57 protein-coding genes (1 of these 57 running past the window's edge) are annotated in these 56333 nt (G+C 66.4%); 50 read left to right on the forward strand and 7 right to left on the reverse strand.

Annotation, left to right across the window (positions count from 1 at the left end; genetic code table 11):
• The first annotated feature begins 108 nt into the window (after positions 1 to 108).
• The 4 genes from NQ038_RS12010 to rplL all read left to right on the forward strand — a co-directional run bounded on the left by NQ038_RS12010 (position 109) and on the right by rplL (position 3553).
• Positions 109 to 1194: an Ldh family oxidoreductase gene (locus NQ038_RS12010; protein ID WP_257059512.1), complete on the forward strand. Its 1086-nt coding sequence runs from the start codon at positions 109 to 111 to the stop codon at positions 1192 to 1194.
• 2 nt (positions 1195 to 1196) lie between these two features.
• Positions 1197 to 2330, forward strand: a complete 1134-nt coding sequence (locus NQ038_RS12015; RefSeq protein WP_257062663.1) for a CPBP family intramembrane glutamic endopeptidase — start codon at positions 1197 to 1199, stop codon at positions 2328 to 2330.
• A gap of 254 nt (positions 2331 to 2584) precedes the next feature.
• A complete protein-coding gene (gene rplJ / locus NQ038_RS12020) occupies positions 2585 to 3112 on the forward strand; it encodes a 50S ribosomal protein L10 (protein WP_257048527.1) in 528 nt (175 codons plus the stop codon).
• Positions 3113 to 3169: 57 nt separating this feature from the next.
• Entirely contained in the window at positions 3170 to 3553 is a 384-nt protein-coding gene (gene rplL, locus NQ038_RS12025) for a 50S ribosomal protein L7/L12 (RefSeq protein WP_257048528.1), read from the forward strand.
• A gap of 200 nt (positions 3554 to 3753) precedes the next feature.
• On the opposite strand, the gene NQ038_RS12030 is transcribed toward rplL, so the two are convergent.
• Both NQ038_RS12030 and NQ038_RS12035 read right to left on the reverse strand, forming a co-directional pair.
• Positions 3754 to 4506, reverse strand: coding sequence for an MBL fold metallo-hydrolase (locus NQ038_RS12030; RefSeq protein WP_257062664.1), 753 nt, complete (start codon positions 4504 to 4506; stop codon positions 3754 to 3756).
• Positions 4507 to 4515: 9 nt separating this feature from the next.
• Complete coding sequence (locus NQ038_RS12035) at positions 4516 to 7662, reverse strand: hypothetical protein (RefSeq protein ID WP_257062665.1); 3147 nt, start codon at positions 7660 to 7662, stop codon at positions 4516 to 4518.
• A gap of 949 nt (positions 7663 to 8611) precedes the next feature.
• On the opposite strand from NQ038_RS12035, the gene rpoB reads away from it, so the two are divergent.
• The 3 genes from rpoB (at position 8612) to NQ038_RS12050 (ending at position 17363) form a co-directional block, all read left to right on the forward strand.
• Complete coding sequence (gene rpoB, locus NQ038_RS12040; RefSeq protein WP_257062666.1) at positions 8612 to 12097, forward strand: DNA-directed RNA polymerase subunit beta; 3486 nt, start codon at positions 8612 to 8614, stop codon at positions 12095 to 12097.
• Positions 12098 to 12169: 72 nt separating this feature from the next.
• Positions 12170 to 16048, forward strand: coding sequence for a DNA-directed RNA polymerase subunit beta' (locus NQ038_RS12045; protein ID WP_257062667.1), 3879 nt, complete (start codon positions 12170 to 12172; stop codon positions 16046 to 16048).
• Positions 16049 to 16316: 268 nt separating this feature from the next.
• The gene (locus NQ038_RS12050; protein WP_257062668.1) at positions 16317 to 17363 is read left to right on the forward strand and encodes a hypothetical protein; all 1047 of its coding nucleotides are present in this window, start codon (positions 16317 to 16319) and stop codon (positions 17361 to 17363) included.
• 38 nt (positions 17364 to 17401) lie between these two features.
• Here the strand turns inward: NQ038_RS12050 and NQ038_RS12055 are convergent, their stop codons facing one another.
• Together NQ038_RS12055 and NQ038_RS12060 are read right to left on the reverse strand one after the other, a co-directional pair.
• Complete coding sequence (locus NQ038_RS12055; RefSeq protein WP_257048630.1) at positions 17402 to 18427, reverse strand: ATP-dependent 6-phosphofructokinase; 1026 nt, start codon at positions 18425 to 18427, stop codon at positions 17402 to 17404.
• 70 nt (positions 18428 to 18497) lie between these two features.
• A complete protein-coding gene (locus NQ038_RS12060; protein WP_257062669.1) occupies positions 18498 to 19205 on the reverse strand; it encodes a DUF1707 domain-containing protein in 708 nt (235 codons plus the stop codon).
• A 99-nt stretch (positions 19206 to 19304) separates the two neighbouring features.
• Between NQ038_RS12060 and NQ038_RS12065 the strand changes: the two genes are divergently transcribed.
• The 5 genes from NQ038_RS12065 (at position 19305) to NQ038_RS12085 (ending at position 27630) form a co-directional block, all read left to right on the forward strand.
• On the forward strand, positions 19305 to 21299 hold the full coding sequence (locus tag NQ038_RS12065; RefSeq protein WP_257062671.1) for a glycosyltransferase family 39 protein: 1995 nt from the start codon (positions 19305 to 19307) through the stop codon (positions 21297 to 21299).
• A gap of 122 nt (positions 21300 to 21421) precedes the next feature.
• Positions 21422 to 22771 carry a glycosyltransferase gene (locus NQ038_RS12070; protein ID WP_257062672.1) on the forward strand — a complete coding sequence of 450 codons (1350 nt, stop codon included), beginning with the start codon at positions 21422 to 21424 and terminating at the stop codon, positions 22769 to 22771.
• Between the two features lies 1 nt (position 22772).
• Entirely contained in the window at positions 22773 to 25070 is a 2298-nt protein-coding gene (locus tag NQ038_RS12075) for a glycosyltransferase family 39 protein (protein WP_257062673.1), read from the forward strand.
• Between the two features lie 125 nt (positions 25071 to 25195).
• The gene (locus NQ038_RS12080) at positions 25196 to 25906 is read left to right on the forward strand and encodes a response regulator transcription factor (protein WP_257062674.1); all 711 of its coding nucleotides are present in this window, start codon (positions 25196 to 25198) and stop codon (positions 25904 to 25906) included.
• A 188-nt stretch (positions 25907 to 26094) separates the two neighbouring features.
• Positions 26095 to 27630: a cell wall metabolism sensor histidine kinase WalK gene (locus NQ038_RS12085; RefSeq protein WP_257048541.1), complete on the forward strand. Its 1536-nt coding sequence runs from the start codon at positions 26095 to 26097 to the stop codon at positions 27628 to 27630.
• Positions 27631 to 27700: 70 nt separating this feature from the next.
• Here the strand turns inward: NQ038_RS12085 and NQ038_RS12090 are convergent, their stop codons facing one another.
• Positions 27701 to 28405: a hypothetical protein gene (locus NQ038_RS12090; RefSeq protein ID WP_257048542.1), complete on the reverse strand. Its 705-nt coding sequence runs from the start codon at positions 28403 to 28405 to the stop codon at positions 27701 to 27703.
• Positions 28406 to 28688: 283 nt separating this feature from the next.
• Between NQ038_RS12090 and NQ038_RS12095 the strand changes: the two genes are divergently transcribed.
• The 34 genes from NQ038_RS12095 (at position 28689) to rplQ (ending at position 50447) form a co-directional block, all read left to right on the forward strand.
• Positions 28689 to 29381, forward strand: coding sequence for a hypothetical protein (locus NQ038_RS12095; protein ID WP_257048543.1), 693 nt, complete (start codon positions 28689 to 28691; stop codon positions 29379 to 29381).
• A gap of 380 nt (positions 29382 to 29761) precedes the next feature.
• The gene (rpsL, locus tag NQ038_RS12100; RefSeq protein ID WP_257048545.1) at positions 29762 to 30136 is read left to right on the forward strand and encodes a 30S ribosomal protein S12; all 375 of its coding nucleotides are present in this window, start codon (positions 29762 to 29764) and stop codon (positions 30134 to 30136) included.
• On the forward strand, positions 30136 to 30606 hold the full coding sequence (gene rpsG, locus NQ038_RS12105) for a 30S ribosomal protein S7 (RefSeq protein ID WP_257048546.1): 471 nt from the start codon (positions 30136 to 30138) through the stop codon (positions 30604 to 30606). Before rpsL ends, rpsG begins: the two co-directional genes overlap by 1 nt.
• Positions 30607 to 30676: 70 nt before the next feature.
• Entirely contained in the window at positions 30677 to 32824 is a 2148-nt protein-coding gene (gene fusA, locus NQ038_RS12110) for an elongation factor G (protein WP_257062675.1), read from the forward strand.
• 108 nt (positions 32825 to 32932) lie between these two features.
• The gene (gene tuf / locus NQ038_RS12115; RefSeq protein ID WP_257048548.1) at positions 32933 to 34123 is read left to right on the forward strand and encodes an elongation factor Tu; all 1191 of its coding nucleotides are present in this window, start codon (positions 32933 to 32935) and stop codon (positions 34121 to 34123) included.
• A 408-nt stretch (positions 34124 to 34531) separates the two neighbouring features.
• Positions 34532 to 34840 carry a 30S ribosomal protein S10 gene (gene rpsJ, locus NQ038_RS12120; protein WP_009379191.1) on the forward strand — a complete coding sequence of 103 codons (309 nt, stop codon included), beginning with the start codon at positions 34532 to 34534 and terminating at the stop codon, positions 34838 to 34840.
• A gap of 13 nt (positions 34841 to 34853) precedes the next feature.
• On the forward strand, positions 34854 to 35528 hold the full coding sequence (rplC, locus tag NQ038_RS12125; RefSeq protein WP_257048550.1) for a 50S ribosomal protein L3: 675 nt from the start codon (positions 34854 to 34856) through the stop codon (positions 35526 to 35528).
• Positions 35529 to 35533: 5 nt separating this feature from the next.
• Positions 35534 to 36211, forward strand: coding sequence for a 50S ribosomal protein L4 (gene rplD, locus NQ038_RS12130; RefSeq protein WP_257048552.1), 678 nt, complete (start codon positions 35534 to 35536; stop codon positions 36209 to 36211).
• The gene (gene rplW / locus NQ038_RS12135) at positions 36208 to 36510 is read left to right on the forward strand and encodes a 50S ribosomal protein L23 (protein WP_257048553.1); all 303 of its coding nucleotides are present in this window, start codon (positions 36208 to 36210) and stop codon (positions 36508 to 36510) included. Before rplD ends, rplW begins: the two co-directional genes overlap by 4 nt.
• Positions 36511 to 36540: 30 nt before the next feature.
• On the forward strand, positions 36541 to 37377 hold the full coding sequence (rplB, locus tag NQ038_RS12140) for a 50S ribosomal protein L2 (RefSeq protein WP_257048554.1): 837 nt from the start codon (positions 36541 to 36543) through the stop codon (positions 37375 to 37377).
• A 15-nt stretch (positions 37378 to 37392) separates the two neighbouring features.
• A complete protein-coding gene (gene rpsS / locus NQ038_RS12145; protein ID WP_257048555.1) occupies positions 37393 to 37674 on the forward strand; it encodes a 30S ribosomal protein S19 in 282 nt (93 codons plus the stop codon).
• A gap of 43 nt (positions 37675 to 37717) precedes the next feature.
• Complete coding sequence (gene rplV, locus NQ038_RS12150) at positions 37718 to 38086, forward strand: 50S ribosomal protein L22 (RefSeq protein WP_257048556.1); 369 nt, start codon at positions 37718 to 37720, stop codon at positions 38084 to 38086.
• Positions 38086 to 38889 carry a 30S ribosomal protein S3 gene (gene rpsC / locus NQ038_RS12155; RefSeq protein WP_257048558.1) on the forward strand — a complete coding sequence of 268 codons (804 nt, stop codon included), beginning with the start codon at positions 38086 to 38088 and terminating at the stop codon, positions 38887 to 38889. The genes rplV and rpsC overlap by 1 nt, the downstream gene beginning before the upstream one ends.
• A gap of 3 nt (positions 38890 to 38892) precedes the next feature.
• Complete coding sequence (gene rplP, locus NQ038_RS12160; protein WP_257048559.1) at positions 38893 to 39309, forward strand: 50S ribosomal protein L16; 417 nt, start codon at positions 38893 to 38895, stop codon at positions 39307 to 39309.
• Positions 39310 to 39311: 2 nt separating this feature from the next.
• Positions 39312 to 39563: a 50S ribosomal protein L29 gene (rpmC, locus tag NQ038_RS12165; RefSeq protein WP_306427979.1), complete on the forward strand. Its 252-nt coding sequence runs from the start codon at positions 39312 to 39314 to the stop codon at positions 39561 to 39563.
• Positions 39563 to 39838 (forward strand): 30S ribosomal protein S17, encoded by a 276-nt coding sequence (rpsQ, locus tag NQ038_RS12170; RefSeq protein WP_257048560.1) that lies wholly within the window; start codon positions 39563 to 39565, stop codon positions 39836 to 39838. The genes rpmC and rpsQ overlap by 1 nt, the downstream gene beginning before the upstream one ends.
• 149 nt (positions 39839 to 39987) lie before the next feature.
• Entirely contained in the window at positions 39988 to 40356 is a 369-nt protein-coding gene (gene rplN / locus NQ038_RS12175; protein ID WP_257048561.1) for a 50S ribosomal protein L14, read from the forward strand.
• A 2-nt stretch (positions 40357 to 40358) separates the two neighbouring features.
• The gene (gene rplX / locus NQ038_RS12180) at positions 40359 to 40736 is read left to right on the forward strand and encodes a 50S ribosomal protein L24 (protein ID WP_257048563.1); all 378 of its coding nucleotides are present in this window, start codon (positions 40359 to 40361) and stop codon (positions 40734 to 40736) included.
• Positions 40736 to 41302 (forward strand): 50S ribosomal protein L5, encoded by a 567-nt coding sequence (rplE, locus tag NQ038_RS12185; protein WP_257048564.1) that lies wholly within the window; start codon positions 40736 to 40738, stop codon positions 41300 to 41302. The genes rplX and rplE overlap by 1 nt, the downstream gene beginning before the upstream one ends.
• 64 nt (positions 41303 to 41366) lie before the next feature.
• On the forward strand, positions 41367 to 41765 hold the full coding sequence (rpsH, locus tag NQ038_RS12190) for a 30S ribosomal protein S8 (protein ID WP_257048566.1): 399 nt from the start codon (positions 41367 to 41369) through the stop codon (positions 41763 to 41765).
• Between the two features lie 17 nt (positions 41766 to 41782).
• On the forward strand, positions 41783 to 42319 hold the full coding sequence (gene rplF / locus NQ038_RS12195) for a 50S ribosomal protein L6 (RefSeq protein WP_257059533.1): 537 nt from the start codon (positions 41783 to 41785) through the stop codon (positions 42317 to 42319).
• A 2-nt stretch (positions 42320 to 42321) separates the two neighbouring features.
• Positions 42322 to 42702, forward strand: coding sequence for a 50S ribosomal protein L18 (rplR, locus tag NQ038_RS12200; RefSeq protein WP_257048568.1), 381 nt, complete (start codon positions 42322 to 42324; stop codon positions 42700 to 42702).
• The gene (gene rpsE / locus NQ038_RS12205; protein ID WP_257048569.1) at positions 42699 to 43355 is read left to right on the forward strand and encodes a 30S ribosomal protein S5; all 657 of its coding nucleotides are present in this window, start codon (positions 42699 to 42701) and stop codon (positions 43353 to 43355) included. Before rplR ends, rpsE begins: the two co-directional genes overlap by 4 nt.
• Complete coding sequence (gene rpmD / locus NQ038_RS12210) at positions 43355 to 43537, forward strand: 50S ribosomal protein L30 (RefSeq protein ID WP_257048570.1); 183 nt, start codon at positions 43355 to 43357, stop codon at positions 43535 to 43537. Before rpsE ends, rpmD begins: the two co-directional genes overlap by 1 nt.
• Before the next feature lie 2 nt (positions 43538 to 43539).
• On the forward strand, positions 43540 to 43992 hold the full coding sequence (gene rplO / locus NQ038_RS12215; protein ID WP_257048571.1) for a 50S ribosomal protein L15: 453 nt from the start codon (positions 43540 to 43542) through the stop codon (positions 43990 to 43992).
• A gap of 284 nt (positions 43993 to 44276) precedes the next feature.
• A complete protein-coding gene (secY, locus tag NQ038_RS12220) occupies positions 44277 to 45572 on the forward strand; it encodes a preprotein translocase subunit SecY (RefSeq protein WP_257048572.1) in 1296 nt (431 codons plus the stop codon).
• 81 nt (positions 45573 to 45653) lie between these two features.
• Positions 45654 to 46217, forward strand: coding sequence for an adenylate kinase (locus NQ038_RS12225; RefSeq protein WP_257062676.1), 564 nt, complete (start codon positions 45654 to 45656; stop codon positions 46215 to 46217).
• Positions 46217 to 47041 (forward strand): type I methionyl aminopeptidase, encoded by an 825-nt coding sequence (map, locus tag NQ038_RS12230; RefSeq protein ID WP_257048574.1) that lies wholly within the window; start codon positions 46217 to 46219, stop codon positions 47039 to 47041. Before NQ038_RS12225 ends, map begins: the two co-directional genes overlap by 1 nt.
• A 247-nt stretch (positions 47042 to 47288) precedes the next feature.
• On the forward strand, positions 47289 to 47510 hold the full coding sequence (gene infA / locus NQ038_RS12235; protein ID WP_257048576.1) for a translation initiation factor IF-1: 222 nt from the start codon (positions 47289 to 47291) through the stop codon (positions 47508 to 47510).
• Positions 47511 to 47591: 81 nt separating this feature from the next.
• Positions 47592 to 47705 carry a 50S ribosomal protein L36 gene (gene rpmJ / locus NQ038_RS12240; protein WP_257048577.1) on the forward strand — a complete coding sequence of 38 codons (114 nt, stop codon included), beginning with the start codon at positions 47592 to 47594 and terminating at the stop codon, positions 47703 to 47705.
• A 314-nt stretch (positions 47706 to 48019) separates the two neighbouring features.
• Positions 48020 to 48388: a 30S ribosomal protein S13 gene (gene rpsM / locus NQ038_RS12245; RefSeq protein WP_257048578.1), complete on the forward strand. Its 369-nt coding sequence runs from the start codon at positions 48020 to 48022 to the stop codon at positions 48386 to 48388.
• Between the two features lie 29 nt (positions 48389 to 48417).
• Entirely contained in the window at positions 48418 to 48825 is a 408-nt protein-coding gene (gene rpsK / locus NQ038_RS12250; protein WP_257059536.1) for a 30S ribosomal protein S11, read from the forward strand.
• Between the two features lie 95 nt (positions 48826 to 48920).
• On the forward strand, positions 48921 to 49919 hold the full coding sequence (locus NQ038_RS12255; RefSeq protein WP_257048580.1) for a DNA-directed RNA polymerase subunit alpha: 999 nt from the start codon (positions 48921 to 48923) through the stop codon (positions 49917 to 49919).
• Between the two features lie 21 nt (positions 49920 to 49940).
• The gene (gene rplQ, locus NQ038_RS12260) at positions 49941 to 50447 is read left to right on the forward strand and encodes a 50S ribosomal protein L17 (RefSeq protein WP_257048581.1); all 507 of its coding nucleotides are present in this window, start codon (positions 49941 to 49943) and stop codon (positions 50445 to 50447) included.
• A 234-nt stretch (positions 50448 to 50681) separates the two neighbouring features.
• Here the strand turns inward: rplQ and purU are convergent, their stop codons facing one another.
• Entirely contained in the window at positions 50682 to 51554 is an 873-nt protein-coding gene (gene purU / locus NQ038_RS12265) for a formyltetrahydrofolate deformylase (protein WP_257062677.1), read from the reverse strand.
• A gap of 182 nt (positions 51555 to 51736) precedes the next feature.
• On the opposite strand from purU, the gene glyA reads away from it, so the two are divergent.
• Both glyA and NQ038_RS12275 read left to right on the forward strand, forming a co-directional pair.
• Positions 51737 to 53020: a serine hydroxymethyltransferase gene (gene glyA, locus NQ038_RS12270; protein ID WP_257062678.1), complete on the forward strand. Its 1284-nt coding sequence runs from the start codon at positions 51737 to 51739 to the stop codon at positions 53018 to 53020.
• Entirely contained in the window at positions 53020 to 53904 is an 885-nt protein-coding gene (locus tag NQ038_RS12275; protein ID WP_257062679.1) for a bifunctional methylenetetrahydrofolate dehydrogenase/methenyltetrahydrofolate cyclohydrolase, read from the forward strand. Before glyA ends, NQ038_RS12275 begins: the two co-directional genes overlap by 1 nt.
• Positions 53905 to 54030: 126 nt before the next feature.
• Here NQ038_RS12275 and NQ038_RS12280 read toward each other — a convergent pair whose 3' ends face one another.
• Positions 54031 to 55215 (reverse strand): FAD-binding oxidoreductase, encoded by a 1185-nt coding sequence (locus NQ038_RS12280; RefSeq protein WP_257062680.1) that lies wholly within the window; start codon positions 55213 to 55215, stop codon positions 54031 to 54033.
• Positions 55216 to 55358: 143 nt separating this feature from the next.
• On the opposite strand from NQ038_RS12280, the gene NQ038_RS12285 reads away from it, so the two are divergent.
• Together NQ038_RS12285 and NQ038_RS12290 are read left to right on the forward strand one after the other, a co-directional pair.
• Positions 55359 to 56024 carry a heme oxygenase (biliverdin-producing) gene (locus NQ038_RS12285; RefSeq protein ID WP_257062681.1) on the forward strand — a complete coding sequence of 222 codons (666 nt, stop codon included), beginning with the start codon at positions 55359 to 55361 and terminating at the stop codon, positions 56022 to 56024.
• Positions 56025 to 56117: 93 nt separating this feature from the next.
• Positions 56118 to 56333 carry the start of an ABC transporter substrate-binding protein gene (locus NQ038_RS12290; RefSeq protein ID WP_257062682.1) on the forward strand. The gene runs 867 nt beyond the window's last position, so only the first 216 of its 1083 coding nucleotides appear in the window; its start codon is at positions 56118 to 56120; its stop codon lies beyond the right edge, outside the window.

A 56333-nucleotide genomic window follows, 5' to 3' on the forward strand; every position in this document is an offset into this window, starting at 1 on the left:
GGTGAGTGAACTACTCACCCGCCGCGGCCCCGGCCTTTGTCATCCCCGGACTTTCTCATTCTCCGTTCCCGCGCGGCATCCTGTGCTGCGGCCCGATAGGGTGGAGCCATGATGAGATTCAAACCACAGAGTGTTCGCGATCAGATCTCCTCCATCATGGCCGGCATGGGCGCCGACGATGCGACGCGGGAGATCTGCACGACCATCATGTACGACACCGATCTGATGGGCGTCGATTCCCACGGCATCTCGATGCTGTCCTACTATGTCCACGAGGTCCAGGCCGGCGTGCTGGTGCCCGATGTGGCCCCCGAAGTCGTCCGGGAGACCGGCGCAGTCGCGCTGATCGACAGCCACCGCGGGTTCGGTCACACCGCCGGGCACCTGGCGATGAGCAAGGCGATCGAAGCGGCGCAGAAGTTCGGTGTCGGCATCGGTTCGGTCAAACAGTCCAACCACTACGGTGCGGCGGGCTACTATGCGCGGATGGCGGCGGACGCGGGCCTGATCGGCGTATCCATGTGCTCCACGGCCAATGCCCTGCAGATTCCGCACCGGGCCAAACGGCCCCTGATGGGCACCAACCCGATCGCCTTCGCCGTTCCGGTGCCGGGCGAGAACCCGCTGCTGCTGGACATGGCGACCTCGGTGGTGCCGCTGAACAAGGTGAAGGTCTACGGCCTCAAGGGCGAGGAGCTGCCGGCGGCCTGGGTGCAGTCGGAGGACGGTCGGGTCATCACGGACTCGACGGCGGCCTATGAGCAGATGGAGTACTCCGACAACGACTCGATCGGGCTGCTGCCGCTGGGCGGGGAGACCTTCTTCGGCGGCGGGCAGAAGGGCTCGGGTCTGGCGACGATGGTCCAGGTGCTCTCCGCCGCGCTGTCCGGCTCCGACCAGCCGGGCAATGTCGAGGGCTACCAGTCGATCGGCTACTTCTTCCTGGCGATCGACCCCGATCTGGTGGGTTCGCGCGAGGAGACCTACGAGTACGTCCGCACCCTGCGCAATACGATCCGGGGGATGGAACCGGTCGACCCGGACCTGCCGGTGCAGGCGATGGGCGATCGGGACTTCGACACCCGTGCAGAACGCAGCGAGTTGGGCATTCCGCTGGCGGACAAACTCGTCGAGCAGCTGCGCGGCCTGGCCACTGAGCTGGACGCCGAGTTCACGCTGGAGGAGCAGGCCTGACCATGCCGGGGTCCAGGGAGGTGCGCGCGCCCGCGGGGGATACCGTTGGGCCCGCAGGCTGCGTGGTGCCGCCGGGTCGGATGTCGGACCACGCTGCGCCGGACCACGCGGTGCCGCCGGGTCGGATGTCGGCGCGCCGTGCGGCCGAGCTGACCCGCTCCCGAGAGCCCGTGCGCTCCTCTGTCGGATGGCCGCCGATCGTGGTGTTCGTCGTGGCGGCCTGCGGCCTGGCCTGGCTCGTCGCCCTGCCCCTGTGGATCGGCGACGGGCTCCGCAGTCCCCTGGCGGGGGTGTTGATCCCGCTGATGATGTACGCCCCCGTCGCGGCGGTCCTGGTGGTGTTCGCGGTGTTCCGCCGTGGCTTCCACGGTAAGCGCCTGGCCCGCATCCGCTTCCTGGGGATGTGGCCGCTGGGCTCGCTGCGCACCGGCAGCTGGCGCAGGTTCGTGGTGTGCTGCCTGGCCGCCGTCCTGGGCCCGGGAACCCTCGTGGCGGGTTCGGTGCTGGTGGCGGCCGCCTGCGGCTGGCTGCAGCTGGATCCGCTCGGGCTCTCGGGCTACCGCGAAACCCTGGTCGGGCAGCTGCCGGCGAATACCATCCCGGCCGAGGCGATGGATTCGGTCGTGTGGACCGGTGTGCTCTCCCAGCTGCTCATCATTCCGGCGGCCGGCGCCACCGTCAACGCGGTGCTGACCCTGGGAGAGGAGCTGGGTTGGCGCGGTTTCCTGCTGCCGGCCCTGCGTGGGCGCTGGGGCCAGGGCGCTGCCGGAACCTGGGCGGCGCTCCTGGTCACCGGTGCGGTTTGGGGCCTGTGGCATGCGCCGGTGATCCTGCTGGGCTATAACTTCGGCCGTACCGACGTCACCGGTGTGCTGTTGATGGTCGTCGGCTGTATGGCCTGGGGAGTGCTGTTCGGCTGGCTGCGCCTGCGTTCGCGCTCCGTGTGGCCGGCGGTCTTCGCCCACGGCACCCTGAACGCCGCGGCCGGCCTGTACATGCTGTTCTCCGCCGCCGGCGCGCAGTCCGACCCCGCGCTGGTCTCGCCCCTGGGCGCCGCCGGCTGGATCGTGTGTGCCGTGGTGATCCTGGTCCTTGTGGCGGCCGGCCAGTTCGGCCGCGTCCGGCTGGAGAGGTAACCGGGTGACCAAGGTCACCGGGAAGGTGACCGGTACCCGCTTGCGGGCCGAGGCCTCGGCCCCGTATGCTTAATGAGGCCCAAGACCGCTGGTCTTCGGGGAATCGCCGTGAGGCGGGGCCCCGGAAGAAGATCTCGAATGAGTGACCTGCGCAGGTGTATAGGACTTTCTACGTGAAGACGTAAGCGTTCCGTGCATGTGCGCGGAGCGCTTTTTTGGTGTTGAGGGCGCATCCAATCGATGAAAGGAATACCATGGCGAGGCCTGACAAGGCAGCAGCTATTGCGGAAATCAAGGAGCTCTTCGCGGGTTCCTCCGCAGCCGTGCTGACCGAGTACCGCGGTCTCACCGTCGCGCAGATGAAAGAGCTGCGCGTCTCTCTGGGTGGGAACGCAACCTACGCCGTGGTAAAGAATACGCTTGCCAAGATTGCGGCCAAGGAAGCCGGAGTCGAAGGCCTGGACGATCAGCTCAATGGGCCGACCGCCATCGCCTTCGTGACCGGTGAAGTTCCGGACGCTGCCAAGGCACTGCGTGACTTTGCCAAGGCGAATCAGCAGCTCGTGATCAAGGGTGGTAGCTTCGACGGCTCCACGCTCACGGCTGATGACATCACGAAGCTCGCCGACCTCGAATCCCGCGAAGTTCTGCTGTCCAAAGCTGCCGGTGCCGTCAAGGCCACCTACGCCAAGGTCGCCCGCGTTGCCCAGGCACCGCTGGTCAAGAACGTTCGCACGATCGACGCCCTGCGCGAAAAGCGCGAGGGTGCCGAGGCCGCCTGAGTTTCACCCAATCACCCCGGTCGCATCTGCGGCCACATACGGAAGGACTAAGCCACCATGGCTAAGCTCACCCCCGAAGAGCTCATTGAGGCTTTCAAGGAACTGACCCTCATCGAACTGAGCGACTTCGTCAAGAAGTTCGAAGAAGAGTTCGACGTTGAGGCTGCTGCTCCGGCCGCCGCCGTCGTCGCCGCTGCTCCCGGCGCTGCCGGTGAAGCCGCCGAGGAAAAGACCGAATTCGACGTCGTCCTCGAATCCGCCGGCGAGAAGAAGGTCGGTGTCATCAAGGAGGTCCGCGCCCTGACCTCGCTGGGTCTGAAGGAAGCCAAGGAGCTCGTTGACTCCGCTCCCAAGGCCGTCCTGGAAGGCGTTGACAAGGCCGCTGCTGACGCTGCCAAGGAAAAGCTGGAAGGCGCCGGCGCCACCGTCACCCTGAAGTGATGACGTCCGGTCGCATCGCGGGGAGCTCTGCTCCCGCGGTCTGACCGGTTGGTTGCTCCGTTCGACCCCCGATCGTATTCACGATCGGGGGTCGAACTGTTTCTGTGGGCTCCACTGTGGGGTTCCGCCGGGTGGGGGAAACTCCATGGGGTGGGGAAGGCCCTTCGGGTGGGGGAGGGCCCGCCGAGTGGGGGCGGCTGTCAGCGGATGCGCACGAGTCCCACTGGCGCTGCACTCTGCCCGGTGGCGGACGAACCCGCGGAGTTGCGGGCCGGCACGACCGCGGTGTGGTCTGCGGCCAGGCCGGCAACATCGGCGGCCTGGGCCTGCACGAAGCGCCGGTCCACGGGATTCCCGTGGCCGGGTAGATATGCCGTGACCCCTTCGAACAGGAGGATCCGGCGCAGGGCCTGGGCCCAACGGGCGGGAGTCGCGTCATCGCCGAACTGCGGGGGCTGGCCCTCTTCGACCAGATCACCGGTGAAGACGACGTCGTCGACGCGCAGGACCAGGTCGCTCTCGGTGTGTCCGGCCAATTCGAGTGTCTCGACCACCGTGCCGCCGCCCAGGTCGATGGAATCCTGGGCAGCCAGTTCGGTCGCAGGTACGATGAGGTTTCCGGGATCCGACGGTAGATCGGGTTCCGCGCTCAGTGGGACATTCTCGAATTGCACCCAGGCGCTGGCCTGGCTTTCGCGTAGGAAACCGGCAGCGCCGTAGAAGGTGTCGATTCCCCAGGCCTTGCATGTGGCATTGCCGAAGAAATGGTCCCAGTGGTCGTGGGTATTGACCACGCACAGGGGCAGACCCGTCACTGTCCGGAACGCGCGCAGGATTCCAGTAGCCTGGGCCGGACCGGAGCCGGTGTCGATGACGAGGGCGCGCTCCTCACCCACCACCAGATAGGAGTTGAGGGCGACGGGGTCGGAGGTGAAACTGTAGATCTCTGCCACCCCTCCAGCCTAATCGCCCCGGTTCCGATCCGCCCGTTCGTCCGGTTCCCCTGCCCGTCCCCGCGGTGGTGCGCCGCCCGGCTGTGGGGGTAGCGGGGGGCGTTGGGGCACTGGGCCGTGCGAGGTCGTCGGGCGCGGTGTGGCCGCGGGCCCAGGACGGGCGGGCGACCGCGGATCCGGTTGGGGAGCCGGACCCGGTCCGGGAACGGGATACCGCGGCGCACCCTGCTGTGGCGGCGCCTGCCGTGGTGGCGCCGGCCGCTGCGGGGCCAGAGGGCCGGGCGGTGGCATCCGCAGCGGTGGCGCAGGGGCGTAGTGGGGTGTCGGGGTCGGCCGTGCAGGACGCCCCGGTGGTGCGGGGGTGCCGAAGCCCGCGCCGCCGCGCTGCCGCGGTGCCTGAGAACCGCCGCGGATCAGCAACCAGATGACCACGCCGATGAGGACGAGCGCCAGCACGATGAGTGCCAGCCAGACCAGATCGCGCAGGAACCAGACGACCGCGGCCACCGAAGCCACCAGACCCCACCACAGTGCCCATGGTTTGGTCCGCATGGCGCCCAGGATCAACAGGGCGACATGGTCGACGAGGAACAGGACGGCATACCAGCCGCCCACCAGCAGTCCGGCGGCCACACCGAACAGGGTGAGCAGAGCCATCGGCAGGACCAGCCGGATCTCGATATAAGCGGCCTCGTCGCCTCGGCGCCGCGCGAGGAATGCCCAGACCCAGGCAGCGATGAGCAGGACGTGAGCACCGACCACCGCCTGCGTCGCCACGATGCCATGGGCCGCAATGGCCAGGCCCATGGCCCCGACGTAGGTTGCCAGCTCCGGCACCACCAGCCGGACCACACGGTTGCGGACGCGGGCGGTCAGCAATGCCAGCATGAGTGCTGGAATCGCCATCGACACGCCGGTGAGCAGCTGGCTCGGCGAATGCAGCCAGGGGACCGTCGTATCGAGGAACGGAGTGGCCAGGATCGCCAGTAGGGTCGCCGCGAAGGCACAGGACAGAGGAGTGATCCACCGGCTACCGCGGCGCTGCAGAACCCAATAGCAGGCATACGCCAGTGCCCAGGTGAACCAGGCCGCCGCGATGACCAGGAGCACGCCGTCGTCGATCACAGTGCGCAGCACGACCTGGGCCAGCAGGAACGTGCAGACCGTGGTGATGACGAACGAGTACTGCCAGCGGGTGAAGGCCAGCCAGGTCGCGGCGGCGCCGACCAGGACGAGGGACGGCACGGTCAGGGGGAGCGCTCCCGAACTCCAGACGGGGATCGTCTGGCAGAACACGAGGAGCGCCAGCGCCGCGGTGAACACCAGGCTGACCACGGACATCCCGGGTGCCCCAGCGGGCCGTGGTGGGCGGGACCGGATGAACCAGGATTGGACGAACCGGGTCTGGACGAACAACAGACAGCCCTGCCCGACCAGGACAAGTGCGGTGACCAGGCCGACAACTCCGGTCGACCATGGTTCGTCCCGCATTCCACCGAAGGTGGGCACGAACAGGAACGCAAGGGCGTAGAGCCCCTGGGCGACGACCGCGGTGCGGGCCTCGGAGGTTTTGGACCGGCGCAGCAGGGCGAGGTGGAACAGCGCAAGCCCGCCACCGGTCAGCATCATCCCCGCGATGAACACGCTGTGCCCGGCCGCCGTCGCCCAGGCCCGCGATACGTCCATTTCGTCGATTCCCGCGTACAGGCAGAGTGCTGCGGCGGTGAGCACGGGGACGCCGGCCAGCGTCAGGCAGGCGTTGCGCAGCGGGTAGCTCAGGGCCAACAGGCCCAGGAACAGGACGACGAGGACGGCGGAACCGACCAGGCGCGCATCGAGTCCGACCAGAGCGGGCAAGGGGAGCATCAGCCAGAAGGCGTTCCATGGGGTCACCAGGGCCGAAGCGGCTTGTTGCCGCGGGCGTGTCCGCGACCTGCGTCCGCCTCGGTCCGAACCGCCGAGTAACCAGGCGAGCAGAATGTCGACGGCGCAGACGGCGCACAGTCCGCAGGCCAGTGCGAGCAGGCCGAGCTGCTCGGAATCCGTGTACGCCCCGGCCTCCTCGGCACCGGCCAGGTGGGCCGCCAGGGTCAGGGCGGTGAGCGCCCCGGCGGTCGCTGCCAGGCAGCTAGCCACGGGCAGATCCCTGCGCCAGGCCAGGAGGAACAGCAGCGCGGTCGCGGCGGCATCGCCGGCGATGATGCCGGTCGCGATGTGGGGAGCCTCGCCGGTGGCGGGGGTCCAGCCGCCGACCAGCTGTGCGACGGCCAAGACGGCAATGCCCGGGCCGAAGAGCACGGGGAACGGTTTCGACCGGCTCAGCAGCGCGCCGAGCCAGAATCCGCAGGCCAGAACGGTGCCAGTCAGACAGGCGGCGCCGGCCGCGGTCAGTCCCTGGTCACCGCTGCCCGCAGGGGTCAGCACCAGCGCCGCGGCCGCCGCCATCAGGGCTCCGCTGAGCAGCACGAGTGCCAGGGCCAACCGCGCTCGCCCGCCCAGGCACCAGGCCGCGACCAGATAGTGCAGTCCCACGGTGCTCAGCAGAATGGTCCAGCGCCAGAGTGTCATATCGAAGGGCACGACAAGTGCCATCAGCAGAGCGAACGGCGCGAGGAACTGGCCCAGTACGAGGTGCGGCAGGATGAAGCGGCGGGGGAGCCGAGGCGTTAGGAGTCGGGCGGCCACCGCGAAGGCCGTGCCGATCGCGACCACGGCACACAGGTACCAGAAAACGGAGTCCGTGCCGGTCAGCGACACCGCCGAGAGCACCAAGGAGACGCTGAACAGGGCCGCGAACCAGGTGACCAGGGCCGAGCGCAGCAGGTAGGCGGCCAACACATAGCAGGCCAGACCCGCCAGGGACGAGATGAACCAGGCGATACGGCCGGCGACCAGGTCCATTCCGCCCAGCAGAGCACCTGCGATCGGTACCAGGACCAGGCCCAGGCCGGTCAGTGCGATGCCAACCGGGTGCAGCCTGCGGGTTCGGGTGTAGAGCACGAGCCCCAGGACATAGGACAGGAGGGCGACGAACCATATGCACGAGGCCCCCACGAGCGCGCTGTCGGCGATGCTCGCGAAGATCAGGGCCGAGGTGATGACGAAGACGCAGGCCAAGCCCAGCAGGAGGTTCGGATACAGTACCGAGCGAGTCACCCGGGCGGGGTACGGGGATCCGGGAGGGCCGGAGGGGTGAACGGGGTGGTACCCACCGGAGCCCGGCGCCTGGGGGAGAGGCACAGCCGGCCCATACGGCCCGTAGGGACGGGCCACCTGGAGGGCACTGGGGCCGGCCGGCGGTCCGGTGGGCCGGGGCGGGGGCGTCGGCCCCGAACCCGGCCGGGCGCCGATCGGGACTCCCGGGCCGGGGCGGGGTCCGGGCGGGAGCGGCCCATAGGGCGGCACGGCGCTCGCCCGACCACCGGCCGGGGCGGTCCCTCCCCGGCGGTGCGGCCCAGCGGGCAAGGGTCCGCGCGGCGCGCCGGTGCGCATGGCGGTGAGGACAGGGGTGATCGCGGCCATGAGTGCGAGGAGACAGATCGACAGCAGTGTCAGGCCGATCGCGAAGACGAAGGCGTCGCTGGTGTTCAAGGCCGGTCCTCCCGGGGAATCGGGCGGACACTCCTGGACGGGTGTCCGATTAGCTCCACCGTACCGGTCCCTACCCGGAGTACACCCGAAATCCCCGCAATCCACAGAAATCGGTACGCACGGTCGGGTGCGGGTTCAGTATCCACAGGTGACGGACCGCCAGTCGCTCGCGGTTATGGCTGTGCGGAACCCTCGGCAGTGTGTCAGGAGGAACGGCGAAAAGGCGAAACCCTACCACAGATCCAGGCGGATTGCTCGTGAAGGCCTTGCAATAGTTGACGGCACCCTGTATATTTGACATTTGCGTTGCTGTCGTTCGTGGTGCCTTCATATAGCGGTGGGCCCCATACCGCATGGTTTGGGCTGTCGGGTCTTCATCGACCCCTCTTCCGGACCGTGTCGACCGGTCCAGCCACATGCACTGTAGCACTTGTCGGTGCTCGGGTTCACGTGGACGGTTCGCCCGGTTGTATCGATGGCAACGACGGCAGAGACAACCACGTGGAAGGATCCAATGGCCGCCGCCAACGTACACACCAGGACCGCTAATCCGCCCAAGCGCATCTCCTTCGCCAAGATCGAAGAGGCGCTTGAAGTCCCCAACCTGCTGGGCCTCCAGACTGACAGCTTCGACTGGCTGATCGGTAACGAGCGCTGGCAGGACCGGGTCGCAGAAGCGATCGAGAACGACGATGATTCGGTCGCGACGACGTCCGGGTTGGAAGACATCTTCGAAGAGATCTCCCCGATCGAGGACTTCTCCGGCTCCATGTCGCTGTCGTTCCGCGAACACCGCTTCGAAACGCCCAAGTACTCGATCGACGATTGCAAGGAGCGTGACATCACCTATTCGGCGCCGCTCTACGTGACCGCCGAATTCATGAACAACAACACCGGTGAAATCAAGTCGCAGACCGTTTTCATGGGCGACTTCCCCCTGATGACCGATCAGGGCACCTTCGTCATCAACGGAACCGAGCGCGTCGTTGTCTCGCAGCTCGTCCGTTCGCCCGGCGCCTACTTCGAGAAGGCCGCCGACAAGACCAGCGACAAGGACATCTACTCCGCGAAGATCATCCCCAGCCGCGGTGCGTGGCTGGAATTCGAGATCGACAAGCGCGACCAGGTGGGTGTGCGCCTGGACCGCAAGCGCAAGCAGTCGGTCACCGTGCTGCTCAAGGCCCTGGGGTGGACCGAATCGAAGATCCTCGAAGAATTCGGCGACTTCGAATCGATCCGCGAAACGCTGGCCAAGGACACCGTCCAGACGCGGGAAGAGGCCCTGCTGGACATCTACCGCAAGCTGCGCCCGGCGGAGCCCGCCACGGTGGAGGCCGCGGAGAACCTGCTGCGCAACCTGTACTTCAACCACAAGCGCTACGATCTGGCCAAGGTCGGCCGCTACAAGGTCAACCGCAAGCTGGGCATCGACGCTCCGCTGAGCGAATCGGTGCTCAGCGTCGACGACATCGTCGCGACCATCCGCTACATCGTCAGCCTGCACGCGGGCGTCGAGACGATGCCGGGGAACCGCGATGGGGAGCCGATCGAACTGCGTGTGGCGCTCGACGACATCGACCACTTCGGCAACCGCCGCATCCGCGCTGTGGGCGAACTGATCGAGAACCAGGTCCGGACCGGCCTGTCGCGCATGGAGCGCGTCGTGCGCGAACGCATGACGACCCAGGACGTCGAGGCGATCACGCCGCAGACCCTGATCAACATCCGGCCCGTCGTGGCCGCGATCAAGGAGTTCTTCGGCACCAGCCAGCTGTCGCAGTTCATGGACCAGAACAACCCGCTGGCCGGGCTGACGCACAAGCGCCGCCTGTCCGCGCTGGGCCCCGGCGGTCTGTCCCGCGACCGCGCCGGCATGGAGGTCCGTGACGTCCACCCGTCGCACTACGGCCGTATGTGCCCGATCGAATCGCCTGAGGGCCCGAACATCGGTCTGATCGGTTCGCTGGCCTCGTTCGCCCGCATCAACCCCTTCGGCTTCATCGAGACCCCGTACCGCAAGGTGGTCGACGGTGTCGTCACCGACAACACCGAATACCTGACGGCCGATGACGAACTCGAGTTCAACATCGCCCAGGCCAATGCCCCGCTGAACGATGACAGCCGCTTCACGGAGTCCACCGTGCTGGCCCGCCCCAAGGGCGGCGGCGGTGAGGCCGAACTGATCCCGGCTGCGGAGATCGACTACATGGACGTCTCCCCGCGCCAGATGGTGTCGGTGGGTACCGCCCTGATTCCGTTCCTGGAACACGACGACGCCAACCGCGCTCTGATGGGTGCGAACATGCAGCGCCAGGCCGTGCCGCTGGTGATGAGCCAGGCCCCGTACGTGGGTACCGGCATGGAATACCGCGCCGCGGTGGATGCCGGCGACGTCATCGTCGCCAAGAAGGCCGGTGTCGTGACCGAGGTCGCCGCCGACTACGTCAGCGTGATGAACGACGACGGCACCACCTCCCTGTACAAGGCCGAGAAGTTCCGCCGTTCGAACCACGGCACCTCGTACAACCAGCGGATCACCGTCGACGAGGGCGACCGCGTCGAGGTCGGCGCGGTGCTGGGCGACGGCCCTGCCACCGACGGCGGTGAAATGGCGCTGGGCAAGAACCTGCTCGTCGCTGTCATGTCGTGGGAGGGCTACAACTACGAGGACGCTATCATCCTGAGCCAGCGCATGGTGCAGGACGACGTGCTGTCCTCGATCCACATCGAAGAACACGAAGTGGACGCCCGCGACACCAAGCTGGGCGCGGAGGAGATCACCCGGGACATCCCGAACATCTCCCCGGACGCTCTGGCGGACCTGGACGAGCGGGGCATCATCCGCATTGGCGCCGAGGTCACCGACGGCGACATCCTGGTCGGCAAGGTCACCCCGAAGGGCGAAACCGAGCTGACCCCGGAGGAGCGCCTGCTGCGCGCCATCTTCGGCGAGAAGTCCCGCGAAGTCCGTGACACCTCGCTCAAGGTGCCGCACGGCCAGTACGGCACCGTCATCGCCGTCAAGGTCTTCGACCGCGACGACGACGATGAGCTGTCCCCCGGCGTGAACCAGATGGTCCGCGTCTACATCGCCCAGCGCCGTAAGATCACGGTGGGCGACAAGATGGCCGGTCGTCACGGCAACAAGGGTGTCATCTCGAACATCCTGCCGATCGAGGACATGCCGTTCATGGCCGACGGCACCCCGGTGGACGTCATCCTGAATCCGCACGGCATGCCGCGTCGTATGAACATCGGCCAGGTCATGGAGATCCACCTGGGGTGGATCGCCAGCCAGGGCTGGAAGATCGAGGGCAACCCCGACTGGGCCAAGGAACTGCTGGAGCGCGACTTCGATCGCGATGCGGCGCCCGGCACCAATGTCGCGACCCCCGTGTTCGACGGCGCCCACTGGGAAGAACTGTCGAACATGCTCGACGTGGTCAACCCGGATCGCGACGGCAACCGGATGATCGATTCGACCGGTCGCACCCGGCTGTTCGACGGCCGTTCCGGCGAACCGTTCCCGTACCCCATCTCCGTGGGCTACATGTACATGCTGAAGCTGCACCACCTGGTCGACGACAAGATCCACGCGCGTTCGACCGGCCCGTACTCGATGATCACGCAGCAGCCGCTGGGTGGTAAGGCGCAGTTCGGCGGCCAGCGCTTCGGCGAAATGGAAGTGTGGGCCCTCGAGGCCTACGGTGCGGCGTACACGCTGCAGGAGCTCCTGACGATCAAGTCCGATGACATTCCCGGTCGTGTGAAGGTCTACGAGGCGATCGTCAAGGGCGAAAACCTGCCGGATCCGGGCATTCCGGAATCCTTCAAGGTGCTCATCAAGGAAATGCAGTCGCTGTGCCTGGACGTGGAGGTGCTGTCCGCGGACGGCATGTCCGTCGAGATGCGCGACTCCGACGACGAGGTCTTCCGTGCGGCAGAGGAGCTGGGCATCAACCTGTCCCGCCCCGAGGCCAACACGGTCGAAGAAGTCTGATTCAAAGAAGTCTGAACACTACGAGGGAATTCCGGCGCGGTGCGAACCGCGTCAACGAGAAAGAGGATTTACGTGCCTGACGTCAATTTCTTTGATGAACTGCGCATCGGCCTGGCCAGCGGTGAGGACATCCGCCGCTGGTCGCACGGCGAGGTCAAGAAGCCCGAGACCATCAACTACCGCACCCTGAAGCCGGAGAAGGACGGCCTGTTCTGCGAGAAGATCTTCGGACCGACTCGCGACTGGGAGTGCTACTGCGGCAAGTACAAGCGCGTGCGCTTCAAGGGCATTGTGTGCGAACGCTGCGGTGTCGAGGTCACCCGTGCCAAGGTGCGCCGTGAGCGCATGGGCCACATCGAACTGGCCGCCCCCGTGACCCACATCTGGTACTTCAAGGGTGTTCCGTCCCGGCTGGGCTACCTGCTGGACCTGGCGCCGAAGGACCTGGAGAAGGTCATCTACTTCGCCGCGTACATGATCACCTCGGTGGACGAGGATTCGCGCCACCGTGATCTGCCGACCCTGCAGAACCAGGTCGACGTGGAGAAGAAGCAGATCGAGAACCGGCGCGACGTCGACATCGATCGCCGCGCGAAGAAGCTGGAAGAGGACCTCAAGGCCCTCGAGGCCGAGGGGGCCACCAAGCCCCAGCGCACCAAGCTGGCCACGGCCGCGGAGAAGGAGATGGGCAATCTGCGCAAGCACGCGGATCGCGACATCGACCGTCTCGAGAAGGTCTGGGACCGCTTCAAGAACCTCAAGGTCAACGACCTCGAGGGCGATGAGCAGCTCTACCGCGACATGGTCGCCCGCTTCGGCATCTACTTCTCCGGCTCGATGGGCGCCGAGGCGATCCAGAAGCGCCTGCAGGAGTTCGACCTCGAGGCCGAAGCCGAGATGCTGCGCGAACTGATCAAGACCGGCAAGGGCCAGCGCAAGACCCGCGCCCTGAAGCGTCTGAAGGTCGTCAACGCCTTCCTGACCACGGACAACAAGCCCGAGGGCATGGTGCTCGACGCCGTCCCGGTGATCCCGCCGGAACTGCGCCCGATGGTCCAGCTCGACGGTGGCCGCTTCGCCACCTCGGACCTGAACGATCTGTACCGCCGCGTCATCAACCGCAACAACCGACTGAAGCGTCTGCTGGACCTCGGTGCTCCCGAGATCATCGTGAACAACGAGAAGCGGATGCTGCAGGAGGCCGTGGACTCGCTGTTCGACAACGGCCGCCGCGGTCGTCCCGTCACGGGTCCGGGCAACCGCCCGCTGAAGTCGCTGTCCGATATGCTCAAGGGCAAGCAGGGCCGCTTCCGTCAGAACCTGCTGGGCAAGCGCGTGGACTACTCGGGCCGTTCGGTCATCGTCGTGGGCCCGACCCTGAAGCTGCACCAGTGCGGTCTGCCCAAGACCATGGCGCTGGAGCTGTTCAAGCCGTTCGTGATGAAGCGCCTGGTCGATCTGAACCACGCGCAGAACATCAAGTCGGCCAAGCGGATGGTGGAACGCCAGAACCCGCAGGTGTGGGACGTGCTCGAAGAGGTCATCACGGAACACCCCGTGCTGCTCAACCGGGCGCCCACGCTGCACCGTCTGGGCATCCAGGCCTTCGAACCCAAGCTGGTCGAGGGCAAGGCCATCAAGATCCACCCGCTGGTCTGCTCGGCGTTCAACGCCGACTTCGACGGTGACCAGATGGCAGTGCACCTGCCGCTGTCGCCCGAGGCCCAGGCCGAGGCCCGCATCCTGATGCTCTCGGCGAACAACATTCTGAAGCCCTCGGACGGCAAGCCCGTGACCATGCCCTCGCAGGACATGATCATCGGCCTGTTCCACCTGACCAGCGACCGGGACGACGTGCCCGGTATCGGTCGGGAGTTCACCGGCATCGCCGAGGCCCAGATGGCCTTCGACCGCGGGGAACTGGACCTGGGCGCGATCGCCAAGATCCGTCTGGGCGGCATCGTCCCGCCGGAGGGCACCGAGGTGCCCGAGGGCTGGACCGCAGGCGATCCGCTCGTCCTCGAGACGACCCTGGGCCGCGCGCTGTTCAACGAGACGCTGCCGGCAGATTACCCGTTCGTCAACCGCACGGTGGACAAGAAGACCCTGTCCGGGATCGTCAACCACCTGGCCGACGCCTACGAGAAGATCATCGTCGCCGACACCTTGGACAACTTCAAGGCCGCCGGTTTCTACTGGGCGACCCGTTCGGGCCTGACCGTCGCGATGTCCGAGGTCGTGTCCCCGGCGTCGAAGGACGCCCTGCTGGAGGAGGCCGAGGCACAGGCCGCCGAAGTGCAGGATAACTTCGACATCGGCGCACTGACCGATGAGGAGCGTCGTGCGGAGCTGATCCGGATCTGGGGTGACACCACCAACAAGATCGGTAAGGCGATGGAGGAGAACTTCCCCCGGGAGAACTCCGTGTTCCGTCTGGTGGAGTCCGGCGCCTCCGGTAACTGGACGCAGGTCCGCCAGCTGGCGGGTATGCGCGGACTGGTGACGAACCCCCGTGGTGAGATCATCCCGCGTCCCATCAAGTCGAACTACCGCGAGGGCCTGTCCGTCCTCGAGTACTTCATCGCCAGCCACGGCGCCCGCAAGGGTCTGGCCGATACGGCTCTGCGTACCGCCGACTCGGGCTACCTGACCCGTCGTCTGGTCGACGTGTCGCAGGACGTCATCGTGCGCGAGGAGGAGACCCAGGACAAGAAGGGCATCACCCTGCCGGTCGCGCAGGAGGATGCAGATGGCAATCTGGTTCCCCACGAGTACGTGGAGACCAGCGTGCTGGGCCGCATCGCGGTGTCCGACATCGTGGGCGCCGACGGCAATGTGGTGGTTCCCGCCAAGCACGAGCTCGGCACGGCGGAGATCGCAGCACTGGTCGCAGCCGGTGTCCGCGAGGTCAAGGTCCACTCGGTGCTGACCGCCGATTCGGACGTGGCCATCTCCGCGCAGCACTACGGCCGTTCGATGGCCACCGGCAAGCTGGTGGACATCGGCGAGGCGATCGGCACGGTCGCGGCCCAGTCGATCGGCGAGCCCGGCACCCAGCTGACGATGCGCACCTTCCACACCGGTGGTGTGGCGGAGGCCGGTTCCGGCGGCGACATCACGCAGGGTCTGCCCCGCGTGGCCGAGCTGTTCGAGGCCCGGACCCCGAAGGGCTTCGCCCCGATCGCCGAGGCCGCAGGCCGCGTGAAGATCGACGACACCCGCAAGACCCGTTTCGTCATCGTCACCCCGGACGACGGCGGCGAGGAGATCGAGCACGCAGTCGGTCGCCGCGCCCGCCTGAAGGTCCAGGAGGGCCAGCACATCAAGGCCGGCGAGCAGCTGACCGAGGGTGCTGTGGATCCGAAGCAGGTGCTGCGCATCCTGGGTCGCCGCAAGGCCGAGCAGTTCCTGGTCAACGAAGTGCAGAAGGTGTACCGCTCGCAGGGCGTGGGCATCCACGACAAGCACATCGAGGTCATCGTGCGGCAGATGCTGCGCCGTGTGACCGTGATCGAGTCCGGCGACACCAACCTGTTGCCGGGCGAACTGGTCGACCGCGGACGCTACCTGGCTGAGAACCGCCGGGTGGTGGCCGAGGGCGGTAACGCCGCCTCCGCACGTGATGAGCTGATGGGCATCACGAAGGCCTCGCTGGCCACCGAGTCGTGGCTGTCCGCCGCGTCGTTCCAGGAGACGACGCGCGTTCTGACCGAGGCCGCGATGGAGGGCAAGTCCGATCCGCTGCTGGGCCTGAAGGAGAACGTCATCCTCGGTAAGCTGATCCCGGCCGGTACGGGTATGCACCGGTTCCGCGATCAGATCGTCGAGCCGACCGATGAGGCGAAGCAGGAACTGTACTCGGCCGAGTTCAGCTCCATCTACGCCGGCATGGGCGATGGCGCGACCATTCCGCTGGAGGACTACGACTTCGACGGTATGGACGATATGTGATCGTCTGATCCGCTGAGGTCAGGGGCCGCACACCCATCGGGTGTGCGGCCCCTGTGCATATTCACCTGTCGGGACGCCCGGACACGCGGTTTCCCCGGAAACACGTCTTTATAGTGCCGTGTTCGCGGGGAAACCACGTGTCGGCTGTGTCGGGGCCTGTGGACGCGCGCACGACCGGTGCGTCGTGGGCCTGTGGACCGGCACACGTGTTCCACAGGGGACCCCACGGGGGTGGACGGCGCATGGGTACGGCGCCAGGCTCTGTGCCATGTTCAACACGTTCACGAGCGCTCAGGCCAGCGCACTGGGGATCCGCCCCGAGGTACTCCACACAGCCCAGTCCTGTTGCCTGTTGCGACAGTCCAGGGGCATCTACACGGTCCTCTATCCGTGCCGGGTCCATCCGGAGTTCGTCGGCCTGATCGATGATGAGGAATCCGTAACGCTGGCGCGCAGCCTCCGGGAAGACGGAACGAACACTGGGCGGGCGGCGCGTTTCTGGCGGTTGGCCCATATGGGTCTGATCACGGTGGCTCCGGGGATACGGACCACGGATGTGGTCAGCCATGAGTCGGCTGCGCTGATCCGCTGTGTCCCGATCCTGCCGATGCGCCTGACCAAGGTGATGGTGAGCAACCCCGGACGATCCGAGACGCAGGTGGTGTGTCGGCGCCGCAAGCGCAGTGTGCCGGAGGGTTCCGTCGGACTGTGGCAGGGCCTGGCGGTGGCGACCGCGGCTCGGGCAGCACTCGAAATGGCGTCGGATGTCTCGGTGGAGGCGGGGGTGATCGCCCTCGACCACGTCATCCGAACCGCTGCGGACCCGGACTCCATGCGCGGTGTCCTGTTGGGCATGGTCGAGGCGGATGGGCGTTTTGCACGCAGTGCGAGGCTGGCGAGGTGCCTGGCCTGGGCGACCGGGTTGGCGGAGAGCCCGGCGGAGAGCCTGACGGTGGTTCGATTCGCCGAGTCGGGTAGCCTGCCCCGGTTGCGGCAGCAGGTGGAGATCTACGATGAGCACGGGCGCTTCATCGCGCGCGTGGACTTCCTGCTCGACGACGACAAGATCCTGGAGACCGATGGCGCGGCGAAGTACAAGACCATCGCCCAGGGCGGCTACCGGAGGGACGGCGAGGACCCGCTGGAGGCCGAAAAGCGCAGGCAGTACGCGCTACAGGCACTGGGCTACGAGGTCCACCGGCTGATGTGGGCCGACATCATCGACCCGGCGCGTTTCAGAAAACGGATGCGCCAAGCCAGAATTGTGCTGGGGCCCCGTGGAACACGTCGTTCCTACGGAAACACGCGTCTATAGCCGCGTGTTCGTGTGCGAACCACGTGTTGTGGGCCGCCTCACCCCAACAACACCTGCAACTCATCCCACCGGCTGCGCGGAACGCGTTTGAGCTCCTTGACGGCATCGGCCATGCGCACATGCGCGATGTCGATCCCGCGCAGCGAGGCCATCTCACCCCAGCGGTGCTCGGTGGCCAGATCCACCGCCGCCAGGCCCAGACGGGTGGCCAGCACCCTGTCATAGCCGGTCGGCGCGCCCCCGCGCTGCAGGTGGCCCAGGATCATCGAACGCGTCTCGATACCGGTGGCCTCCTCGATCAGCGGTGCCAGGTGGTTCGCGACCCCGCCCAGGCGCACCCGGCCGTGCTTGTCCAAGCCGGCCTCGGACACCTGGGAGTCCACGTCCTCGGGCACGAAGCCCTCCGCCACGACCACGATCGGGGCGCGCCCCCGGTCCTTGGCCGAACGCACCCATTCGTAGATCTGCGCATAGGACACGGGGAACTCGGGGATCAGGACCGCGTGCGCGCCGCCTGCCATTCCGGCATTGAGCGCGATCCACCCGACATTGCGGCCCATCACCTCGATCACCATGCAGCGGTGGTGTGATTCCGCGGTGGTGCGCAGGGAATCGATCGCGTGCGTGGCGATGGCCGCGGCCGTGTCGAAGCCGAAGGTGTAGTCGGTCCCGCCCAAGTCGTTGTCGATCGTCTTGGGCACCCCCACCACGGGCAGACCCTCATCGTCGGCCAGGCGCGCCGCCCCCGCCAGGGTGCCCTCGCCACCGATAGCGATGACCGCGTCCAGTCCGCGTTCGTCCATCACCTGCCGCATCCGCGCCGGCCCCCCGCCGGAGTACGGATGAGTGCGCGAGGTCCCCAGGATGGTGCCGCCGCGTCCGGAGATGCCGCGCACCGCATGTGTGTCGAGTTCGAACATGTCGTCCTCGAGCAGCCCGCGCCATCCGTCGCGCAGCCCCATGAAGGAGTGTCCGTGGGCTCTTACGCCCTTGCGCACGGCGCCGCGGATCACGGCGTTGAGCCCCGGCCCGTCGCCCCCGGATGTCATGATGCCGATGTTCATGGGTGTGCTCATATTGCTCCTCCTGAGCCTCGGCCGACGGTTCCGGCCGGCGATTGGGTCGGTGCCCGGCTCAGCGCGTGAGCCGGCGCTTGTCCTCGGGTTCGAGCTTCACGGTGTGGCCGGCCATGACCGAGAATCCCTTGAGCACCAGAGTGCCCTGGGAGCCATCGCCCTGCGCCGACTTGCGGATGGTGTTGCCGGCCATGATGTTGATCGTCTCGTCGACCACGCGCACCCCGGCCGGGACGAAGATGTCGTGCCCGCCCATGAGTGAGTACAGGTTGAGGGTCAGCAGCACGCCGGGGCCCATGACCTGGCGCAGGTGGATGTTCGACCCACCCATCAGCGCGTAATCGCTGAGCTCCGGGGTGCCCGCCTCGAGCTCCAGATCGCCGCCGCTGAGGATGTCGACCTGGTTGCGGGCGCGCCCGGCCCCCGGCAGCACGGGCAGGTTGTTCTCACCCGAGGTGGCCGGTGTGTGGCCGGTCCCCGGCACCTGCAGGCCGTGCCCGGCGCCGAGGCCCCCGCCGGCCGTCTGCGCCGTGTACCGGGCGTGCAACTCACGCCCCTCCGGGAGGTCGGCCAACAGGGCGGGGAGTTCGTCGATGTACTTCGCCCGCATCGCCCCGGTTTGGCGTTCGTCGAGTTCTCCGACGTCCAACCGGCCCGCGGCGTGGGCCAGCGCCAGCACATTGAGCACCGCATCGCGGTCGCTGTCGGCCGCGCGTACCCGCGGGGCCCGGTGTGCGGGTTCTTCGGCCGGAGTCTGTTCATCCACGTGTTCCAGCCTACGACACGTCCGCCCAGTTCACAGGTTCACAGACGCGGCACAGGCTGGACACACACCGGGCCTCGCCGCGGCCGGGACCCTGATCCCATGACGATAGGCAAGAAGACGATAGAGACGAAGAAACTGTGGCTGAACCTCGGTGTCGTGGCGATGCTGCTGCTGGCCGCACTCGTGTACCTGTGGAATCTCACGGTCTCCGGCTACGGCAATGCCTTCTACGCCGCGGTGGTGCGCGCGGGTTCCCAGGACTGGACCGCGCTGCTGTTCGGCTCACTCGATGCGGCCAATGGGATCACCGTGGACAAGCCACCGGCGGCCTACTGGATACCCGCCCTGTTCGCCCGGATCTTCGGGTTCTCATCCTTCACCGTGCTGTTCCCACAGGCGGTGATGGGCGTGGCCACGGTCTGGCTGGTCTACTGCACGGTCGCGCGCACCAGCGGGCGGGCCTGGGGCCTGTTGGCGGGGCTGCTCATGACGCTGAGCCCCGTGGCCGTCATGATGTTCCGGTTCGACAACCCCGACGCGATGCTGACCCTGTGTCTGACCCTGGCCGCCTATCTGACGGTCCGTGCCATCCAATCGCCGCGGCGGGCCGACTGGTGGATGCTGGGCTGTGGCCTGATCATCGGTCTGGCCTTCCTGACGAAGATGCTGCAGGGCTTCATGACGCTGCCGGCTCTGGGCCTGGCCTTCCTCATCGCCGCACCGGGTGGGTGGCTGCGCCGGCTCCGTGGTCTGGCCGTGGGCGTGGCGGGCCTCATCGTGCCGGTGGTGGCCTATGCCGGCGTGTTCTACGCCTGGCCCGCCGATGAACGCCCCTATATGGCCGGCACCGAGGGCAACGACTTCTGGGAGTTGGTCTTCGGCTACAACGGGCTGGGGCGGATCTTCGGCGGTTCGGGCAACGGCGGTGGAGGCATGGGCGGGCAGTCCTCCGACGGCAACCTGGTCACGAAACTGTTCTCCCTGGGATTGGGCGGCTCGAACACCGGCTTCGGCGGCTCCACTGGCATCCTGCGCCTGTTCAACACGGGCTTCGGCCCGGAGATCGCCTGGCTGCTGCCCACCGCGGTCATCCTGCTGGTCGCAGGCCTCATCGCCACCCGCCGGGCCGTGCGCACCGACCCCAGCCGGGCCGCGCTCATCGTCTGGGGTGGCTGGCTGCTGGTCACGGTGGGGGTCTTCAGCTATATGGAGGGCACCATCCACCCCTACTACGTAGTGGTCCTGGCCCCGGCCATCGCGGGACTGACCGCGGTCGGCGCACAGGCGGTCCTGGCCCGAATCCAGGACGACGACCGCGCCTCCGCCACAGCCGGCGGCGAGGCCTCGCACGGGCACCATGCGGCCGCCGGCGGTCGAGGCTCCCGCGCCTTCTGGTACCGCGCGGGCCTGGGTGCGGCTGTAGCCGCCGGCGGGGCGAGCGCCTACTATCTGCTGGCGGTCAACGGCGCCACCTGGCTGCCCTGGCTGCGCTGGGTCCTGCTGATCGGTTCCCTGCTCGCGGCCATTGCGATCACGGTTGGACTCGACCAGTTGCGGATAGCGGGATTCAAACACATCGGCGCGGTGGTGCTGACCGCAGCACTCGTGTTCGGCGCCGGCGGCACCGCAGCCTGGTCCCTGGCCTCGGTCGGCAATGCGTACACGGGTTCCATCCCCGCATCCGGCCCGGCCGTGGCCGGAACCGGCACGGGCGGCGGTATGGGAGGTGGGATGGGCGGCGGCCCCGGCGGCGCGGGCGGGCAGAGCCAGAGCGAGCTGGTCGACCTGCTGCAGCAGACCACCACTACGTATTCGGCCGCCATGTCCGGGGCGACCAGCGCAGCGGAGTTGATGATCTCCTCGGACACCGAGGTGCTCGACATCGGCGGGTGGAACGGCTCCGATTCCTTCCCCACGCTCGATGAGTTCAAGCAGTTGGTGGCCGATGGCGAAATCGCCTATTACATCTCCGGCGGCCAGGGCGGCGGGCCCGGCGGGGGCAATGACGAGATCGCCGCGTGGGTCGCGGACAACTACTCCTCGACGACCGTGGGCGGCTCGACCGTCTACGACCTGACCCAGGCGAAGTCGTGAGCGACGACCGGGGCCGGCGCGCGGGGGCTGTGGGCGCCCGGCCCGCGGGGTTTCCGCAGGCTCAAAGCGAGGCCACAGTTTCAGCCAATGACCGCCATATCCGCCCGGAGTGTGATGAGAACATGGACACGACGAACAGCATGCAGACCGGCTATGCGGATGCGCCCCAGACCCTGAACGCCCTGGCAGACGGCGATGACGATCCACAGTTCACGAGCGGCCCTGTGCCGGCCCCCGGCAGACGGGGGAGTCGGACCACGGTGGACCTGGTCGTGCCCGTGTACAACGAACAGGCCCAGCTGGCGGACACGGTCTACACCCTGTTGGGTCTGACCGCGGAATCGGCGAATGACGTCACCATCGTCATCGCCGACAACGCCAGTACCGACCGGACCGGCCGGATCGGCGAGGACCTGGCGCGGCTGCAGCAGCGCGTGCGTTACGTCCGACTTGACCGGAAAGGGCGCGGCCGGGCGCTGAACCAGGTGTGGAGCGCCTCGCGGGCCGATGTCGTCGCCTATACGGACGTCGACCTGGCCACCGACATCCGCCTGCTCGATCCCATGGTTCAGGTGCTGGCCTCGGGGACCGCGGACGTGGCGATCGCCTCGCGGTTGTTGCCGGATTCCAATGTGGTGCGCGGCCCCAAACGTGAAGTCATCTCCCGCTGCTACAACCGGCTGCTCAAGCTGGGCCTGGACGTGGGGTATTCCGATGCGCAGTGCGGGTTCAAGGCGCTCAGCCGCAGGGCCGCCGATGCGCTCCTGCCCCATGTGAGCGACGTCAACTGGTTCTTCGACACCGAGGTCCTGACCTTGGCCCAGTGGGCGGGCCTGCGGATCCACGAATTCTCCGCGGACTGGACCGATGACCCCGACTCGTCCGTGGACGTGGTCGCCACCGCGTTCGAGGACCTCAAGGGGATGGCCCGGATGCGCCGGGACCTGCGGCGCTCGGCGATCCCGCTGGAGCGGATCTCCGCCGAGGTCGGTCGGCCGGCCGCCGTGCCGAACCTCGGTGCCCAGATCATGCACTTCGTGGACGTGGGCATCGTGTCCACCGTGACGTACTCGCTGGGCTTCCTGCTGCTGGGGATGTTCCTGGACGTCAACCTGGCCAACTTCACCGCACTGTTGGCTTCGGCGGTGCTCAACACCGCGCTCAACCGTCGGCACACCTTCGCCGCGCGCAATCCCCGCGGCAAGCTGGCCCACCACCTCAAGGGCCTGGCCGTATTCGCCCTGTGCTGGCTGTTGACCTCGGCCGCGATCCAGATGACGACCGGGCTGCCCACCGTGGCGGTGCTGGTGGCGGTGACCGTGGCCAATGTGGGCGCGACTGTGCTGCGCTTCGCGCTGCAGCGCCTCTGGGTCTTCGCCGACACACAGCGGCGAGCCTCCCGCCCCCGCACCGCGTCCCATTACGCGTCCCGCTCGGAGGGCGACTCGACGACACAGCCGAAGGAACACTGAGATGACACACACGACTCCCGCCCTGCACCTGGTTAGGGCCTATCTGGGGCGCGATCGGGTACACAGGACCGATCGCGCCCCGGGCGCGGACCACGGTCCCGAGTCGCGGACACCGGTCGCACGGGCACACCGGACGGGCCTCGGGACGTGGTGCCGCGGCCACTGGTACGGACTGCTGCTGGCCCTGCTGACCCTGGGCACTATGGGCGGTTACCTGTGCAACCTGAAGGCCAATGGCTGGGCCAACAGTTTCTACGCTGCAGCGGTCCAGGCCGGCAGTCAGAACTGGGAGGCGTTCCTCTTCGGATCCTCCGACGCGGCGAACGCGATCACCGTGGACAAACCCCCGGCCGCGCTGTGGTTGATGGAGCTCAGCGTGCGCCTGTTCGGCCTGGGCAGTGTGCAGATGCTCGCACCCCAGGTGGTGTTGGCGGGACTGGTCGTGCTCATGCTGGGCCGGTCAGTGCGGATCGGCCTGGAGGGGCTCGTCGGCGCCACCGCATCCCGCTGGGCGGGCCTGGCCGCGGGCGCGATCTTCGCCCTGACCCCGGTGGCGGCCCTCATGTTCCGGTTCAACAACCCCGACGCCATGTTGATCGCGTTGATGGCCGCCGCGGTGCTGTGCACGCAGCAGGCCGTGCGGTCCCTGAGCGGCCGCACAGCCCAGGACACATGCGCTGGGCGCGTCGGTCGACGGCTCGGTCGCAGGGCCTCCACCGGCGGGCCTCACCCCGCCGGGTGGTTGGCCCTGGCCGGCGTGGCCCTGGGCTTCGGCTTCCTGACCAAGCAGTTCCAAGTCCTCTTCATCGTCCCCGGCCTGGTCGCAGCCTGGCTGCTGGGCGTCTCCCTGCTGCCGCGTGTCATCCGGCCGGGTTGGACCCGCCGCCTGGGACTACTGGCCTGGCCAGTCACCACCATGCTGGTATCCGCAGGCTGGTGGGTCGCCCTGATCGAACTCCTGCCCGAGGACAAACGCCCCTATGTGGGCGGCTCGCAGAACAACTCCTTCCTCGAATTGACCTTCGGCTACAACGGCCTGGGCCGTCTGACCGGTGACGAGACCGGCAGTGTGGGACCGGGTGGGAACTTCGGGGAGACCGGCTGGAGCCGCTTGCTCAGCGGTTCCTTCGCCCTGCAGGGCTCCTGGCTCCTGCCCATCGCACTCCTGTCCGTCTGCGCGCTGGCCGCCAGCCTGGTCTCAATCGGCCGGGCCGCGAGGAAACAGGCCCTGGCCGAGGTCCCCGTTGGCACCACGACCCGGGCAGCTTTCGACGCGCAGGCCCTGACTGTCCCGGCGAAGACCTCGGCCGCTGGACGCCGTGGCGGACCGGTGACCCCCACCGCGCTCGCCGCCGGTTGGACTGCGCTCGTGGCCTGGGGTGGGTGGTTGCTGGTCACCTGGCTGGTCCTGAGCAATATGAATGGCATCGTCCACGAGTACTACACGGTGGTGTTGAGCCCGGCCATCGCCGCGTGTATCGCACTGGCCGTGCCGGTCCTGCTGGCACATCGGCGCATCTGGACCCACCCGGTGCTGGCGGTCGGCGCAGCCGGGACCGGGGCCTATGCCTTCTGGCTGTCGGCCTCGGTGTCCGGCGTGCCCGCCTGGCTGCGCTGGACGGTCCTGGGCGCCGGCCTGCTGGCGGGCGTGGTGCTGATCGTGCGGGGCCTGCCCGGTATCTCGCGCGGGCTGGGCCGGAGCCTGGCCGCCGTGGCACTGGTGGCCGGACTGGTGGCCGGGCTGAGCGTGCCGGCCGTGTTGACAGTCAACACGGTCAACGCCTCGGCCACGGGGTCTTTGGTGCAGGTTGCCGGAACCGGCGGGATGGGCGGTGGCCAGAGCGGGCCGGGCCTGGGCGGCCAGCAGACCGGCTCGCAGTCGGCCGCCTCACCGTCCGCTGATGGGACGGCACAGGGCTCACCATCCGGCGGGATGGGCGGCATGGGCGGTCTGCTCACGGGCAGCGAGCCCAGTACCGAGCTGAGCGAGTTCCTGGCCCAGGACGCCGGGGACTACACGTGGATGGCGGCCATCATCGGCTCCAACAACGCCTCGGGCTATCAACTGTCCACCGGGCAGCCGGTGATGGCGATAGGCGGATACAACGGCACCGACCCCTCGCCCACGCTGGCCGGCTTCCAGGAGTACGTGGCGCAGGGGAGGATCCACTACTACATCGCCGCGAGCAATCTGGCGGACCAGGACGACTCCGCCGCCCGGATCGCCGAGTGGGTCGAACAGAACTACACCGCGCAGACCGTCGACGGCACGACCGTCTACGACCTCGGCGGGAATTGAGAAGCACGTTGGGCGCCCCTGCCGGGACTTCGGCCGCAGGGAGCGGAATCAGGCGCCGGGCGAGCCGCATAAGAGAGGCCTGGGGAACGATAATGGAAACCGTGAACGGAACAGGGACGAAGCACATGGCACATACAGATGGCACTCCGATGCGCATTCTGGTCGTCGACGACGAATCGAACCTGGCCGAACTGCTGGCCATGGCCTGCACCGTGCAGGGCTGGCGCGCGGAAACGGCGGGGACCGGCCGCGAGGCCGTCCGACTGGCCCGGATGGAACCCTTCGACGCCATCATCCTGGACGTTATGCTGCCCGACCTCGATGGCTTCGAAGTCCTGGCCAAGCTGCGCGGCGAGGGCATCGACACCCCGGTGGTGTTCCTGTCGGCCAGGGATTCGGTGGACGACCGCCTCAACGGTCTGCGGCTGGGCGGGGACGATTATGTGACCAAGCCCTTCAACCTCGAAGAGGTGATGGCCCGAGTGGCCGCTCGGCTGCGCCGGACGGGTACCCTGCCCGAGGACGAGTCCGGTGTCCTCAATGTGGGCGACCTGCAGCTCAACGAGGCCAGCCACGAGGTCAGCCGCGACGGTACGCCGATCGACCTGACTGCGCGCGAATACGAGGTCCTGTTGCTGTTCATGCGCAATCCGCATGTGGTGTTGACCAAGGCGCAGATCCTCGACCGGGTGTGGGACTACGACTTCGGCGGCAATGGCAATATCGTCGAGCTCTACATCTCCTATCTGCGCAAGAAGATCGACGCGGTCGTCCCCGACAAGCCCTCGATGATCCAGACCAAGCGCGGTGCCGGCTATATGCTGCGGGAGGTTTGATGGAGTCCGATTCCCCGGCACCGAACCGGGGACGGCCAACGGGGATTCCTCCGAAGCCGGCCTTTCCGCCTCCCGCGCCAAACGGGCAGGCAGCCGGCCAGGCAGCTGCGCCGCCAAACGGTCAGGCAGCCTCGCCGTCAACCGGCCCGGCAGCCTCGCCTGCTGCGGGCTCAACACCGCGCCGCGGAATGCATCCGAGCCTGCGGGCCAGGCTGATTCTGACGACCCTGAGCGTGCTCGTGGTGATCGGCGTGGGCATCGGGCTGGCCTCCGTGCTGACCGTGCGGGCCTCGTTGATGGGCAACCTGGACGAACAGCTGCGGACCACGGCCGAGAGCGCCCAACACGGCCCCGGCGGGGGAGCGCGTTCCGATGGCGGAGTCGGTGGCACTTCGGGCGGTCCGACGGCTGCGGCGACGGCGTCCGGCAGTGCGGCGGCCCAAGGCGAGCTGCCGGCGGAGTACCGCCGGTGGCTGCGCTTCCTCGACATGCCGGGTCAGGGCGATCGCACCATCGCCATGGTGACCGATGGGTCGACCGCGATCGGCATGATCACCCGGGCCGAATACGGTGCGCCGCAGTCCCTGGAGGAGGCGGACGCACGCAGTCTGATCGGTTTGAACGCCGACGAAGCCGCGCACAGCATCTCCCTGCCCACCCTGGGCAGTTATCGCGTTATGACCTTCGACCAGCAGGGCCTGCGCGTGACCTACGGGATTCCGCAGGACGGCGTGGACTCCGCACTGCGCACCACGGGGGCGTGGACGGCGGGTGCCGTGGGCATCGGCCTGGTGGCCGCCGGGCTGGCCGCCGGCCTGGTGATCTCCCGGCAGCTCCGGCCGCTGCGCCAGGTGGCCCGGACCGCGCGCGAGGTCGCCGGCCTGGATCTGAGCCCCGGCGGCACGGCCGTGGAGGTGCGGGTCCCCCAACCCCTGGTGAAGAACGGCACAGAGGTGGGGGATGTGGCCGCGGCGATGAATGCGATGCTCGGCAATGTCGACGAGGCGCTGGCGGCCCGGTACCGTTCGGAGCTGCAGATGCGCAGGTTCGTCGCCGATGCCTCGCACGAACTGCGCACGCCGCTGACGACGATCCGCGGCTATGCGGATCTGACCAAACCGCTGCGCTCGCAGTCCCCGGCTCAGGTCGCGCAGGCGCTTGAGCGGATCGACGCCGGGGCGCTGCGGATGTCCGGCCTGGTCGACGATCTGCTGCTGTTGGCCCGGCTGGATGCCGGACGCGAACGGGTGCAGACAGCCACCGTGGATCTTTCGGAGCTGCTGATCGAGATGGTGGGCGATGCCCACGCCACGACTGCCGACCACGACTATTCCCTCGAACTGCCACCCGAACCGGTCGAGGCCCTGGGTGACCGGTCGCGGATCGTGCAGATCGTGGCGAATCTGCTGACGAACGCCAGGGTCCACACCCCGCAGGGCACACATATCACCGTGAGCGCCGAACGAATCGGGGAACAGGCAGTGGTGCGGGTCGCCGACGACGGCCCGGGGATCGATCCGGAGTTGGGCGAGAAGATCTTCGACCGTTTCGCCCGCGGGGACCAGCAGCGCGCCCGTTCCAACGAGGCCCAGGTCCAGGGTGGGTCCTCCGGCTTGGGACTGGCGATCGTGAGGTCGCTGGCGCGGGCCATGGGCGGAGACGTGTCGGTGGCCTCGAGCCCGGCCGGCGCCGTATTCACCGTGGAATTGCGCGCCACGAGCTGAGGCGCACAACGCCGCAGGGGCGGATCCATGTGGATCCGCCCCTGCGGCGTGCCGTGGTCGAGCGCGGCTCTCAGCTTTCAGCCGCTGCGGTCTCCTGGCTGCCGGTGCTGTCATTCGAGGTGTCGGTCGCGCCGGCGTTCGCGCCGTCTGCCTGCTGGGCTCCGGGGCCACCCGAGGTGTAGCCGGCGTCCTGCAGTGCGCTGAGCACGGTGTCGTATTCCATGTCGAGCGCCGTGGCCAGCTGTGCGGCCATCGGATCCTCACCGGAACCCGTGCCGGAGGAGTCGCTCGAACCCGACTGGGCGCCCTGGGGCGGCTGCGCCTGGGCGGTCGAGTCCGTGGACGATCCGGCCTGCCCGGTCCCCGCGGACCCGGAGCCCTGCCGGCCGCCTGCCTGACCGCCGGGGGCGCCGTCGGCGGGCCGTGCGGACTCGACTGTCTGGATCGCCTCGGTGACCTTGTCCTCGGTGGTGTCCAGGGCCGTGGCCAGAGCCGCGGTGTCGATGCTGGAGAACGGGCTCTGTCCGCTCTGGCCGGCCGCGGAATCCTGCGCGCCGGACCCGGTTTGTGACTGGGATGTCGAATCGGCGGTGTCGGCCGTACTCGTGCAGGCGGCCAGCCCCACTCCGCCGAGTCCGACAGCCAGTGCGACTCCGACCGATGTCAGAAGCCGGCGCGGGGTGATCTTGTGTGCCCGTTCCTCCGCCTCGTGGCGGGACTTGCGCCGTGCCCGGTTCTCCGTTGCCGTCGAGTGTTTCTTTTCCTTGGGTGCCATTGTCTTCTCCTGCCCGTGTGGTTCGACGGTTCAAGATTCGCCGCCGTCACCATGCGGCTCATTTGCAGAGGATGTACCTCAGCTGTGATCTGTCGGCACCGGTCCTCCCACTGTAAGGAACCGGCGGGCTCCCCGCGAGCCGGCGTCCTTCGGCGGCTGCCAGGCGGCGCGCGGCTTTTCACAGCTGTGGCATAGAAACGGCATAAGCACGCTCCAGGGCCGACGACCATGCTGATTCCATCAGGTCGAAACCGGCGCTTGCCGGATCGGAGGAGGAACAGCGATGAGCAGTAACCAGAACGAGAACCCGCAGGATCAGTACGCGGCCCGGCCCGGGGCCACTACCGGCGGGCAGAGCGGAGACAGTCGCCTGGGACGGGGCGACGGCCTGCCGGGAGCGACCGGGCCGACGCTCCCGACCGGGCCGACGCTCCCGGCGGGGCCAGCGGGGCCGGCGAGTGGAGCGGAGCGTGCGGAGGGCGCACCGGCGCCCTACTATCCTCCGCAGCCAACAGCCGGACCGGCGGGAAGGCCCAAGCGCACGATCGGCCTGACCCCGGCGATTGCGGCGGGCGTCGGCCTGCTGCTGGTCGGGGGAGTGGCCGGCGGGGCGATCGGCGCGGCCGCAGCGGGTTCGTCCTCCGGTGGTTCGAGCCAGATGGGCGGTCCCGGCGGTGGCCAGGGAGGACCCGGTGGCGGTGGCCAAGGGGGCCCCGGCGGCATGGGTGGGAGCCAACAGGGCTCATCCTCGTCCTCGGGCGGGCAGAGCGGACACCAGGGCACCGCTCAGCAGGGCGGTCAGTCCGATTCGAGCGGTGGCACCACCTCCTCGGGTTCCGCGGGCGGGCCCACCGGCCAGTCGGCCGAAGAGCAGACGAGCCTGAGTCGCTATCTTGGGCAGGTCGAGAACGCCACGGTGGCCACTGTCCGAAAGGTCGGAGGCAACCTCGCCGATGCTGCGAGCTGGGCCGTTTGAGGGACTGGGGAGACGACCGCGCGCCGGTACACCCGAGCAGGTGTACCGGCGCGCCCGTACTGTGACGACTTCCACAAGATTGCCCTCTGCCAATCGTTTGACCGCCGGGGCGCGGGCGGTCTACTCTGGAAAGGACTGATTTCGATCAGCCATGTTCGCGTGCTCGCATGCGAACGATGTGGTCCCCGGTGTTGGAATTCGCGGTGTTATATCCGCCCGACACACCCGACCTCGGGTGCACAGGGACCGCGTACTTACTGCGATCGGGCAGGCAGCTTCACCCGATCGTATGGGACATGTTCGCACCAACGGTCGGCGGGCTCCGCCTGTTACCGCGGTGAGGACTTAGGAATATCGAGAAGCAACTGGAGAACACTTAAGTGCCTACCATTCAGCAGCTGGTCCGTAAGGGCCGGCACGACAAGGCCGCGAAGAACGCGACGCCTGCCCTGAAGGGCAGCCCGCAGCGCCGCGGTGTCTGCACCCGCGTTTACACCACCACCCCGAAGAAGCCGAACTCGGCACTGCGCAAGGTCGCTCGTGTCAAGCTGTCCTCGCAGATCGAGGTCACGGCGTACATTCCGGGTGAAGGCCACAACCTGCAGGAGCACTCCATCGTGCTCGTGCGCGGTGGCCGTGTGAAGGACCTCCCCGGCGTCCGCTACAAGATCATCCGCGGCACCCTCGATACGCAGGGCGTCAAGGGCCGCCAGCAGGCCCGCAGCCGCTACGGAGCCAAGAGGGAGAAGAAGTAATGCCTCGTAAGGGACCCGCACCCAAGCGCCCGGTCGTCATCGACCCGGTCTACAACTCGCCGATCGTCACGCAGCTGATCAACAAGGTCCTGCTCGACGGCAAGCGCTCCACCGCCGAACGCATCGTCTACGGTGCACTCGAAGGCGTGCGCGAGAAGAGCAACAACGATCCGGTACAGCAGCTGAAGAAGGCCCTGGACAACATCCGTCCGGCCCTCGAAGTCAAGTCCCGCCGCGTCGGCGGCGCGACCTACCAGGTCCCCGTCGACGTCAAGCCGGGCCGCGCCACCACGTTGGCCCTGCGCTGGCTGGTCGGCTTCTCCCGGCAGCGCCGCGAGAAGACCATGACCGAACGCCTGATGAACGAGATTCTCGACGCGTCGAACGGCCTCGGTGCCGCTGTCAAGCGCCGTGAGGATACGCACAAGATGGCCGAGTCGAACAAGGCCTTCGCACACTACCGCTGGTAATCCTCGGTTATACCCGGCGGGCCCGCAGGCCCGCCGGGGCCAGAAGCTCTAGACACGAGAGAGAGACACCGTGGCACTTGCAGTGCTCAAGGACCTCAACAAGGTCCGCAATATCGGCATCATGGCCCACATCGATGCCGGTAAGACCACCACGACGGAACGAATCCTGTTCTACACCGGTGTGAACTACAAGATCGGCGAAACGCACGATGGCGCTTCGACGATGGACTGGATGGAACAGGAAGCAGAGCGCGGTATCACGATCACGTCGGCCGCGACGACCTGCTACTGGAAAGACAACCAGATCAACATCATCGACACCCCCGGGCACGTCGACTTCACCGTTGAGGTGGAGCGTTCGCTGCGTGTGCTCGACGGTGCTGTCGCCGTGTTCGACGGCAAGGAGGGCGTGGAGCCCCAGTCGGAGACCGTCTGGCGCCAGGCCGACAAGTACGATGTCCCCCGCATCTGCTTCGTCAACAAGATGGACAAGCTGGGCGCGGACTTCTTCTTCACCGTGCAGACGATCGTCGATCGCCTGGGCGCGAAGCCGCTGGTGATGCAGGTGCCGATCGGCGCGGAGAACGACTTCCGCGGCGTCGTCGACCTGGTCGAGATGAAGGCATACGAATGGCCCGAGGTCTTCCCGGAGGATCACGACGAGTTCCACGCCAAGAAGGGCGATGAAACCCGCGGTCAGCTGGAGATCGAGGTGCCGATCCCCGAGGACATCGCGGACAAGGTCGCGGAATACCGTACGAAGCTCGTCGAAGACGTCGCCGAAGCCTCCGATGAGCTCATGGAAGCCTACCTGGAGAACGACGACCTGACGCTCGAGCAGCTCAAGTCCGGCATTCGCCACCTGACCGTGAACTCGGAGGCCTACCCGGTCTTCGCCGGTTCCGCGTACAAGAACAAGGGCGTTCAGCCCATGCTCGACGCGGTCATCGACTACCTGCCGACCCCGCTCGACGTGGGCGCGGTCGTCGGTCACGACCCGAAGGACGAAGAAGCCGAGCTCACCCGCGAGCCCTCGACCTCCGAGCCCTTCTCGGCTCTGGCCTTCAAGGTCGCCACGCACCCGTTCTTCGGCACGCTGACCTATGTCCGCGTGTACTCGGGTGAGGTCAAGCCGGGCGAGCAGGTCCTCAACGCGACCTCCGGCAAGAAGGAGCGCATCGGCAAGCTCTTCCAGATGCACTCCAACAAGGAGAACCCGGTGGAAGAGGCCGTTGCAGGCCACATCTACGCCTTCATCGGGCTCAAGGACACGACGACCGGCGATACGCTGTGCGACGCGTCGAACCCGATCTCGCTGGAGTCGATGACCTTCCCCGAGCCCGTGATCTCCGTGGCCATCGAGCCCAAGACCAAGGGCGACCAGGAGAAGCTCTCCGCGGCCATCCAGAAGTTCGTGAAGGAAGACCCGACCTACAAGGTCGAGTTGGACGCCGAAACCGGCCAGACCGTCATCTCCGGCATGGGCGAGCTCCACCTGGACATCCTGGTGGACCGCATGCGCCGCGAGTTCAAGGTCGATGCCAATGTGGGCAAGCCGCAGGTCGCCTACCGCGAAACCATTCGCCGGAAGGTCGAGAAGCAGGACTACACCCACAAGAAGCAGACCGGCGGTTCGGGTCAGTTCGCGAAGGTCCAGGTCACCATCGAGCCCCTCGAGGTCGAAGGCGATACGATCTACGAGTTCGACAACCAGATCACGGGTGGCCGCGTTCCGCGCGAGTACATCCCGTCGGTCGATGCGGGCATCCAGGATGCCATGCAGGTCGGTATCCTGGCCGGTTACCCGATGGTCGGCGTCAAGGCGACGCTGGTCGACGGTGCCTACCACGACGTCGACTCGTCCGAAATGGCCTTCAAGATCGCCGGCTCCATGGTCTTCAAGGAAGCCGCGCGCAAGGCCAGCCCCGTTCTGCTGGAACCGCTGATGGACGTTGAGGTGCGTACGCCCGAGGAGTACATGGGCGACGTCATCGGCGACCTGAACTCGCGTCGTGGCCAGGTGCAGTCGATGGAGGACGCCTCCGGCGTCAAGGTCGTCAAGGCACTGGTCCCGCTGTCCGAGATGTTCGGCTACATCGGCGACCTGCGGTCGAAGACCCAGGGCCGTGCGGTGTACTCGATGCAGTTCCAGAGCTATTCCGAGGTCCCGAAGGCAGTTGCCGACGAGATCATCCAGAAGACCCGCGGCGGAGAGTAATCTCCCCGTTCGCCGGCCGGGGGAGTGGTCCTCCGGCCGGCACCGACAGAAGAAACACGGTGGCGGCCCGCAACCCAGCGGGCCGTGCCATCCACGAGGAGGAACCCAGTGGCAAAGGCTACCTTTGATAGGAACAAGCCGCACGTCAACATCGGTACCATCGGTCACGTTGACCACGGTAAGACGACTCTGACCGCGGCAATCACCAAGGTACTGGCAGACAAGTACCCGGATCTGAACGAGGCCAAGGCCTTCGATCAGGTCGACAACGCTCCTGAGGAAAAGGAGCGCGGCATTACCATCAACGTCTCGCACGTTGAGTACCAGACCGAGAAGCGTCACTACGCTCACATCGACGCCCCCGGTCACGCCGACTACATCAAGAACATGATCACCGGCGCCGCCCAGATGGACGGTGCGATCCTGGTCGTCGCCGGCACCGATGGTCCGATGCCGCAGACCCGCGAGCACGTCCTGCTGGCTCGCCAGGTTGGCGTTCCCGCCATCGTCGTCGCGCTGAACAAGGCCGACATGGTCGATGACGAAGAGCTCCTCGACCTGGTCGAGATGGAGGTCTCGGAACTGCTCGAGTCGCAGGAATTCGATCCGGAGTCCCCGATCGTCCGCGTCTCCGCTCTGAAGGCCCTGGAAGGCGACCCCAAGTGGGTCAAGTCGGTCGAGGACCTGATGGAAGCCGTGGACAACTTCATCCCGGAGCCCGTCCGCGACACCGACAAGCCCTTCCTGATGCCCGTCGAGGACGTCTTCACCATCACCGGCCGCGGCACCGTCGTGACCGGTCGTGTGGAGACCGGCATCCTGCTGCCCAACGAGGAAGTCGAGATCGTCGGCATCAAGCCGGAAACCTCGAAGACCACCGTCACGGGTATCGAGATGTTCCGCAAGCAGCTGCCCGATGCGCGCGCCGGTGAAAACGTCGGCCTGCTGCTGCGCGGCACGAAGCGCGACGAGGTCGAGCGCGGCCAGGTCGTCGTGAAGCCGGGTTCGATCACCCCGCACACGCAGTTCGAGGGCCAGGTCTACGTCCTGTCCAAGGACGAGGGCGGGCGTCACAACCCGTTCTACTCGAACTACCGCCCGCAGTTCTACTTCCGCACGACCGACGTCACCGGCGTCATCACGCTGCCGGAAGGCACCGAAATGGTCATGCCGGGCGACAACACGGACATGTCCGTCGAGCTGATTCAGCCCGTCGCCATGGACGAGGGCCTGCGCTTCGCGATCCGCGAAGGCGGCCGCACCGTTGGTGCCGGCCGTGTCACCAAGATCAACAAGTGATCATCAGGTGATTGCGGCGGGGGAGACCCCGTAGGCACGAGGGGCCCCGGAACCGATTGGTTCCGGGGCCCCTTGCATGTACTGTGACGGGAATCCCACAGCCGATTTTCAGGATCGGCTTGTGGCCCCCTGAACGGATGTGCCATACTAGACGAGTTGCGTTTTGGGCCCCAGACCCCTGCACTGCGGCATTCGTGTCGCGAACGGCCCAGAACAGTCCGGAAGGAATCTGCAATAGCGGGTTCGCCTGTACCGGACAACACAGATTGAGTTATGCGTGTTTTCACCCGGTAGGGCAGGCGACACGCCCGACCGCGGGGGTCGGTCAATTCAGCCGGCACAGACCGCGTGATCCGAACAGGACCGCGGTTGATGGCCGGGAAGAACTAAAGATGGAGTTACGACGCCATGGCGGGACAGAAGATCCGCATCCGGCTCAAGTCGTACGACCACGCGGTTATCGACAGTGCTGCACGTAAAATCGTGGACACCGTCACCCGCGCTGGCGCTACGGTTGTGGGCCCCGTGCCGTTGCCGACCGAGAAGAACGTGTACTGCGTTATCCGGTCGCCGCACAAGTACAAGGACAGCCGTGAGCATTTCGAAATGCGCACGCACAAGCGTCTGATCGACATTGTCGACCCCACGCCGAAGGCCGTTGACTCGCTCATGCGCCTCGACCTGGCCGACGATGTCAACATCGAGATCAAGCTCTGAGGGGGAAGCAGTAATGGTGAACACTCGTTCCAAGCCTCTCCCCACCACCCGCAACGTCAAGGGCCTGCTGGGCATCAAGCTCGGCATGACCCAGGTGTGGGATGAGAACGCTAATCTCGTTCCCGTGACGGTCATCCAGGCCGGCGGCAACGTTGTCACGCAGGTCCGCAACGAAGACGTCGACGGCTACACCGCCGTGCAGATCGGCTTCGGGGAGATCGATCCGCGCAAGGTCAACAAGCCGACCGCCGGTCACTTCGAGAAGGCCGGGGTCGCCCCGCGCCGCCACCTCGTGGAACTGCGCACGGCCGACGCCGCCGAATACTCGCTGGGTCAGGAGCTCTCCGTGGAGACCTTCGAAGCCGGCGTGAAGGTCGATGCGACCGCGAAGACCAAGGGTAAGGGAACCGCGGGCGTTATGAAGCGCCACGGTTTCAAGGGTGTGGGTGCATCCCACGGTGCCCACCGCAACCACCGCAAGCCCGGTTCGATCGGCGGCGCTTCGACGCCCAGCCGTGTGTTCAAGGGTATGCGGATGGCCGGTCGCATGGGCAATGCCCGTCACACCACCCAGAACCTCACGATTCACGCGGTGGACGTTGAGAACAACCTGCTGCTCGTCAAGGGTGCCGTCCCCGGCCCCAAGAAGGGCGTTGTCCTCATCCGCACTGCTGCGAAGGAGGCCTGAGTTACATGACTGAGACCAAGAACATCGACGTGCTCGACCTGGCCGGCAAGAAGTCCGGTTCCGTCGAGCTGCCCGATGCCGTGTTCGGTGTGGCGACCAATGTGCCGCTGATCCACCAGGTCGTCGTCGCCCAGCTCGCTGCAGCGCGCCAGGGCACGCACAAGGCCAAGACGCGCTCGGAAGTGCGCGGCGGTGGCAAGAAGCCGTACAAGCAGAAGGGCACCGGTAACGCCCGTCAGGGTTCGATCCGTGCGCCGCAGTACGCCGGCGGTGGCATCGTCCACGGGCCGGTGCCGCGCGACTACTCGCAGCGGACCCCCAAGAAGATGAAGGCCGCCGCACTGCGCGGTGCCCTGTCGGACCGCGCACGCCTCGACCAGGTGTTCGTCGTGACCGGCCTGGTGGAGGGCGACAAGCCCTCGACCAAGCAGGCACGCGTCGCCCTCGAGCGTCTGTCGGACCGCAAGAACAAGCTCGTCGTGGTCGAGCGTTCCGATGAACTGACGCAGCTGAGCGCCCGTAACCTTTCCGACGTTCACGTCCTGTCCTTCGACCAGCTCAACACGTACGACGTGCTGATGGCCGATGACATCGTGTTCACGGAAGGTGCGTTCAACGCATTCCTGGCGTTCAACCAGGGCGCCAAGGCTGACAACGCCAAGAGCGAGGAGGCCGCCAAGTGAGCTCCGTACGTGTGAAGGACCCCCGCGACATCATCGTCGCACCGGTCGTTTCGGAAAAGTCCTACGCCGGGATGGACGAGGGCAAGTACACCTTCGTCGTCGACCAGGCCGCGACCAAGCCGGAAATCAAGTACGCAATCGAATCGATCTTCGGTGTGAAGGTCAGCTCGGTGAACACCCTGAATCGTCAGGGCAAGCGCCGCCGCACCCGGACGGGTTGGGGCAAGCGCAAGGACACCAAGCGTGCCATCGTCGCCCTCAAGGACGGTTCGATCGACATCTTCGGTGGATCGCTCTAAGCGAACCTCCTCGTTGAAGAAGGATTAAACATGGGAATCCGTAAGCACAAGCCGACGACACCGGGCCGCCGTGGCTCGTCGGTCGCCGACTTTGCCGAAGTGACTCGTTCCACGCCGGAAAAGTCGCTTCTCCGTCCCCTCCCGAAAAAGGGTGGACGTAACTCGCAGGGCCGTGTCACCGTCCGTCACCAGGGCGGTGGACACAAGCGCCAGTACCGCGTGATCGACTTCCGTCGTCACGACAAGGACGGCGTGCCGGCAAAGGTCGCTCACATCGAGTACGACCCGAACCGCACGGCTCGTATCGCGCTGCTGCACTACGCCGATGGCGCCAAGCGCTACATCATCGCGCCGAACAAGCTGGCGCAGGGTGACACCGTCGAGGCCGGTCCGGAAGCGGACATCAAGCCCGGTAACAACCTGCCGCTGCGCAACATCCCGGTCGGTACCGTCATCCACGCAGTCGAACTGCGTCCCGGCGGCGGCGCCAAGATCGGTCGTTCGGCCGGCGCATCCGTGCAGCTGGTCGCCAAGTTCGGCAAGTATGCGCAGCTGCGCATGCCGTCCGGTGAAATCCGCAACGTCGACGCGCGCTGCCGCGCGACCGTGGGCGAAGTGGGCAACGCCGAACAGTCGAACATCAACTGGGGCAAGGCCGGCCGCATGCGCTGGAAGGGCAAGCGCCCGACCGTCCGTGGTGTGGTCATGAACCCGATCGACCACCCGCACGGTGGCGGCGAGGGCCGGACCTCGGGTGGTCGCCACCCGGTCAGCCCGTGGGGCAAGCCGGAAGGCCGTACCCGCAAGCCCAACAAGGAAAGCGACAAGCTCATTGTGCGTCGTCGTCGCACCGGCAAGAAGCGTTGATAGGGAGCCTCAAACATGCCTCGTAGCCTGAAGAAGGGCCCCTTCGTTGATGAGCACCTCTACAAGAAGGTTGCTGCTCAGAACGAAAAGGGCACCAAGAATGTCATCAAGACTTGGTCCCGTCGCTCGATGATCGTCCCGGATTTCCTGGGTCACACGATCGCCGTGCACGATGGGCGCAAGCACGTCCCGGTGTTCATCACCGAATCGATGGTCGGGCACAAGCTCGGCGAATTCGCTCAGACGCGGACGTTCCGCGGCCACGAAAAGGACGACCGGAAGGGCCGCCGCCGCTGACGCGGTGACGTTCCAACGGTCATCGATTAGAAAGTAGGAAACGATGGAAGCCAAGGCAAAGGCACGCTTCGTGCGTGTTACGCCCCAGAAGGCTCGGCGTGTCGTTGACCTCGTTCGTGGTCAGCAGGCAACCGAAGCTCTGGCGGTCCTGAAATTTGCAGAGCAGGGGGCCTCCGAGCCCGTCCGCAAGCTGGTCGCGTCCGGCATCGCCAACGCGCGTCAGCAGGCCGACAAGCTCGGTACCGCCTTCGATGAGAACAATCTGGTCATCTCGGAGATCTTCGTCGACGAGGGACCCACCATGAAGCGGTTCCAGCCGCGCGCCCAGGGCCGCGCCTTCCGCATCAACAAGCGCACGAGCCACATCACCGTGGTTCTGTCCGATGGCGCGGAAGAGAAGGGTGAGGCCTGATGGGTCAGAAGATCAATCCGAACGGGTTCCGCCTCGGTATCACCACCGACCACAAGTCGAAGTGGTTCGCGGACTCGAACAAGCCGGGTCAGCGCTACGCCGACTATGTCGGTGAAGACGCCAAGATCCGCAAGATGCTGACGCAGAACCTCGAGCGCGCGGGCCTGTCCCGCGTCAACATCGAGCGCACCCGCGACCGCGTCCGCGTCGACATCCACACCGCCCGTCCGGGCATTGTGATCGGCCGTCGTGGCACGGAAGCCGACCGCCTGCGCGGTCAGCTCGAGAAGCTCACGGGCAAGCAGATCCAGCTGAACATCCTCGAGGTCAAGAACCCCGAGATCGATGCTCAGCTGGTCGCCCAGGGCGTTGCCGAACAGCTCGCCAGCCGTGTGGCCTTCCGCCGCGCGATGCGCAAGGCCATCCAGTCCGCTCAGCGGGCCGGCGCCAAGGGCATCCGCGTGCAGTGCTCCGGCCGTCTGGGTGGAGCCGAAATGAGCCGTTCCGAGTTCTACCGCGAGGGTCGCGTGCCGCTGCACACCCTGCGTGCGAACATCGACTACGGCTTCTACGAGGCCCACACGACCTTCGGCCGGATCGGCGTGAAGGTGTGGATCTACAAGGGCGACCTGACCGACAAGGAACTGGCCGCCGCCGAGGCAGCCGCTCCGAACCGCGGACCCCGCGGTGCCGGCCGTGGGCGTGGCCGTGGTGGCCGCGGTCGCGGACACCAGGGCGCGCCCGCAGCGAAGAAGACCGAACAGAGCGCCGAGGCTCCTGCCGCGGCCGGATCGGAGGGCTGACACGTGCTCATCCCGCGTCGTGTGAAGTACCGCAAGCAGCACCACCCCAAGCGCGGTGGCGTTGCCAAGGGTGGTACCGAGGTCACCTTCGGTGACTGGGGTATCCAGGCCCTTGAGGGCGCCTATGTGACGAACCGTCAGATCGAGGCAGCCCGTATCGCGATGACCCGCCACATCAAGCGTGGCGGCAAGGTCTGGATCAACATCTACCCGGACCGCCCGCTGACCAAGCGCCCCGCCGAAACCCGCATGGGTTCCGGTAAGGGTTCGCCCGAATGGTGGGTCGCGAACGTCAAGCCGGGCCGGGTTCTGTTCGAACTCGCCGGTGTGTCCGAGGAAGTCGCCCGCGAGGCCCTGCGCCTGGCGGTCCACAAGCTTCCGCTGAAAGCCCGCATCGTGTCCCGTGAAGGTGGTGAGTGACAATGGCAGTAGGTTCGAAGGACCTGTCCATGGACGTGCTCGACGGCTACGACAACGCTCGTCTGAACGAAGAGCTGAAGAAGGCCAAGGCCGAGCTGTTCAACCTGCGTTTCCAGTCGGCCACCGGCCAGCTGGAGAACAACGGTCGCCTCAAGGCCGTGCGCCGCGACATCGCCCGGATCTACACGGTTCTGCGCGAACGCGAACTGTCGATCCGTCCCAACCCGGCCGATGCCAAGGAAGAGGGTAAGTGATGGCTGAAGAGACCACCGCACCCGTGCGCAACAGCCGCAAGGTGATGCGCGGTTACGTCGTCTCCGACAAGATGGACAAGACCATCGTCGTCGAGGTCGAGGACCGCAAGAAGCACCACCTGTACGGCAAGGTCATGCGTACGACCACGAAGTACAAGGTGCACGACGAGAACAACGATGCCGGCATCGGCGATCTCGTCACTGTGACGGAAACCCGCCCGCTTTCGGCAACCAAGCGGTTCCGTCTGCTGGAAATCGTCGAGCGCGCCAAGTAAACTAAAAAGGTTGCATCCCCCGGGGTCCCTCCCGGTCCCGCCTCTTCCGCGGCGGCTACCGGGACCCGGGGGTTGGGGCATTTTTGTGTCAATAACCGTTCCGCAAGGCTCATGCACATGAGAACCAGCGCGACGACAGGAGAAAACTAGTGATCCAGCAGGAGTCGCGACTCAAAGTCGCTGACAACACCGGGGCTAAGGAAATCCTTACCATTCGGGTTCTGGGCGGTTCCGGCCGTAACTCGGCCGGCATCGGCGATACCATCGTCGCCACCGTCAAGGACGCCATCCCGGGCGGTAACGTCAAGAAGGGCGATGTGGTCAAGGCCGTCATCGTCCGGACGAAGAAGGAAACCCGCCGCAAGGACGGTTCCTACATCGCATTCGACGAGAACGCAGCCGTCATCCTCAAGGCCGACGGCGAACCCCGTGGTACCCGCATCTTCGGGCCGGTCGGCCGTGAACTCCGTGACAAGAAGTTCATGCGTATCGTCTCGCTCGCACCGGAGGTGTTGTGAGAATGGCAGCCAATAAGGTGAAAATGCACATCAAGAAGGGTGACCTGGTTCAGGTCATCTCCGGCGCGCGCCAGTCGCGCGGTGGCGATCGCGGCAAGCAGGGCAAGGTCCTGGCCGTGTTCCCGGAGCGCAACCGCGTCCTCGTCGAGGGCATCAACCGCGTGACCAAGCACAAGAAGCCGCAGCAGACGGCCTCGGGTGCGACGGCCGGCGGCATCGAGGTCGTCGAGGCCCCGATCCACGCGTCGAACGTCATGCTCGTCGATCCCAAGGACAAGAAGCCGACCCGCGTGGGCTACCGCGAAGAGGTCGTCGACCGCGACGGTAAGCAGAAGACCGTGCGCGTTCGCATCTCGCGCCGCACCGGGGAGGAGATCTGATGACTGAGACCGTTTCCCGTCCGCAGCCCCGCCTCAAGCAGGTCTACCGCGACGATATCGTCGCGAAGCTGCAGGATGAGTTCAACTACGCCAACCCGATGCAGGTTCCCGGCCTTGTCAAGGTCGTCGTGAACATGGGCGTCGGCGAAGCCGCACGTGATTCGAAGCTGATCGAGGGCGCGATCCGCGACCTGACCCTGATCACGGGTCAGAAGCCGGTCGTCACCCGGGCCAAGAAGTCCATCGCGCAGTTCAAGCTGCGTGAGGGCCAGGCCATCGGCGCGCACGTCACGATGCGCAACGCCCGCATGTGGGAGTTCCTGGACCGCGTGGTCAGCCTGGCGCTGCCCCGTATCCGCGACTTCCGCGGCCTGTCGGACCAGCAGTTCGACGGTAACGGCAACTACACGTTCGGTCTGAGCGAACAGTCGATGTTCCACGAAATCGATCAGGATTCGATCGATCGCGTGCGCGGCATGGACATCACCGTGGTGACCACGGCGAAGACCGACGACGAGGGCCGGGCGCTGCTGCGCCACCTGGGCTTCCCGTTCAAGACCAACTGACCACTACGTTGCAGGTCCGCCGACGCCGTCGGAGGAAACCACAACGAGGAAGGGCATCAGCCCAATGACTATGACTGATCCCGTCGCAGACATGCTTACGCGTCTGCGCAACGCCAATTCGGCGTACCACGAGGATGTCAGCATGCCTTCTTCCAAGCTGAAGGTGAACATCGCTGAAATCCTCAAGGCGGAGGGTTACATCTCCGACTACAGCGTCGCAGACGCCGAGGTCGGCAAGACCCTGTCGCTCGATCTGAAGTTCGGCCCCAACCGCGAACGTTCGATCGCCGGCCTCAAGCGCGTCTCGAAGCCCGGTCTGCGCGTTTACGCGAAGTCCACGAACCTCCCGAAGGTTCTGGGCGGCCTGGGCATCGCGATCCTGTCGACGTCCTCCGGTCTGCTGACCGACAAGCAAGCGGCCAAGAAGGGCGTGGGTGGGGAAGTCCTCGCCTACGTCTGGTAAAGGAAGGGGAAAGCACAATGTCACGTATTGGCAAGCAGCCGATCTCCATCCCGGCCGGCGTTGAGGTCAAGCTCAACGGCTCGCAGGTCGATGTGAAGGGCGCGAAGGCCGAACTGCACGTTCGGGTCGCCGACCCGATCACCGTGTCGATCGACGACAACATCATCACCGTGTCGCGCCCGAACGACGAGCGCGAATCGCGTTCGCTGCACGGCCTGACCCGTACGCTCATCCAGAACGCCATCATCGGCGTGACGGAGGGCTACGAGAAGAAGCTCGAAATCGTCGGCACCGGTTACCGCGTGCAGGCGAAGGGTGCGAACCTCGAATTCGCCCTGGGTTACAGCCACTCGATCACCGTGGAACCGCCGGCAGGCATCACGTTGAGCGTTGACGGCCAGACCAAGGTCACCGTCTCCGGCGCTGATAAGCAGCAGGTCGGCGAGGTCGCAGCAAACATCCGGAAGCTGCGCAAGCCCGAACCCTACAAGGGCAAGGGTGTGCGTTATGCCGGCGAAGTTGTACGCCGCAAGGTTGGAAAGGCTGGTAAGTAACCATGGCCTTTGGTATCAAGAAGCGCTACGGCAAGGGCAAGGCGGCCGCTCGTGCGCGCCGTCATGCACGCCTGCGCAAGCACATCTCCGGTACGCCGGCACGTCCGCGTCTGGTCGTCACCCGCTCTTCGCGTCACGTCTTCGTCCAGGTCATCGACGACACCGTGGGCAACACCGTTGCCTCGGCCTCGACGATGGAAGCCGACATGCGGACGTTCGACGGCGATAAGACCGCCAAGGCACGTCAGGTCGGCGCCCGCGTCGCCGAACGGGCCAAGGCCGCCGGCGTGGAAGCCGTGGTCTTCGACCGCGGTGGAAACGCCTACCACGGCCGTGTGCAGGCCGTCGCCGAAGGAGCTCGTGAAGGAGGGCTGTCCCTGTGAGCGCTGAAGAAACCCAGCAGCAGAACAACGATTCCGCTGCGAAGAACGAAGACCGCAAGGGTCAGGGCCGCGGCCGTGGCCGCGGCAACGACGGTGGCCGTGGTCGCGGCAACCGTGGTGACCGCGACGACCGCAACCAGTTCATCGAACACGTTGTGACCATCAACCGCGTGTCCAAGGTCGTCAAGGGTGGACGTCGGTTCTCCTTCACGGCTCTGGTCGTCGTGGGCGACGGTGAGGGCATGGTCGGCGTCGGTTACGGCAAGGCCAAGGAAGTTCCCGCGGCCATCGCCAAGGGCGTCGAGGAGGCGAAGAAGAACTTCTTCCGCGTCCCCCGCGTCCGCAAGACGATCCCGCACCCCGTGCAGGGCGAGGCCGCTGCCGGCGTCGTGCTGCTGCGTCCGGCCGCTCCCGGTACCGGTGTTATCGCCGGTGGTCCGGTGCGCGCCGTCCTCGACTGCGCCGGCATCTCCGACATCCTGTCGAAGTCGCTCGGTTCGTCGAACGCGATCAACATCGTGCACGCGACCATCGCGGCCCTCAAGGGCCTCGAGCGTCCCGAAGAGGTCGCGGCTCGCCGTGGCCTGCCCGTGGACGAGGTCGCTCCGCACGCTCTGCTGCGTGCGGCTGCTGAAACGGGGGCGAAGGCCTGATGGCAAAGCTCAAGATTACTCAGATCAAGTCGGGTATCGGTGGCAAGCGCAACCAGCGCGAAACCCTGAAGACCCTGGGCCTGAATCACCCGCACGCCTCGGTCGTGCGTGAGGATTCGCCCTCGGTCCGCGGACTGCTGAACGTCGTTCGCCACCTGGTCAAGACGGAAGAGGTGGACTGATCATGGCGGAAGAACGCGCTCTTAAGCTCCACAACCTTCGTCCCGCCCCGGGCTCGAACAAGGCCAAGACCCGCGTGGGTCGCGGTGAGGGCTCGAAGGGTAAGACGGCCGGTCGCGGCACCAAGGGCACGAAGGCCCGTTACCAGGTGCCCCACGGCTTCGAAGGTGGCCAGACGCCGCTGCACATGCGTCTGCCGAAGCTGCGTGGCTTCAAGAACCCGAACAAGGTGGTCTTCCAGGTCGTGAACCTGGACAAGCTCTCCACCCTGTTCCCCGAGGGCGGTACCGTGACGATCGCCGACCTGGTTGCCAAGGGTGCTGTGCGCCCCAACCAGCCGGTGAAGGTCCTGGGCGACGGTGAGATCACCGTCAAGCTGGATGTCACGGCCACGAAGTTCTCGGCCAGCGCCGTTGAGAAGATCAACGCCGCGGGCGGATCGACCACGGCCGCGTGAGACGCATCACCTGCGACTCACCGAGCCGCGGGCTCGTGCGCTCAGCGTAAGTGACGCGGGGGAGGATACCGGATTCGGTATCCTCCCCCGCGTGCATTCAGGGCTCGCGCCCCGCTGGGGGCCCGCGGCCCTGTCTCAGCGAACCGGCCCGGTTCATAAGGCATGCCTTAAAGCTGGTAGGGTTCAACCTGGCATTCATGTTTCACCGTGTCGCGCGCCCAAGCAGGGGTGTGGCGCGGACACCACCATCGGCGCACTGACGTCGACCAAAGTTTGGAGGACGCTTGCTCGGCGCAATTGGGCGGGCATTCAAGACGCCCGATCTGAGGAACAAACTCCTCTTCACCCTCGGTGTAATCGTTCTGTACCGCGTGGGGTGCTTCATCCCTGCACCCGGAGTCGACTACGAGGCCGTCAAGGCCTGCATCGCCTCCGCGGAGACAGGCGCGTTCGCGATGATCAACCTGTTCAGTGGCGGCGCGCTACTGCAGCTGTCGATCTTCGCCCTGGGCATCATGCCCTATATCACCGCCAGCATCATCACCCAGCTGCTGCGCGTGGTGATCCCCCGGTTCGAGGCCCTGCACAAAGAGGGCGCTTCCGGGCAGGGCAAACTGACCCAGTACACCCGGTACATGACGATCGGCCTGGCGATCCTCAACGCCACCACCCTGGTGACCACGGTGCGCACCGGCGCGCTGTTCGGCAACCAGGCCGGCTGCGACAACCTGATCCCCGACGATCAGTGGTGGAACATCGTCGTCATCATCCTGACCCTGACGGCCGGCACGGCCCTGATCATGTGGATGGGCGAGCAGATCACCGAACGCGGCATCGGCAACGGCATGTCGCTGATGATCTTCACCTCGGTCGCAGCGGGCTTCCCGTCCGCCTTCGGCTCGATCCTGCAGTCCAAGGGCATCGACGTCTTCGCGATCGTCGTGATCGTGGGCCTGGCAGTGGTCGCCCTGGTGGTCTTCGTCGAACAGTCCCAGCGCCGAATCCCCGTCCAATACGCCAAGCGCATGGTGGGCCGCCGGATGTTCGGTGGCACCTCGACCTACATTCCGATCAAGGTCAACCAGGCCGGTGTCATCCCGGTCATCTTCGCCAGCTCGATCCTGTACCTGCCCAGCCTGATCGCACAGTTCGGCGACCCCCAGTCCGGCTGGGTGCAGTGGATCCAGACGTACCTGACAAAGGGCGATCACCCGCTGTACATCACGATCTACCTGGTGCTCATCGTCTTCTTCGCGTTCTTCTACGTGGCGATCTCCTTCAACCCGGAGGAAGTCGCGGACAATATGAAGAAGTACGGTGGCTTCGTTCCAGGCATCCGCGCGGGCAATCCCACCGCCAGGTACTTGAGCTTCGTGCTCAACCGGATCACCTTCCCAGGGTCCATCTACCTGGCCTTCGTCGCGGCACTGCCACTGATCGCCTTCATCCTGATCGACGCGAATCAGAACTTCCCGTTCGGCGGTACCTCGCTGCTGATCGTGGTGGGCGTCGGCTTGGAGACGGTCAAGCAGATCGACTCGCAGCTGCAACAGCGCCACTATGAGGGCCTGCTGAAGTAGCCCGCAGGCGCGGCAGCCCTCCTGGTCGCCGCGCCCTTCTGGTTTTCCACACAATCCCCGATCCTCAAGGAGGGACACACCATGCGCATTATCCTGATCGGCCCGCCCGGGGCCGGCAAGGGCACCCAGGCCGCTCGGCTGCAGGAGGCCCTGCACATCCCGGCGATCTCCACCGGTGACATCTTCCGTGCCAATGTCAAGGGCGAAACCGAGCTGGGCAAGCTGGCCAAGCGCTATATGGACGCAGGTGAATACGTCCCGGACGAGGTGACCAACAAGATGGTCGCCGACCGGCTGGGCCAGGACGACGCGAAGAACGGCTTCCTGCTCGACGGGTACCCGCGCACTGCGGCCCAGGTCGACGAACTCGACAAGATGCTGGCTGCGGCCGACGTCGCGTTGGACGCGGTCGTCGAACTCACCGCGGACACCGACGAGGTGGTCGGGCGGCTGCTGGCCCGCGCGCAGATTCAGGGTCGCTCCGACGATACCGAGGACGTCATCCGGCACCGGCTGGACGTCTACGCGGCCGAAACGCAGCCGCTGACGACGATCTACGCCGACCGCGGCCTGCTCAAACAGGTCGACGGACTGGGCGAGATCGACGAGGTCACGGATCGTCTGCTGAAGGCTCTGCAGGCCTGATGTTCGGATCACACGTCCAGCTGAAGACGGACGATCAGATCCGCGCGATGCGTCGCGCGGGTCTGGTGACGCGGGCCGCCCTCGAGGCGGCCCGCGCCGTTTGTGTGGCCGGCAATACGACGAGGGATGTGGACGCGGCCGCGGCCAAGGCGATCGCGGACGCGGGTGCGACGCCGAACTTCCTGGGTTACTACGGCTATCCCGCGACCGTGTGCATCTCCGTCAACGACACCGTGGTCCACGGCATCCCAGACGATTATGTGCTGGCCGACGGCGACCTGGTGTCGATCGACGGCGGGGCGATCGTCGACGGTTGGCACGGGGACTCCGCCTTCACGATGATCGTGGGCGGGCCGCAGCACGCCGACCCGGCCGATCAGCGACTCTCCGATGCGACCGAGGCCGCGATGTGGGCGGGTATCGCCGCTTTCGCCACGGCCCGGCGGGTCGGCGACATCGGCAATGCGATCGATGCCTATGCCACGGAGAACGTCCCCGATCTGGGCTTGGTGGAGGAGTTCACCGGTCATGGGATCGGCACCGCCATGCACATGGAACCCGAGGTGCTGAACTTCGCGGCCTCGAACCAGGGCCCACGGGTGAAGACCGGCATGGTGTTGTGCGTGGAGCCCATGCTCACCGCCGGCGGCATCGAAACGGTCACGCTCGAAGACGACTGGACGGTCAAGACCGTCGACGGCAAGCGCGCCAGCCACTGGGAGAACACGGTGGCCCGTCATGCCGGTGGCATCTGGGTGCTCACGGAGGAGGACGGGGGTCTCGCGGGGCTGGCGCCCTACGGCATCACCCCGGTCCCGCTCTAATCGCCCGTGGCTCTTCGGCCCGGCCCCTCCGGTCTATGCGTGGTGCACGCCATAGGCCATAGGGGCCGGGCGCTCTTGTCATCGGGGGGAAGGGGCGTGTACAGTGGTGTTTTGGTCTGTGGACTTCGTCATGCCTTTGGTTCGCCGGGGCGATGGGTGCGCAGACCACGGTAGAAGCGGGCGGGTGATCGCCCGCGACGCGATCCAAACGCAGTAGGTCTGCGAGAAAATGGGGTAACCAGTCGATATGGCCAAAAAAGAAGGGGTCATTGAGATCGAGGGCACCGTCGTCGAAGCTCTCCCGAACGCATCGTTCCGGGTCGAGCTGAGCAACGGCCACCTGGTGCTCGCGCACATCTCCGGAAAGATGCGCCAGCATTACATCCGCATCCTTCCCGAAGACCGTGTCGTGGTGGAGCTGTCTCCCTACGACCTGTCGCGCGGACGTATCGTCTACCGGTACAAGTAAAAGATCTTTTCGACAATTTCGCGTCCGATCCCCGCGGGCTTGCAGCCGGTGGGGATTTGAGCGTGGAACAAAGGAACAGCTATGAAGGTAAAGCCTAGCGTCAAGAGGATCTGCGACAACTGCAAGGTCATCCGCCGCAACTCGCGCGTCATGGTGATCTGCACGAACCCGCGCCACAAGCAGCGTCAGGGCTGAGTCCGGAACTCCGGACCCAAGCTTTCGCAGATCAGACGGTTCGCACCCGACCCACAGTGACCTCGGCCGCCGATAACCGGTGGTGGGGCGAGCGGCAGGGAGACGGTGAGACCACACCCAAGCAGGTCTCGACCCCCGCGCACAACCTTCCAGAGCACCCAGGGCGTTCGCCCCGGGAGGCATGGACGAATTGCACGGGACGACACCCCCGGTTCGAAGGCCGGGGACCAGGCCGGAAGACGGGCCCACACGGGCTGCGCTCCGGACCGGACAGGCCTGAGTAAGCACCTTCGATACAAACAACTGGAGAAATAATGGCACGTCTTGCCGGAGTCGATCTCCCGCGTGAGAAGCGCGTGGAAATCGCCCTGACATACATTTTCGGTGTGGGCCGCACTCGTGCGAGCCAGACCCTGACGGAGACCGGTGTCAGCCCCGACACCCGTGTGAAGGACCTGACCGACGATGAGCTCGTGCGCCTGCGCGACTACATCGAGGGCACGTTCAAGGTTGAAGGTGACCTCCGCCGCGAGGTCGCAGCCGACATTCGCCGCAAGATCGAAATCGGCAGCTACCAGGGCCTGCGCCACCGTCGTGGCCTGCCCGTCCGCGGCCAGCGTACCAAGACGAACGCCCGTACCCGCAAGGGTCCGAAGCGCACCGTCGCCGGTAAGAAGAAGTAAACCCTCAGGTTCGATCAGGAGAATCACACATGCCTCCCAAGTCTCGCGCTGCCGCTGCTGCGCGTAAGCCTCGCCGCAAGGACCGGAAGAACGTAGTCAACGGCCAGGCTCACATCAAGTCCACCTTCAACAACACCATCGTGTCGATCACCGACTCGACCGGTGCCGTCATCTCCTGGGCCTCGTCCGGCGAGGTCGGCTTCAAGGGTTCGCGCAAGTCGACCCCCTACGCCGCTCAGATGGCCGCGGAATCCGCTGCCCGCCGCGCACAGGAACACGGCCTGAAGAAGGTCGACGTCTTCGTCAAGGGCCCGGGTTCGGGCCGTGAGACCGCGATCCGCTCGCTGCAGGCCACCGGCCTGGAACTGGGCACGATCCAGGACGTCACCCCGGTGCCGCACAACGGTTGCCGTCCCCCGAAGCGTCGCCGCGGCTGAGAACGCCCCAGCACTAATCACCGCAAGCGTTTAGAGTTCTCACTCTCTGGCATTGCGAGCGTCATATAGCGGATGCTCGCTGAAAGGAAGCCCACGTGCTCATTGCACAGCGCCCCACGCTCACGGAAGAGGTCGTCTCCGAATACCGTTCCCGTTTCGTCATCGAACCGCTGGAACCGGGCTTCGGCTACACCCTCGGCAACTCGCTGCGTCGCACTCTGCTGTCGTCGATTCCTGGTGCAGCTGTCACCAGTGTCCGCGTCGACGGTGTTCTGCACGAGTTCACCACCGTGCCCGGTGTGAAGGAAGACGTCACCGAATTCCTTCTTAACCTCAAGTCCCTTGTCGTGTCTTCGGAATTCGATGAGCCCGTCGTGGCCTACCTGCGCAAGCAGGGCCCCGGCATCGTCACGGCTGCCGATATCTCGGCTCCCGGTGGCGTTGAGATCCACAACCCGGATCTGTTCATCGCAACGCTGAACGAGTCCGCTTCGCTGGACATGGAACTGACGATCGAACGCGGTCGCGGTTATGTGTCCTCGGCGCAGAACAAGAACCCCGATGCGGAGATCGGCCGGATCCCGGTCGACTCCATCTACTCGCCGGTTATGAAGGTGACTTACAAGGTCGAGGCGACCCGCGTCGAACAGCGGACCGACTTCGATCGTCTCATCGTCGACGTTGAGACCAAGCCGTCCATCGTTCCGCGCGACGCCCTGGCGTCCGCGGGCAAGACGCTGGTCGAACTCTTCGGGCTCGCCCGGGAACTGAACGTCGAAGCGGAGGGCATTGAGATCGGCCCGTCGCCGGTGGACGCAGCCATGGCTGCGGACCTGGCGCTGGCCATCGAGGATCTGGACCTGACGGTCCGGTCCTACAACTGCCTGAAGCGCGAGGGCATCCACACGGTCGGCGAACTCGTCGCCCGGTCAGAGGCGGACCTCATGGACATCCGCAACTTCGGTTCGAAGTCCATCGACGAGGTCAAGGAGAAGCTCGCCGAGCTCAACCTCAGCCTCAAGGACAGCCCCGCCGGCTTCGGTGAAGACGCCCCCGCAGACGACGACGCGTTCGTCGAAGACGAGCAGTTCTAAGAATTCCAAGGAGATTTACCCATGCCTACGCCTACCAAGGGTCCCCGCCTCGGCGGATCCCCGGCGCACGAGCGGGCGATGCTCAACAACCTGGCAGCCCAGCTCTTTGAAAACAAGTCCATCAAGACCACGGTGACCAAGGCCAAGCGCCTGCGTCCGGTGGCCGAACGCCTGGTGACCTTCGCCAAGCAGGGCGACCTGGCCGCGCGCCGCCGCGTGCTGAAGTCGATCACGGACAAGAGCATCGTGCACGAGCTCTTCACCTCGATCGCTCCGGCCGTTGCCGAACGTCCGGGTGGCTACACCCGCATCACGAAGATCGGTCCCCGCAAGGGTGACAACGCGCCCATGGCCGTGATCGAACTGGTGCTGGAGCCCTACTCGCCCAAGCAGGCCACCGTGAAGGAAGCCGAAGCAGTCGCCGATGCAGCTGCCGAAGCCCCCGCCGTGGAAGCCGACGTCGAGTCCGGTGCCCAGGAGGACGAGGCCCAGGCCGAAGCCACCGAGGCAGCCGAAGAGGCCAAGTGACGCTGATCTGAGGCCTGCGTCGGGCTCAGTCTTGACGTAGCTTCAACCCAGCTTCGCAGAGAAGGGGCCGGTCCACCGCAAGGTGGGCCGGCCCCTTCTGCACGTCCGGAGCGTGTGGGCGCTGAGTACGGGGCCCGGGACGCCGGGCGCACGGCGAAGTTTGGGCGGTCTGTTTCAGATTGGGCCGTTCAAACCGCCCAATCTGAAACAGACCGCCCAAACTAGCCAGGACCCTTAGGCGAAGACGACTGTGCGCTGGCCGTCGCGGATCACGCGGCCCTGCGCATGCCAGTTGACTGCGCGGGCCAGGACCGAGGCCTCGATTTCCGAGCCCGCCCGGACGAAATCCGCATTGGTCTGCGCGTGGGTTACCCGGGTGACGTCCTGTTCGATGATCGGGCCCTCGTCCAGGTCCGCGGTGACGTAGTGTGCCGTCGCGCCGATCAGCTTGACCCCGCGGGCGTGCGCGCGCTGGTACGGCTTGGCGCCCTTGAAGCCGGGCAGGAAGGAGTGGTGGATGTTGATGATCCGCCCGCCCATCTTCTCGCACAGTGCGGGGGAGAGCACCTGCATGTACCGGGCCAGCACCACCAGCTCGACGTCCAGGTCGTCGACCAGCTGTAGCAGCGCGGCCTCGGCGGCCTCCTTGGTCTCCGGGGTCGCCGGCACGTGGTGGAATGGCACTCCGTAGAACTCGGCCATCGGCGCCAGGTCCGGGTGGTTGCTCAGCACCGCGACCGGCTCGATCGGCAGGCCGCCGTTAGCGTGTTCGAACAACAGCTGGTTGAGGCAGTGCCCCGTCTTCGAGGCCATGATGAGCGTGCGCATCTTGCGGCCGGTGGGCGCCAGCTTGACGTCGAGCTGCAGGCGCTTGGCGTCCGCGGCCAAAGCGGCGTGGATGTCATCGGCCGTGGCATCGGCCTCGAACTCGATGCGCAGGAAGAACTGTTGGGAGTCGGGCGAGCCGTACTGGCGCGATTCGGTGATGTTGGCGTCCAGGCGCAGCAGGGCGCCGGATACTGCGTGCACGATGCCGGCGCGGTCAGGGCACGAAATGCTCAGCGTCCAGTTCGTGGGGGAAACGGTGGGTTCGAGGGTTTCAGACATGGTCCGATTTTACCGCCACACCATGGCCGGTCGCAGGCCGATCCCAGTGCCCAGATGACGGCCGGCGCGGGCCTGGCGGCCGGCGCGCTGATAACCTGGGGGAGTCGCCCGTGTAGCCAATACCGTGAGCGGCTGCCGCCCTCAACAGCGGTGTCGTGAGCCCCACACAAGAGGAAAACTTCATGACCGATTCCAATAACCTGTTCAATGCGCCGCTGGACGTGGTCGATCCCGAGATCGCCGCGGTGCTGGACAAAGAACTCAACCGGCAGCAGACCACCCTGGAAATGATCGCCTCGGAGAACTTCGTGCCCCGCGCGGTGCTCCAGGCACAGGGCTCGGTGCTGACGAACAAGTATGCGGAGGGCTACCCGGGCAAGCGCTACTACGGTGGCTGCGAGTTCGTCGACGTGGCCGAGGAACTGGCGATCGAGCGGGCCAAGAGCCTGTTCGGCGCGGAGTACGCCAACGTCCAGCCGCACTCCGGCGCGCAGGCCAATGCGGCCGTTATGCACGCCTTCGCCAAGGCCGGCGACGGCATGCTGGGCCTGGACCTGGCCCACGGCGGTCACCTGACCCACGGCATGAAGATCAACTTCTCCGGTCGGCTCTACGATGTGTCGTCCTACAAGGTGGACGCGACCACGCACCGGATCGACATGGACAAGGTGCGCGAAACCGCCCTGGAGCACCGTCCCAAGGTGATCGTTGCCGGCTGGTCGGCCTACCCCCGCCAGCTGGACTTCCAGGCCTTCCGCGACATCGCCGACGAAATCGGCGCGACCCTGTGGGTCGATATGGCGCACTTCGCCGGCCTGGTGGCCGCCGGCCTGCACCCGAACCCCGTCGAGTACGCCGATGTCGTGTCCTCGACCGTGCACAAGACGATCGGCGGCCCGCGTTCGGGCTTCATCCTGTCGAAGAACCCGGACAATGCGAAGAAGCTGAACTCCGCTGTGTTCCCCGGCCAGCAGGGCGGCCCGCTCATGCACGTGGTCGCGGCGAAGGCGATCGCCTTAAAGATCGCGGCCTCGGAGGCGTTCAAGGAGCGTCAGGAGCGCACGCTGCGCGGTGCGAAGATCATCGCCGAGCGCCTGCTGGAACCGGACGTGACCGCCAACGGCGTGTCCGTCCTGACCGAGGGCACCGACACCCACCTGGTGCTGGTCGACCTGCGCAACTCGGATCTGGACGGCCAGCAGGCCGAAGATCTGCTGCACGAGGTCGGCATCACCGTCAACCGCAATGCGGTGCCCTTCGATCCGCGCCCGCCGCGGGTCACCTCGGGCCTGCGGATCGGCACGCCGGCGCTGGCCACGCGCGGGCTGGGCGACAACGAATTCGCCGAGGTCGCCGACATCATCGCGCAGGCGCTCAAGCCGGGTGCCGACCCGGCGGCGCTGCGCAAGCGAGTCGATAAGATCGCTGCCGACTTCCCGCTGTACGAGGGGCTGAAGCAGTACTGATGACGGCTGTGAGACTGGACGGGCGCGAGGCGTCCAAGGCGATCAAGGCGGAGCTGGCCGAACGCATCGCAGCACTCAAGGCGAAGGGCGTGACCCCGGGGATCGCGACCGTGCTGGTGGGCGCGGACCCGGCGTCGCAGCTGTACGTGGGGATGAAGCACAAGCAGTCCGTGGCGATCGGGATGAACTCGATCCAGCGCGAACTGCCGGCCGATGCCACGCAGGAACAGGTCGAGGCGCTGATCGACGAGCTCAACGCCGACCCCACCTGCCACGGGTTCATCGTGCAGCTGCCCCTGCCGGGGCACCTGGACACGGATGCGATCCTGGAGCGGATCGATCCGGCCAAGGACGCCGACGGGCTGCACCCGACGAACCTGGGCAAGCTGGTGCTCAACGTCAATGCGCCGATCACCTCCCCGCTGCCGTGCACGCCGCGCGGGGTGATCGAGCTGCTGTTGCGCAACGACTATGACCTCAAGGGCAAGCACGTGGTGGTCGTGGGCCGCGGTGTGACGATCGGCCGGTCGATCGGCCTGCTGTTGACCCGCAGGGAGATCAACGCGACCGTCACGCTGACGCACACGGGGACGGTGGACCTGCCGAAGTACCTCAAGCAGGCCGACGTGATCGTGGCCTCGGCCGGGGTGAAACACCTGGTGAAGGCCGCCGACGTCAAGCCGGGTGCTGCGGTGCTGGATGTGGGCGTCACACGTGAAACGGATCCGGAGACCGGCAAGGCCAAGGTCTACGGCGATGTCGAGCCGGCCGTGGCGGATGTTGCGGGCTACCTGTCGCCGAACCCCGGCGGCGTTGGCCCGATGACGGTCGCCCTGCTGATGACGAACGTGGTCGAGGCCGCGGAGCGCACCGTGCAGGACTGAACGTCGCGCAATGGGCTGGCCTCCCGCTCTTGGCAGGTCCTCCCACAATGGGCAGTCACTTTGGTCTGGTTCCACCCCCGGAAACCAGACCAAAGTGACTGCCCATTGTTGTGCCCTGGTATGCCCTCAGGAGCCGATGGTCGCGGCTTCGACCTGGGCGTCTTCGGCCACTGCCCGGGCCACGAGCGAGCCGATGTACGGGCCCATGGTCAGTCCGCCCGCGCCGAACCCGGTGGCCAGGTACAGCCTGTCGGCGAGCCTGCCGAACAGGGGGAGTTCCGCGTCGGGGTAGGGCCGCAGCCCCACGCGGGTTTCGATCAGGGTGGCGTCGGCCAGGCCGGGCGCCACGTCCAGGGCCTTGGCCAGGACGGACAGCTGGCCGGAGGCGGTGACGCGCGGGTCGAAGCCGGCCTCGTGCTCGCGGGTGGCTCCCACAGCCACGCGGGAATCGCCGAAGGCCACCAGGTAGTGATCGCCCATGTGGACGCTGGGCCAGCCCGAGGTGTCCACGCCCTCGACGCGCAGGTGGGTGATCTGCCCGCGTTGCGGGTGCAGGGGCACCTCAATGCCCAAGGGCGCCAGCAGCGCATTGGTCCAGGCGCCGGAGGCGACGACGATCGCATCGGCGTGCAGGACCTGGGCCCGATCGGCAGTGCCTCCCGTGGCCTGATGCGCACTGCCCGCCGTGGCCGAGGCCCCCGCCGGCGGGTGCACCGTGACGGCTCCCGCTGTGCTTGCCTCCGCCTGTTCAGCGCCGACCGCTCCGAGACCCGCCCCGAGCTCGGCGCGCCCGCGGATCACCTGCGCTCCCAGGCCCACCGCAGCATCGAGGAGCGCATCGCGGAAGACCCGCCCGTCGACGTGTCCGCCGCCGGGGACCAAGAATCCCGTGAGGCCCGCGGCCAGGGGCGGGAACATCGCCTGCAGCTGTGCGGAGCTGAGCATCCTGGCATCGCCGATCAGCTCCTCGCCCGCGTCCTTGCGCGCCAGGGTCCGTTCCAGGGCGGTGGCAACGGTGGATTCGTCGCGGGACACGAAGAGGCCGCCGGTGCGTGCGAAGGAGGTCGTGTGGATGCCCCGGCCTGCCAGGCGTTCCAGCAGTCCGGGGTAGTGTGCGGCTCCGTGGGAGTACAGGCGGTAGAAGTCCCCGGTCACGGAACTGGACCATGGTTGCAGGATCCCGGCGCTGGCGGCGGTGGCCTGGCCGGTGTGGCCGGCGTCGATCAGGGTGGTCCGGATGCCGCGGGCGGCCAGTTCGAATGCGGTGGCGGCTCCCGCGATGCCTCCGCCGATCACGATAGCTGAGCTCATACGACTACGTTACCGGGCGCGGGCACAGTGCAGGCCGCTGCTGTTCCAACCCGTGAGCGGCCTCGGCTGGCGTTCACGGAACACGGATGCAAAATAGATAAGTGTGACCTAAGCTTAGTTGCCACCGACCCTAAGGAACGATCATGACTCAGACGCTCAGCGACCAGCCAGTGCAGGAATCCCGCTTCTCCCGCCGCCTGCGGGAGACCACGATGGAGCCGCACCGCAATGCGGAATCGGAATCGTTCATCGTGGAGCTGATGAAGGGCAACCTGGACACGGATGCCTATATCGCCCTGCTCGAACAATATGCGGTGATCTACGCGGCCCTGGAGGCGGAGGTCCGCGTGCGCTCGGCCGACCCGGTGATCGCAGCCTTCCATGACGACGGACTGGAGCGCGTGGCCGCGATCAACGCGGACCTGCACGTCCTGGCCGGGGACGACCGCGGCGCGCCCCGCCCGGTGCCGGCGACCGTTGCCCTGGCGGAACGGATCCGTTCGGGTCTGCCGGCCGAACGCCTGCTGGCCCATCACTACCTGCGCTATATGGGCGATCTGTCCGGTGGCCTGGCGATCGCCCGCCTGGTGGGTCGGCATTACGGTGTGGACTCAGAGGCGCTCAATATGTATACCTTCCCCGATATCTCCAAGCCCAAGGTGTTCAAGGACGGTTACCGTGACCGCCTGGATTCTGCGGCACTGACCCCGGAGCAGCAGGACGCCTTCATCGAGGAGGCCGCCCTGGGCTACAAGCTCAACCAGGCGGTGTTCCACGACCTGGGCGTGGCTCGCGGCATGGCCGCCTGACCTCGTACTATGTGTATTGACTACATGTGTGGGCTGTGCCTCAAATCGGCAGGATCGCTTGTGATCAAAGGACTACCTTAATAGTCTGGAGGCATGTTCGCCCTTACTCAGATGCGCGCCTCTAAGTCCGTCCGGAACCTGCGCACCCGGAACATCTTGACCCTGGCTGCCGCGGGGACCACCGCGGCCCTCCTGCTGACCGGTTGCGGTGCGCAGGGCTCCGGCAGTGGATCGGAGGCCTCCGGCTCCGCCGCGTCCCAGGGAACGGGCCAGGAGAACGTCCCCGAAGGCTGGCACTATGTGGCCGGC

Source organism: Brevibacterium sp. 50QC2O2 (assembly GCF_024580675.1).
Lineage (GTDB): Bacteria > Actinomycetota > Actinomycetes > Actinomycetales > Brevibacteriaceae > Brevibacterium > Brevibacterium moorei.

What these genes read in the sequence shown, in the direction of transcription:
- rpmC (WP_306427979.1), top strand. Translation starts at nt 39,312, where the DNA reads ATGGCAGTAGGTTCGAAGGACCTGTCCATGGACGTGCTCGACGGCTAC.
- NQ038_RS12015 (WP_257062663.1), top strand. Translation starts at nt 1,197, where the DNA reads ATGCCGGGGTCCAGGGAGGTGCGCGCGCCCGCGGGGGATACCGTTGGG.
- NQ038_RS12285 (WP_257062681.1), top strand. Translation starts at nt 55,359, where the DNA reads ATGACTCAGACGCTCAGCGACCAGCCAGTGCAGGAATCCCGCTTCTCC.
- rpoB (WP_257062666.1), top strand. Translation starts at nt 8,612, where the DNA reads ATGGCCGCCGCCAACGTACACACCAGGACCGCTAATCCGCCCAAGCGC.
- rpsK (WP_257059536.1), top strand. Translation starts at nt 48,418, where the DNA reads ATGCCTCCCAAGTCTCGCGCTGCCGCTGCTGCGCGTAAGCCTCGCCGC.
- rpsJ (WP_009379191.1), top strand. Translation starts at nt 34,532, where the DNA reads ATGGCGGGACAGAAGATCCGCATCCGGCTCAAGTCGTACGACCACGCG.
- NQ038_RS12095 (WP_257048543.1), top strand. Translation starts at nt 28,689, where the DNA reads ATGAGCAGTAACCAGAACGAGAACCCGCAGGATCAGTACGCGGCCCGG.
- rplV (WP_257048556.1), top strand. Translation starts at nt 37,718, where the DNA reads ATGGAAGCCAAGGCAAAGGCACGCTTCGTGCGTGTTACGCCCCAGAAG.
- rpmJ (WP_257048577.1), top strand. Translation starts at nt 47,592, where the DNA reads ATGAAGGTAAAGCCTAGCGTCAAGAGGATCTGCGACAACTGCAAGGTC.
- rpsS (WP_257048555.1), top strand. Translation starts at nt 37,393, where the DNA reads ATGCCTCGTAGCCTGAAGAAGGGCCCCTTCGTTGATGAGCACCTCTAC.
- rpsQ (WP_257048560.1), top strand. Translation starts at nt 39,563, where the DNA reads ATGGCTGAAGAGACCACCGCACCCGTGCGCAACAGCCGCAAGGTGATG.
- NQ038_RS12075 (WP_257062673.1), top strand. Translation starts at nt 22,773, where the DNA reads ATGACACACACGACTCCCGCCCTGCACCTGGTTAGGGCCTATCTGGGG.
- NQ038_RS12080 (WP_257062674.1), top strand. Translation starts at nt 25,196, where the DNA reads ATGGCACATACAGATGGCACTCCGATGCGCATTCTGGTCGTCGACGAC.
- rplD (WP_257048552.1), top strand. Translation starts at nt 35,534, where the DNA reads ATGACTGAGACCAAGAACATCGACGTGCTCGACCTGGCCGGCAAGAAG.
- rplR (WP_257048568.1), top strand. Translation starts at nt 42,322, where the DNA reads ATGGCCTTTGGTATCAAGAAGCGCTACGGCAAGGGCAAGGCGGCCGCT.
- NQ038_RS12085 (WP_257048541.1), top strand. Translation starts at nt 26,095, where the DNA reads ATGCATCCGAGCCTGCGGGCCAGGCTGATTCTGACGACCCTGAGCGTG.
- NQ038_RS12280 (WP_257062680.1), bottom strand. Translation starts at nt 55,215, where the DNA reads ATGAGCTCAGCTATCGTGATCGGCGGAGGCATCGCGGGAGCCGCCACC.
- rpsM (WP_257048578.1), top strand. Translation starts at nt 48,020, where the DNA reads ATGGCACGTCTTGCCGGAGTCGATCTCCCGCGTGAGAAGCGCGTGGAA.
- rpsG (WP_257048546.1), top strand. Translation starts at nt 30,136, where the DNA reads ATGCCTCGTAAGGGACCCGCACCCAAGCGCCCGGTCGTCATCGACCCG.
- infA (WP_257048576.1), top strand. Translation starts at nt 47,289, where the DNA reads ATGGCCAAAAAAGAAGGGGTCATTGAGATCGAGGGCACCGTCGTCGAA.
- NQ038_RS12090 (WP_257048542.1), bottom strand. Translation starts at nt 28,405, where the DNA reads ATGGCACCCAAGGAAAAGAAACACTCGACGGCAACGGAGAACCGGGCA.
- NQ038_RS12225 (WP_257062676.1), top strand. Translation starts at nt 45,654, where the DNA reads ATGCGCATTATCCTGATCGGCCCGCCCGGGGCCGGCAAGGGCACCCAG.
- rpsC (WP_257048558.1), top strand. Translation starts at nt 38,086, where the DNA reads ATGGGTCAGAAGATCAATCCGAACGGGTTCCGCCTCGGTATCACCACC.
- rplJ (WP_257048527.1), top strand. Translation starts at nt 2,585, where the DNA reads ATGGCGAGGCCTGACAAGGCAGCAGCTATTGCGGAAATCAAGGAGCTC.
- rplQ (WP_257048581.1), top strand. Translation starts at nt 49,941, where the DNA reads ATGCCTACGCCTACCAAGGGTCCCCGCCTCGGCGGATCCCCGGCGCAC.
- rpsH (WP_257048566.1), top strand. Translation starts at nt 41,367, where the DNA reads ATGACTATGACTGATCCCGTCGCAGACATGCTTACGCGTCTGCGCAAC.
- rplE (WP_257048564.1), top strand. Translation starts at nt 40,736, where the DNA reads ATGACTGAGACCGTTTCCCGTCCGCAGCCCCGCCTCAAGCAGGTCTAC.
- rplL (WP_257048528.1), top strand. Translation starts at nt 3,170, where the DNA reads ATGGCTAAGCTCACCCCCGAAGAGCTCATTGAGGCTTTCAAGGAACTG.
- rplF (WP_257059533.1), top strand. Translation starts at nt 41,783, where the DNA reads ATGTCACGTATTGGCAAGCAGCCGATCTCCATCCCGGCCGGCGTTGAG.
- rplB (WP_257048554.1), top strand. Translation starts at nt 36,541, where the DNA reads ATGGGAATCCGTAAGCACAAGCCGACGACACCGGGCCGCCGTGGCTCG.
- map (WP_257048574.1), top strand. Translation starts at nt 46,217, where the DNA reads ATGTTCGGATCACACGTCCAGCTGAAGACGGACGATCAGATCCGCGCG.
- rplC (WP_257048550.1), top strand. Translation starts at nt 34,854, where the DNA reads ATGGTGAACACTCGTTCCAAGCCTCTCCCCACCACCCGCAACGTCAAG.
- NQ038_RS12055 (WP_257048630.1), bottom strand. Translation starts at nt 18,427, where the DNA reads ATGAACATCGGCATCATGACATCCGGGGGCGACGGGCCGGGGCTCAAC.
- NQ038_RS12065 (WP_257062671.1), top strand. Translation starts at nt 19,305, where the DNA reads ATGACGATAGGCAAGAAGACGATAGAGACGAAGAAACTGTGGCTGAAC.
- NQ038_RS12050 (WP_257062668.1), top strand. Translation starts at nt 16,317, where the DNA reads ATGTTCAACACGTTCACGAGCGCTCAGGCCAGCGCACTGGGGATCCGC.
- rplX (WP_257048563.1), top strand. Translation starts at nt 40,359, where the DNA reads ATGGCAGCCAATAAGGTGAAAATGCACATCAAGAAGGGTGACCTGGTT.
- NQ038_RS12010 (WP_257059512.1), top strand. Translation starts at nt 109, where the DNA reads ATGATGAGATTCAAACCACAGAGTGTTCGCGATCAGATCTCCTCCATC.
- rplO (WP_257048571.1), top strand. Translation starts at nt 43,540, where the DNA reads ATGGCGGAAGAACGCGCTCTTAAGCTCCACAACCTTCGTCCCGCCCCG.
- glyA (WP_257062678.1), top strand. Translation starts at nt 51,737, where the DNA reads ATGACCGATTCCAATAACCTGTTCAATGCGCCGCTGGACGTGGTCGAT.
- NQ038_RS12275 (WP_257062679.1), top strand. Translation starts at nt 53,020, where the DNA reads ATGACGGCTGTGAGACTGGACGGGCGCGAGGCGTCCAAGGCGATCAAG.
- NQ038_RS12070 (WP_257062672.1), top strand. Translation starts at nt 21,422, where the DNA reads ATGGACACGACGAACAGCATGCAGACCGGCTATGCGGATGCGCCCCAG.
- purU (WP_257062677.1), bottom strand. Translation starts at nt 51,554, where the DNA reads ATGTCTGAAACCCTCGAACCCACCGTTTCCCCCACGAACTGGACGCTG.
- rpmD (WP_257048570.1), top strand. Translation starts at nt 43,355, where the DNA reads ATGGCAAAGCTCAAGATTACTCAGATCAAGTCGGGTATCGGTGGCAAG.